Below are 56,618 nucleotides of genomic sequence, written 5' to 3'. Positions count from 1 at the left end.
GACCTGGAGTTGGCCCAAGAGAAAGCGGGTCAGCAACTGCGCGAAGCGAAAGCTCAGGCAGCTGAAATCATCGAGCAAGCCAAGAAACGCGGTACCCAGATTGTCGACGAAGCCCGTGAACAGGCTCGCGTCGAAGCTGACCGTGTGAAGGCTCAGGCTCAGGCCGAGATCGAACAGGAACTGAACAGCGTCAAAGACGCGCTGCGCGCCCAAGTGGGTAGCCTGGCCGTTGGCGGTGCTTCGAAGATCCTGGGCAAGGCAATCGATCAAAACGCGCACGCAGAGCTGGTTAACCAACTGGCTGCTGAAATCTAAGCGAGGGCGATCATGGCAGAACTGACCACGTTGGCCCGACCTTACGCTAAGGCGGCCTTCGAGCACGCTCAGGCCCACCAGCAACTGGCCAATTGGTCAGCCATGCTCGGCCTGGCTGCAGCGGTGTCGGAAGACGACACCATGCAGCGCGTGCTCAAGGCCCCGCGACTGACGAGCGCAGAAAAGGCCGCCACGTTCATTGACGTGTGCGGCGACAAGTTCGATGCCAAGGCACAGAATTTCATTCACGTTGTTGCCGAAAACGAGCGCCTCCTGCTTCTGCCGGAGATCGCCGCCCTGTTCGACCTGTACAAGGCCGAGCAAGAGAAATCGGTAGACGTGGAAGTGACCAGTGCCTACGCATTGAACCAAGAACAGCAAGACAAACTCGCCAAGGTTCTCAGTGCACGACTCAACCGGGAAGTGCGCCTGCAAGTCGAGGAAGATTCATCCCTTATTGGGGGTGTTGTCATCCGCGCCGGCGACCTGGTTATCGATGGCTCGATTCGCGGCAAAATCGCGAAACTTGCCGAAGCATTGAAATCTTGAGTTTGAAGGGGCAGCAGAGCAATGCAGCAACTCAATCCTTCCGAAATAAGTGAAATTATCAAGGGCCGCATCGACAAACTCGATGTGACCTCCCAAGCCCGTAACGAAGGCACTGTCGTCAGCGTATCTGACGGCATCGTGCGGATTCACGGTCTGGCCGACGTTATGTCCGGCGAGATGATCGAGTTTCCGGGCGGCGTCTACGGTATGGCCCTCAACCTGGAGCAAGACTCCGTAGGTGCCGTTATTTTGGGCGCCTACCAGTCTCTGGCTGAAGGCATGAGCGCCAAGTGCACCGGCCGTATCCTGGAAGTTCCGGTTGGTAAGGAACTGCTGGGTCGCGTAGTCGACGCACTGGGTAACCCGGTTGACGGCAAAGGTCCGCTGGGCAACACCCAGACCGACGCGGTCGAGAAAGTTGCTCCAGGCGTGATCTGGCGTAAGTCGGTAGACCAGCCTGTACAGACTGGCTACAAGGCCGTCGATGCCATGATCCCTGTCGGCCGTGGCCAGCGTGAGCTGATCATCGGTGACCGTCAGATCGGTAAAACCGCTCTGGCGATCGACGCGATCATCAACCAGAAAGACAGCGGCATTTTCTGCGTCTACGTAGCCATCGGTCAGAAGCAATCGACCATCGCCAACGTGGTTCGCAAGCTGGAAGAAAACGGCGCACTGAAGAACACGATCATCGTGGCTGCCAGTGCTTCGGAATCTCCTGCGCTGCAATACCTGGCTCCGTACGCCGGTTGCACCATGGGTGAATTCTTCCGCGACCGCGGTGAAGACGCGCTGATCGTTTATGACGATCTGTCCAAGCAGGCAGTGGCTTACCGCCAGATCTCCCTGCTGCTGCGCCGTCCACCAGGCCGTGAAGCTTACCCAGGCGACGTGTTCTATCTCCACTCCCGTCTGCTGGAGCGCGCATCCCGCGTTTCGGAAGAGTACGTAGAGAAGTTCACCAACGGCGCAGTGACCGGCAAAACCGGTTCCCTGACCGCACTGCCGATCATCGAAACCCAGGCTGGCGACGTTTCCGCGTTCGTTCCGACCAACGTGATTTCCATCACCGACGGTCAGATCTTCCTGGAATCGGCCATGTTCAACTCGGGCATCCGCCCAGCTGTGAACGCCGGTGTTTCGGTATCCCGTGTGGGTGGTGCCGCTCAGACCAAGATCATCAAGAAGCTGTCCGGTGGTATCCGTACCGCTCTGGCTCAGTACCGTGAACTGGCGGCATTCGCCCAGTTCGCTTCTGACCTGGACGAAGCGACCCGTAAGCAACTTGAGCATGGTCAGCGCGTTACCGAGCTGATGAAGCAGAAGCAATACGCGCCAATGTCGATCGCCGACATGTCGCTGTCGCTGTATGCCGCTGAGCGTGGGTTCCTGACTGACGTTGAAATCACCAAAGTCGGCAGCTTCGAACAAGCGCTGATTGCTTACTTCAACCGCGATCACGCCGAATTGATGGCGAAGATCAACGTGAAGGGTGACTTCAATGACGAAATCGATGGCGGCCTGAAAGCCGGTATCGAGAAGTTCAAGGCCACCCAAACCTGGTAAGCCGCAGCGGGAGCCTAGCGGCTCCCGCTTGCTAACCTGATAGGTGTTACATGGCAGGCGCAAAAGAGATTCGCAGTAAGATTGCGAGCATCAAAAGCACGCAAAAGATTACCAGCGCCATGGAAAAAGTGGCGGTCAGCAAAATGCGCAAGGCACAAATGCGCATGGCTGCTAGCCGTCCTTATGCGGAGCGCATCCGCCAGGTTATTGGCCATCTGGCCAACGCTAACCCGGAATATCGCCACCCGTTCATGATCGACCGTGAAGTAAAGCGCGTCGGTTATGTCGTAGTGAGCAGTGACCGTGGTCTGTGTGGTGGCTTGAACACCAACCTGTTCAAGGCTTTGGTCAAGGACATGGCGGTAAACCGCGAAAACGGCGTCGAGATCGATCTGTGTGTAGTTGGTAGCAAGGGTGCGGCTTTCTTCCGCAACTTCGGCGGTAACGTCGTTGCAGCTATCAGCCACCTGGGTGAAGAGCCGTCGATCAATGACCTGATCGGCAGCGTCAAGGTGATGCTGGATGCCTACCTGGACGGCCGTATTGACCGCCTGTCCGTGGTGTCCAACAAGTTCATCAACACCATGACACAACAGCCTACCGTGGAGCAGTTGATTCCACTGGTGGCAACCCCGGATCAAGAACTCAAGCACCACTGGGACTATCTCTACGAACCGGATGCCAAGGAGCTGCTCGACGGCTTGATGGTCCGTTACGTGGAGTCGCAGGTCTACCAGGCGGTGGTCGAGAACAACGCGGCTGAACAAGCTGCGCGGATGATCGCGATGAAGAACGCTACCGACAACGCCGGTGATTTGATCAGCGATTTGCAGCTGGTCTACAACAAGGCGCGTCAGGCTGCGATCACCCAAGAGATCTCGGAAATCGTCGGCGGCGCTGCCGCGGTTTAACGGTTCAAATATTCAGAGGATCCAGCTATGAGTAGCGGACGTATCGTTCAAATCATCGGCGCCGTTATCGACGTGGAATTTCCACGCGACAGCGTACCGAGCATCTATAACGCGCTGAAAGTACAAGGCGCGGACACTACCCTGGAAGTTCAGCAACAGCTGGGCGACGGCGTAGTTCGTACCATTGCGATGGGTTCCACCGAAGGCTTGAAGCGCGGTCTGGACGTAATCGACTCTGGCGCTGCCATCTCCGTACCGGTCGGTAAAGCGACCCTGGGCCGGATCATGGACGTACTGGGCAACCCGATTGACGAAGCTGGTCCGATCGACACCGAAGAGCGCTGGGGCATTCACCGTCCTGCGCCATCCTTCGCTGAACAAGCGGGCGGCAACGACCTGCTGGAAACCGGCATCAAGGTTATCGACCTGGTTTGCCCGTTCGCCAAGGGTGGTAAAGTCGGTCTGTTCGGTGGTGCCGGTGTAGGCAAGACCGTAAACATGATGGAACTGATCCGTAACATCGCCATCGAGCACAGCGGTTATTCCGTGTTCGCCGGTGTGGGTGAGCGTACTCGTGAGGGTAACGACTTCTACCACGAGATGAAGGACTCCAACGTTCTGGACAAAGTGGCACTGGTTTACGGTCAGATGAACGAGCCGCCGGGAAACCGTCTGCGCGTAGCACTGACCGGCCTGACCATGGCCGAGAAGTTCCGTGACGAAGGTAACGACGTTCTGCTGTTCGTCGACAACATCTATCGTTACACCCTGGCCGGTACCGAAGTATCCGCACTGCTGGGCCGTATGCCTTCGGCAGTAGGTTACCAGCCGACCCTGGCTGAAGAGATGGGCGTGCTGCAAGAGCGCATCACTTCGACCAAGCAAGGTTCGATTACTTCGATCCAGGCCGTATACGTACCAGCGGACGACTTGACCGACCCGTCGCCAGCGACCACCTTCGCCCACCTGGACGCCACCGTCGTTCTGTCCCGTGACATCGCTTCCCTGGGTATCTACCCGGCGGTAGACCCACTGGACTCGACTTCGCGTCAGCTGGACCCGAACGTGATCGGCAACGACCACTACGAAACCGCTCGCGGTGTTCAGTACGTGCTGCAGCGTTACAAAGAACTGAAGGACATCATTGCGATCCTGGGTATGGACGAGCTGTCGGAAGCCGACAAGCAGTTGGTAAACCGCGCTCGTAAGATCCAGCGTTTCTTGTCGCAGCCGTTCTTCGTGGCTGAAGTCTTCACCGGTGCATCGGGTAAATACGTTTCCCTGAAAGACACCATTGCTGGCTTCAAAGGCATCCTCAACGGTGACTACGACCACCTGCCAGAACAAGCGTTCTACATGGTTGGCGGCATCGAAGAAGCGATCGAGAAAGCCAAGAAACTGTAATCCCGGCGCCCGGCAACGGGCGCTAATTTAGGTTGAGGCAATCAGATGGCTATGACAGTCCATTGCGATATCGTCAGCGCGGAAGGAGAAATCTTTTCCGGTCTGGTCGAGATGGTGATTGCGCACGGTGCACTGGGTGATCTTGGTATCGCCTTGGGTCACGCGCCGCTGATCACTAATCTGAAGCCAGGTCCGATCCGCCTGGTCAAGCAGGGCGGGGAAGAGGAGGTGTATTACATCTCCGGTGGATTCCTCGAGGTTCAGCCGAACATGGTCAAGGTTCTTGCCGACACCGTGCAACGAGCTGCCGACCTGGACGAAGCCGCAGCTTTGGAAGCCGTTAAGGCTGCCGAGAAAGCCCTGCATGAGCGAGGCGCGGAATTCGATTACGGTTCTGCTGCCGCACGTCTGGCCGAGGCTGCAGCTCAGCTGCGCACCGTCCAGCAGATCCGCAAGAAGTTCGGCCATTAAGGCAGCACTTGTTGTGTGATTGATTAAAAAGGGTAGCCTCGGCTACCCTTTTTTCTTTTCCGATTTTTACAACCCGGTCGCAGCCGCTGACCGCCCAGGATTGGTAGCCAGTCATGTCTCTCGAAATTGTTATTCTCGCTGCTGGCCAAGGTACGCGTATGCGTTCTGCGTTGCCGAAAGTCTTGCACCCGATTGCCGGCAACTCCATGCTCGGACATGTTATCCACAGCGCCCGGCAACTTGATCCACAGCGCATACACGTGGTGATCGGTCATGGTGCCGATGCCGTACGCGAACGCCTGGCGGCGGATGACCTGAACTTCGTCCTGCAGGATAAACAGCTGGGTACCGGTCACGCCGTTGCTCAAGCGGTGCCGTTCATTCAGTCCGACACCGTGCTGGTGCTCTACGGCGATGTGCCATTGATCGAAGTCGAAACCCTGCAGCGCCTGCTCAAGCAGGTTGGGCCGCAACAGTTGGGCTTGCTGACCGTCGAACTGGATGACCCGACCGGTTACGGCCGTATTGTTCGTGATGCCGCTGGCAACGTTGCGGCCATCGTCGAACAGAAAGATGCCAATGACGCCGAACGCCAGATCACCGAAGGTAATACCGGCATTCTGGCGCTGCCTTTTGCCCGTCTTGGCGACTGGATGAGCCGCCTCTCCAACAACAACGCCCAAGGCGAATATTACCTGACCGACATCATTGCCATGGCAGTGAGCGATGGCCTAGTGGTGGCCACCGAGCAACCGCACGACGCCATGGAAGTGCAGGGCGCCAACGACCGCAAGCAGCTGTCCGAACTGGAGCGGCATTATCAATTGCGCGCCGGTCGTCGTTTGATGGCTCAAGGTGTGACGCTGCGCGACCCGGCTCGTTTCGACATCCGCGGTGAAATCACGGTAGGGCGCGACGTACTCATCGACATCAACGTGATTCTCGAAGGCAAGGTGGTCATCGAGGATGACGTGGTGATCGGCCCGAACTGCGTGATCAAGGACAGCACCCTGCGCAAAGGCGTGATCATCAAGGCCAACAGCCATATCGAAGGTGCCATTCTGGGTGAAGGCAGCGATGCCGGCCCGTTCGCCCGTCTGCGTCCAGGTACCGTGCTGGAAGCCCGCGCGCATGTGGGTAACTTCGTCGAACTGAAAAACGCCCACATGGGCGAAGGCGCCAAGGCCGGTCACCTGGCTTACCTGGGCGATGCCGAGATCGGCGCGCGCACCAACATCGGCGCCGGCACCATCACCTGCAATTACGATGGTGTGAATAAGTGGAAAACCGTGCTGGGTGAAGATGTGTTCATCGGCTCCAACAACTCGTTGGTGGCGCCTGTGGATATCCTCGACGGTGCGACCACGGCGGCCGGATCGACCATTACCTCAACTGTGGATAAGTCCCAGTTGGCAATTGGGCGCGCTCGCCAGAAGAACATCGACGGCTGGAAGCGGCCGGAGAAAATCAAGAAGGGCTGAGTTACCCACAGCCCCCTTGTAGGAGCGAGCGTGCTCGCGATGGACGTGAACGATGACGCATTCTTTCTGGAAGAATGCGTCGCTCTCGTATTTCTCGCGAGCAAGCTCGCTCCTACATGTTATCCACAGCTCTTTTATCGCATTGCGCTTGACGAAGTTTCGCTGATAGGTTTTGATTGCTTCCGTTATCTTTCGAAACGAAACTTATCAACTCATGTCGAAGCGCAACACGCCCCAACGTCGTCACAACATCCTCGCCTTGCTCAACGAGCAGGGCGAAGTCAGTGTGGATGAGCTGGCCAAGCGCTTCGAAACGTCGGAAGTTACGATTCGCAAGGATCTGGCGGCACTTGAAAGCAATGGCCTGCTGCTACGTCGTTACGGCGGGGCGATCACCATGCCTCAGGAACTGGTGGCCGACATTGGTCAGCCGGTTTCCAAGTACAAACAAGCCATCGCCCGAGCCGCCGTCGCGCGGATTCGCGAGCATGCGCGCATCATTATCGACAGTGGCAGTACCACCGCCTCCATGATCCCGGAACTCGGGCAGCAACCCGGTCTGGTGGTGATGACCAACTCGCTGCACGTCGCCAATGCCCTGAGCGAACTTGAGCACGAACCGGTTCTGTTGATGACCGGTGGCACCTGGGACCCGCATTCCGAGTCCTTTCAGGGGCAGGTTGCCGAGCAGGTACTGCGCTCCTACGATTTTGACCAGCTGTTTATCGGCGCCGATGGCATCGATCTGGTTCGCGGTACAACCACCTTCAACGAACTGCTCGGACTGAGCCGGGTCATGGCCGAAGTCGCCCGCGAAGTGGTCGTGATGGTGGAGGCCGACAAGATCGGCCGCAAGATTCCCAACCTGGAGCTGCCCTGGAGCAGCGTCCATACCCTTATTACCGATGAACGCCTGCCGCTTGAGGCTCGCGATCAGATTCAGGCCCGCGGCATCACTTTGATTTGCGCGGCTGTCAGTCAGGAGAAATAGCATGTGTGGAATTGTCGGCGCAGTCGCAGAACGTAACATCACCGCCATCCTCGTCGAAGGCCTGAAACGCCTTGAATACCGTGGGTATGACAGCGCTGGCGTGGCGGTCTACACCAACGATGAAAAACTCGAGCGCCTGCGTCGTCCGGGCAAGGTCAGTGAGCTGGAGCAGGCATTGGCCGCCGAGCCTCTGGTCGGTCGCCTGGGCATCGCCCACACGCGCTGGGCAACCCACGGCGCACCGTGCGAGCGCAATGCCCACCCGCATTTCTCCGGTGACCTGGCAGTGGTGCACAACGGCATCATCGAAAACCACGAAGCCCTGCGTGAACAACTCAAGGCCCTGGGTTATGTGTTCACCTCGGACACCGACACCGAAGTCATCGCGCACCTGCTGAACCACAAACTCAAGGATCTGCGCGATCTGACCGTGGCCCTCAAGGCGACCGTCAAAGAGTTGCACGGTGCTTATGGCCTGGCAGTGATCAGCGCACAGCAACCGGATCGCCTGGTTGCGGCCCGCAGCGGCAGCCCGCTGGTGATCGGCCTGGGCCTGGGGGAAAACTTCCTGGCGTCCGACCAGTTGGCCCTGCGTCAGGTCACCGACCGCTTCATGTACCTGGAAGAAGGCGATATCGCCGAAATCCGCCGCGACAGCGTGCAGATCTGGGACGTTGACGGCAAAGCCGTCGAGCGCGAAGCCGTGCAATATCGCGACGGTGCCGAAGCCGCTGAAAAGGGCGAGTTCCGCCACTTCATGCTCAAGGAAATCCACGAGCAACCATCCGTGGTGCAGCGCACCCTGGAAGGTCGCCTGAGCCAGAACCAGGTTCTGGTACAGGCATTCGGCCCACAAGCGGCCGAGCTGTTCGCCAAAGTGCGTAACGTACAGATCGTCGCCTGTGGCACCAGTTACCACGCCGGCATGGTCGCGCGTTACTGGCTCGAAGAGCTGGCCGGCATTCCGTGCCAGGTCGAAGTCGCCAGCGAATTCCGCTACCGCAAAGTGGTGGTGCAGCCGGACACCTTGTTCGTGACCATTTCCCAGTCCGGTGAAACCGCCGACACCCTGGCCGCGCTGCGCAACGCCAAGGAACTGGGCTTCCTCGCCAGCCTGGCGATCTGCAACGTCGGCATCAGTTCGCTGGTGCGTGAATCGGATCTGACCCTGTTGACCCAAGCCGGTCGCGAAATCGGTGTGGCATCGACCAAAGCCTTCACCACGCAATTGGTTGGCCTGTTGTTGCTGACGCTTTCCCTGGGGCAGGTTCGTGGCTCTCTGGCCAAAGGCGTCGAAGCGACGCTGGTCGAAGAATTGCGTCGTTTGCCAACCCGTCTGGGCGAAGCGCTGGCCATGGACAGCACCGTGGAAAAAATCTCCGAGCTGTTCGCCGAGAAAAACCACACGCTGTTCCTCGGCCGTGGCGCGCAGTTCCCGGTAGCAATGGAAGGGGCGCTCAAGCTCAAGGAAATCTCCTACATCCACGCTGAAGCCTATCCGGCCGGCGAGCTGAAACACGGCCCGTTGGCGCTTGTGGATAACGACATGCCAGTGGTGACCGTGGCGCCAAACAACGAGCTGCTGGAGAAGTTGAAGTCCAACCTTCAGGAAGTCCGCGCCCGCGGTGGCCAGTTGATCGTCTTTGCTGACGAGAAGGCCGGCATGACCAACGGTGAAGGCACCCACGTGGTGCACATGCCGCACATCCACGACATCCTGTCGCCGATTCTCTACACCATCCCGCTGCAGCTGCTGTCGTACTACGTTGCCGTCCTCAAAGGCACCGACGTTGACCAGCCGCGTAACCTGGCGAAGTCGGTCACCGTGGAATAAGTTATCCACAATGAAAAACCCCCTTCTCAGGGGGTTTTTCTTTTTCTAGGCGGAAGTAATGCGCCGTTGCCGCCGCATATCGAGCAAATGCACCATCGCACAGGCATACAAGGTCACCAGAATGAACAGGCCCATACGGATGGCGAAGGCGGTGTAGACGTCCTTGCCCGCCGCACTGTCCTGTACCGATTGGCCGAGCAGAATGATCAGGGTCGCCAGACTGTTGAGCCAGAATCCTGGCGGCTGCCGGGTCCGGGCCAGGCCGTAGAGTTTTCTGGCCACCAGCAGGCCGAACAGCAGCATCCACAGAAAGAACATCCACAGGTTGACGAACAGGCTCAGCGCGCACCAGAAAACAATCGCCATCACGCCACCGAGCAGGGTCGAGCCGAGCAATTCCTGGCCGGCGGTGCGGGCGCTGGTGGCGCAGCTTTGTTGGCCGAGGCTGACGGCTTTCATGATGATCGGCAGGTAGCTGGCCGGGTCGATCATGGCCAGCAGGAAAGTCGGCAGCACCACCAGCGTGGCACGCAGCGCCAGCCAACCGCTTTCGGTTGGAGAAAGATTCGGGCCGGGTTTGGCCGCTGGGGCGCTGGCGGGGTCGGGAAACAGCCAATGGCTGATGGTCAGCGTCGAGACTGCCAGGAACAGGCCCTTGACCAGGGCCACGATCACCTCAAGCGCCAGGGCGAATTCAGCGGTTCCGGCCGCGCTGATCAAGGTCAGGCCCACCACCAGGAAAGTCGCCACCAGCGGGTTGCCGCCGCGCAGGCCATAACCGAAGGCCAGGAACAGGCATAGCCCGACCAGCAGTACACCACTGAACGGGTAGTAACGCAGCAGGGGAATGAGCAGCAGGCCGGTCCCGGTGGTCAGCATAAGGATCAGGATCAGGCCCAGGCTGGCCTTGAACGGCAACGGCCGGTTCATCGCTGCCAGCATCATCAACGCCAGCATTGGCGCAAGGAACGGAATAGGCAAGGCCAGACCGAAGCTCGCCGCCAGGCACAGCGCCGTGCCGAAGCCAAGGCGCAGGGCGCGCTGAACGCGGGCCGGGCGCTCAATACGCATAGGACATCCAGCTCATCAGGCGCAGGAACAGGCGACCCGGAAGGTTCAGCGGGTTACCTTCACTCGGGAACGCCATGACTTCGGCCTGGCCGCCGGCACGGATGCCCTGCGGACTGGTCAGCTCACCCGGTTCGAACTCGATGATGACCGGAAATCGCTGGGCAGGGCGTAGCCAATCGCGGCTGTTCTCCACTTTCGGCAGGCTGCCCGGCTGGGTGCTCTGACCGACTTCGACGCCATAGCCGACGCTGCGTACATGGCCTTTGAAAATTTTCCCCGGCAGCGCGTCGAGGACGATGGACACCGGTGTCCCGGGCTGGACGCTTCCCAGGTTGTTTTCGGTCATGTCGGCGCTGATCCAGACATCGTGGATCGCGATCAGGGTCATCACCGGCGCTCCGGCGGCGGCGAACTGGCCGACATCGGTGCGCAAATCGGTGATCAAGCCGGCCGAGCGCGCGTGGACTTTCGTGTTGCTCAAGTCCAGCTCGGCTTTTTCAAGGTTGCTGGCGGCGCTGAGCAACTGGGCGTTCTCTGCTTCATTGCCACCCTGTTGTTCGCGTGCACGTTGCACTTCAGCCTTGGCCGCGGCGACCTGGCTGATGGACTCCTCCAGGGTGGCGCGGGATATTTCCAGGCGTCGCAGCGAGATGGTGCCCGGGTCTTCGCGGTACAGGCGTTCGAGCCGCTGGATGTCCTGGCGTGCCTTGAGCTCATTGGCCTGGGACGCGCGCAGTGACGCTTGCTTGGACTCGACACCGGCAGTGTTGGCGCCGACCTGGCGGCGGGTCGACTCAAGGTCGGCGCGGGCGCGATCGACGGCAATCCGGTATTGCTCCGGATTGACTTCAAACAGCAATTCGCCGGCCTTGACGTCCTGGTTGTTACGCACGTGCACCTGGGTCACCCGGCCGGAAACCTCAGCTGCCACCGGCACAATGAAGGCCTGTACCCGTGCCTGTTGCGTGTAGGGCGTGTAACGGTCGGCCATCAGGTACCAGACCAGGCTCAGGATGATCAGCAGTACCACCCAGTTGATCGCTTTTTTGGCTGGGTCGGCGGCAGGTACCGAGGCGTTCTCGACCGGTTGTTGGCTGTCATTCATGGGCACTTTCCTTCGGTTCGTCGAGCAGATCGCCCCAATCAGTCCGTTGTTGCATCTGTTTGCGGGTGGCCGGGTCGAGCATCGGCTGGTCGCTGTACCAGCCGCCGCCCAGAGCCTTGTACAGGGCGATCAAGCTGTTGACGGCGGTGCCACGGTTGACCAGGTAGATATCCTGTTGGGCAAACAGGGCGCGCTGGGCATCCAGCACGCGCTGGAAATCCGAATAGCCTTCGCGGTATTGGGCATTGGCCAGGGTCACCGAACGTTCGGCGGCCACCGATGCATCGCTGAGGATCCGGTCGCGCTCCAGTGCCTTGATCAAGCCGGTCGCGGCATCGTCCGCCTCGCGTGCGGCCTGGCGCACGCTGTCCTGGTAGATAACGATCAACTGCTGCAAGCGCGCATCCTGCACGCGAACGTTGTTGGTGATCCGGCCATGGTCGAAGATGTCCCAACGCAAACTGGGGCCAGCCACCAGGTCGAGGGTGTTGGACGCACCGTTGAGCGAGCTGGCGGACCAGACGATGCTGCCCAGCAGGCTGATGGATGGGTACAGGTCGGTCTCGGCCACGCCGATCAACGCCGATTGCGCCGCCACTTGCAGCTCGGCAGCGCGAACGTCGGGGCGCCGCACCAGCAGGTTGGCCGGCACATCCTGCAGGACCGCGGTATCCAGCAGCGGCACCACGCCGGTGTTGCGATCCAGGTCAGGGATCGAGCCGGGTGGCTGGCCGATCAGGGTGGACAACGCGTTGCGCAAGCTCGCCACCTGACTCTCGAAATCCGGGATGGTGCTCAGGGTGCCCAGGTACTGGGTCTTGGCCTGTTGCAGATCGAGTTCGGCTTCGGCCCCGCTTTTGAACAGGCGCTCGGTGATCTCGTAGCTGCGTTTTTGCAAGGTGGCGTTACTGCGGGCGATCTGCAGGCGTGCCTCGGCGGTGCGCAGGGCGTAGTAGGTTTGTGCCAGTTGTGCGTGCAACAGCACCAGGACATTTTCATAGTTGGCCTGGGCGGCAAACCAGGATGCGTCGGCAGACTCGATGGCACGGCTGAAGCGCCCCCAGAAGTCCAGTTCCCAACCGATATCGAAACCGGCGCTGTATTGCCAGAAATGCGTGTCCTGAGGGTTGGCCCCGCCCGATTGCCGACGGTTCACGTACAGGCTGTCGGCGCTGGCCTGCTGCAATTGCGGGTAGCGTCCACTCAGGGCAATGCCCAATTGCGCGCGGGACTCCATGACCCGCAGGCCAGCAACCTGCAGGTCGGCGTTGTGGGCATCGGCTTCGGCAATCAAGTGGTCGAGGACCGGATCGTCGAACACATGCCACCATTGGCGGCTATCCGGTTGTGTGCGTTTTTGCCCGGCGATTTCCAGGGCCGGGCTGTTCCAGTGCTCGACCCAGGGCTGGGCCGGTGACTGGAAATCCGGACCCAGTTGCACGCAGCCCCCCAGGACAACGGTCCCACAGATCAGCAGCCGGCTGATGCGAGCAGGGCGTGGCATCAAGCGCAAACTCCTCAGAGGGGACGCTGCTCGTTCTTTGCCTCGATTTGCGGTGTTTCGTTCAATGCCTCGATCAAGGGGGGCTCGTTCTGTACCTCGGCAGACGGTTGATCCTGCACCCATTGCCAGAACAGTTGGTAGCCCACCGCCAGCGCAACCGGCCCGATGAACAAACCAATGAAGCCGCCGCTCACCATGCCGCCCAGGGCGCCGATGAGAATCACCGGCATCGGGACATCGACGCCACGACCCAGCATCAACGGCTTGAGGACGTTGTCGGCCATCCCGGCAATCAGGCTGTAGATGCAAAACACAATGGTGGCCAGGCTGGTCCCTTCAGTGGCGAAGACATAGGCGATCACCGGCAGGGTCACCAGCAGCACTGGCAATTGCATGATCCCCATCAGCAGCGCAACCATCGCCAGCAGGCCGGCACCGGGCACGCCCATGAGCACAAAGCCCACGCCCACCAGCAGCATCTGGATAAACGCGATGCCCACCACGCCTTGGGCGACCGCACGGATGGTTGCCGTGCACAGTTCGGTGATGCGTGGGCCGCGCTCAGGTCCGGAAAGGCGCGAGGTGATGGCCAGTGCGCTTCTTTCGCCGTTTTCGCCATAGGCCATGAGCACACCGGCAATAATCAGTGCTCCGATGAACAACAGGAAGCCCACGCCAACGTCGGCCATTTTGCCCAACAAGGTCAGGCCGACGGACTTGATATATGGCATCAGCTTCATCAGCACGCTGCTCATATCGGTGGCAGCTTGCATCCAGTAGCCATAGAGCGGCTTGCCAATGAGCGGCAAGGAAGCGATTTTTTCGCTGGGGAGCGGAATCTGCAGCGTATCGGACCTGAGGATCGCCAGAGCGCCCTGTACCGACTCACTGATCGAAGTGCCCAGCAGGTAAATCGGCACCATCAGCAGGGCAAGGGCGACTACCACGATAAGCGTGGCGGCATGCCCATCCTTGTTGACCAGCTTGCGCTTGATGAGTGCATGCAGCGGATACAGGGTAATGGCCAGTATCATCGCCCAGAGCATGAGGTTGAGGAATGGGTGGAAGATCTGGAAGCAAAACAACACCAGCACGGTAATCAGCCCGGCGCGTATCAGTACATCGAGCAAACCACCGGACAGTGCTCTTGCGGAAATGTTTGTGCGCAACATTTTCGAACTCCTTTCGGTGTCACCAGGTTAGCCAGCCAGTTGAAGTTCACTTTTCCGACTCAATGAATTCTGGAAGCTGCATTGGTGGGCAGCTGTCCAGGCGCCAGCAACTAACGCCTTATTTCATATAGGGAAAATTCAACGAGGTACCTACCAAGACTAAATAGGTAACAAGATGGTTTGTAGTATAGGAGCAGTCGTATATTCCGCCTGTTTACACAGGCTGGAACGCTGCTGCAGTGGATGGCGTCCGCTGACGAGTCAATGCCTGAAACGAATGGAAAGCCGAGTCAATGGCGCCTTCCCTCCGCCAGGCACTAGCCGCTGCAGCGAGCGATTCCGGATAATTGCGAACAGTCGCACCCGTCGCAAGAAAATAATCCTCAATAATTCTCAATTTCCCCAACTATGTTGTTGAACGCCTGCATTTAACATTCGGGCCTTCGGTTGTGATTTATCTATCTGAAATGAGGACATGCCCATGGACCGCTTCCAGGAAATGCAGGTCTTCGCTGCCGTCGCCCAGGAACAGGGTTTTTCGGCGGCGGCGCGGCGCTTGGGTCTGTCGGCGGCCAGTGTCACCCGAGCGGTGGCGGCGTTGGAGACGCGCATTGGCACGCAACTGCTTACGCGCACGACGCGTAGTGTGTATTTGAGTGAGGCCGGTCAGCGATACCTGGAGGACTGTCGGAGAATTCTCGCCGAGGTGCAGGAAGCCGAGGACTCGGCAGCGGGCAGCCACATCCATCCACGTGGGCAACTGACCATCACCGCTCCGGTTTTGTTTGGCGAACTGTTTGTCACGCCGCTGATGGTGAGCTACCTGACGCAATTCCCTGAAGTCTGCATCAATGCGCTTCTGGTGGACCGGATCGTGAGCGTGGTCGAGGAGGGCGTCGATGTGGCCATCCGCATTGGCGAACTCCCTGACAGCAATCAGCATGCGATCCGCGTGGGTGACGTGCGGCGGGTGATCTGCGCCTCGCCACAGTTTCTTGCCAGCCATGGTCGGCCCAGGCATCCACAGGAACTGGCCCAGGCGCCGATCATTGCAACATCGGCCATAGGCCAGTTGCGTAGTTGGCCATTCATTGAAGACGGCGAAACCTTGAGTGTGCGGGCTGAACCGCGGCTGGTGGTGACGGCGAATCAGGCTGCCATCACGGCGGCCAGCCTGGGGTTGGGCTTCACCCGGGTGCTGTCTTATCAGGTTGCGAGCAAGGTGGCTGCCGGAGAGCTGGAAATCATTCTGGCGGACTTCGAACTGCCGCCGTTGCCCATCCACGTGGTCTATCAGGGCGGACGTAAAGCACCGGCCCGGGTGCGCAGTTTTGTTGATTTCGCGGTGAACACGCTGCGCGAGCATCCGGCGCTCAAGCATTGAGTTATTTCACCCGGTGAAATAATGGATTGCGTTTGCTGGTGATTCTGTTGTTTTGGTCGAGGGTAGAAGATACGCCCCATCTTTCCCCTGAACAGCACCACTCACCCGAGGTGTCGACCATGCAAGCGATCAAACTCTACAACTTCCCCCGTTCCGGCCACGCTCATCGTGTGGAGTTGATGCTGTCCCTGCTGAAATTGCCGACCGAACTGATCTTCGTTGACCTCGCCAAGGGCGAACACAAGCAACCGGCGTTCCTGGCGCTCAATGCATTCGGCCAGGTGCCGGTGATTGATGATCAGGGCGTGGTGTTGGCCGACTCGAATGCGATTCTGGTTTATCTGGCGCAAAAGTACGGCAATGGTCGCTGGCTGCCAGCCGATCCGGTGGGTGCCGCCAAGGTCCAGCGCTGGTTGTCGGTGGCTGCCGGTCCGATTGCCTTCGGTCCTGCCCGGGCAAGACTGATCACCGTGTTCGGCGCGCCTTACAACGCTGAAGAAGTGATTGCCTACGCCCACACCGTGCTCAAAGTGATCGACCACGAACTGGCCAATACGCCGTATCTGGCTGGCAGCGAGCCGACGGTGGCTGACGTCGCGGCCTACAGCTACATCGCCCATGCGCCCGAGGGCAATGTGTCGCTGGATGAGTACGCCAACATTCGCGCCTGGCTGGCCCGCATTGAAGCCTTGCCGGGTTTTGTCGGCATGCCGCGCACCATCGCCGGTCTGCAAAAAACTGCCTGATGCCCGCGGCCCGGAATTGCCGGGCCGCCCTGTTCTGCGCCAGTGGCGTAGGGGAGAAGCCGTATGGACCGTTCACCCTGGCATGCCGGCGAGAAACAATTGCAGGCGCATGTGGGCGTTGCCGAACGAATGGAGGCGTTCGGTCGTAAGGTGATTCGCAGCGAGATGCCGGACCAGCACCGTACGTTCTATCAGCAATTGCCGTTCATGCTGTACGGAGCGGTGGATGCCGACGGTCATCCCTGGGCCAGTATCCTTGAAGGCCAGCCCGGTTTCGCACAATCGCCAGAACCGGGCCTGCTGCAATTTCGCAGCCTGCCTGCCCTTGATGATCCTGCGCAATTGAGCGACGGCGCGGCCATCGGCCTGTTGGGCATCGAGTTGCATACCCGCCGTCGCAATCGCATCAATGGGCATGTCCGCGCCATGACAACCGGTGGTTTCGCGGTGACGGTGGATCAGTCCTTCGGCAATTGCCCGCAGTACATTCAGTTGCGTCAGTTTCACTCGGTGCCACTGGCCGACCCTTCGACACGTGTCGCGCAACATTTCAGCGAACTGGATGACGCGGCCAAGGCCATGATCGCCGAAGCGGACACGTTCTTCGTTGCCAGTTATGTGGACGTCGATGGCGAACGCTCGGTGGATGTGTCGCACCGTGGCGGCCAGACCGGTTTCGTACGGGTGGAAGGCAATCGCCTGACCATCCCGGACTTCGCCGGCAACCTGCACTTCAACACCCTGGGCAATCTGCTGCTCAATCCCCGGGCCGGGTTGTTGTTCATCGACTTCAATACCGGTGATCTGCTGCAGCTCAGCGGGCGGACCGAAATCATCCTGGAGGGCCCGCAGGTCGAGGCGTTCCAAGGGGCCGAGCGCCTGTGGACCATCGATGTCGAGCAAGTCGTACGGCGCCCGGCTGCCCTGGCGTTGCGCTGGCGCTTCGACGGCGTGTCACCCACCAGTTTGCTCACAGGAACATGGGAGCGGGCCACCGCGCGTTTGCAGGCCAAGGCCCTGGGCGATCAATGGCGGCCGTTGCGGGTGACGCGGATTGAAGCGCAAAGCCACAACATTCGTTCGATTTACCTGGAGCCCGCTGATGGGGCCGGGTTGCCACTGTTTCAGGCCGGGCAGCATTTGCCCCTGCGCTTCAACATTGACGGAGATGTGCACATCCGCACGTACAGTTTATCGAGCGCGCCGTCCGATGATTTTTTCCGCATCAGCGTGAAGCGTGACGGGCGGGTGTCTACGCATTTGCATGAGCAGATTCGGGTCGGCGACCTGCTGGAGGCGCGTGCGCCGCAAGGGCATTTCACCGTGGCGCCCCATGAGCGTCGGCCATTGGTGTTGCTGGCGGCCGGGGTGGGTATCACGCCGCTGTTGTCGATGCTGCGAGAGGTGGTTTACCAGGGATTGCGCACCCGCCGTATCCGCCCGACATGGTTTATCCAGAGTTCGCGCACGCTGGCCGACCAGCCGTTTCGCCACGAACTGGATCGCTTGCTCGAAGACGCCGGTGACGTGGTGCGGGTGGTGCGTTTGCTCAGCCAGCCGGAAGCCTGGGCGATACAAGGAGAGGACTTCGACCTCTGTGGGCGCATCGACGTCGCGCTGCTCAAGGATCTGCTGACAGTCGAGGACTACGATCAGCCGGATTTTGTCGTCTGTGGCCCCGGAAGCTTTACCCAGGCGTTGTATGACGGCCTGCGCGAACTGGACATTCGCGACTCGCGGATTCACGCCGAAACCTTCGGCCCGTCCACCTTGCGCCGGCGTCCGGACGCCGATGCAGTGGTCATCGAGCAACCGCCAGCCGCCACCACATCCGTGCCGGTGGTGTTCCAGCGCTCGGCCAAGGAAGCGCGCTGGCAGCCGGAGGGTGGCAGCTTGCTGGAGTTGGCGGAAAGCCGTGGCCTGCGTCCGGAATTCAGTTGTCGCGGCGGCTCCTGCGGCACCTGCAAGACGCGCTTGATCAGCGGTCAGGTGCATTACCCACTGCCGCCAGCGGAGGTGCCGGATGACGGACAAGTGCTGATTTGCTGCGCGATTCCGGCGCAGGGAGCGCAGCCGTTGGTGCTCGATATCTGAAGCAAGATTGCAGGCGAACATTGCCCGTCGGTCGATGGCTGAGTAGGGTAGGGGTAGAACGAACAAGGGCCGCACAGGCCCTTTCTGCATTTCAGGAACAGGCGTTTTAATGGTTTTTTTCACTCGCTCGATCGCCTTGCTGATGGCGCTGGCGCTAACCTCCGGTTGCGAAAGACAGGACGCACCGCCGCTGGATCAGCAACTCTACGTCTGGCAGCGGCAATGGACGCCGGCCCACGACGCCGCCCTCAGGGACAGCCGTGCAGACTTTTCGGCGTTGCGGGTGCTGGCCTTGCAGGCCTTCCCCAACGCGGGCTGGAGCCGAGCTCGGGTGGATAGGCAGTTGCTCGAGCGCGACGGCCGGCCGGTGATTGCGGTGGTTCGCCTGGATGGGCAGCTCAAGGCGCTGGATCAGGACGAGATCACAGCGCAAATCCGCCAGGTGATCAGCGATTGGCAGGGACAAGGGTTGAATCTCGCCGGCGTGGAAATCGACTACGATGCGGGTAATGCCCGGCTGCCGGCGTACCGCGAATTTCTCGCGCGTTTGCGTGAAGCGTTGCCGACTTCGCTGCCGCTGAGCATCACCGCATTGCCGTCCTGGCTCGACAGTCGCGAACTGCCGGCGTTGTTATCCACAGTCGACAGCAGCGTGTTGCAGGTACATGCGGTGAGCGATCCGCGTCGCGGTTTGTTTGATGCCGATCAGGCCCGGCAATGGGCGAAGGCCTGGAGCCGCGTCACGACAAAACCTTTTTATCTGGCGCTGCCGGCCTATGGCGTGGCGTTGCTGCCGTCGACGGGTGGCGCGCCTGTTGTGGAAAGCGAGGTGACCCTGGAGCATGAAGGCCTGCGCCAGGAATTACTGGCCGATCCACAGGTATTGCGCACCCTCGGCAGCGAACTGCGCGCCGATCCACCGAAACATCTGGCGGGCCTGATCTGGTTTCGCCTGCCACTGGCAAATGACCGCCGGGCCTGGAGTCTGGCCACCTTGCGCGCCGTGGCTCGCGGTGATGTCCTCGACAGTCGATTGACGCTGCAACTCTTGGCCGACAATGGCCTCTATGACATCGGCATCAGCAACCAGGGCAATCTCGACCGCGCCTGGCCCGAACGCCTGACACTGGTGGTCAGTGGTTGTGAGGGGGCCGATGCCCTGGCCGGTTACGCGTTGCAACAGCGTCCGGATCTGCTTACCTTCACCCGCCTGCGCGACGGTCGAATACCGGCCGGCGGGCAGCGTGCCATTGGTTGGGCTCGCTGCGCACACATTGATCAAGGAGGTTCGAATGTTCACCCGTAACTGGCCGCGTCATTTGCTTTGCCTGAGCCTCAGCCTGCCGCTGGGTTCGGTGCTGGCCTGCGGCCCGGACTTTCCCATGCGCCTGCTGGATAACCGTGGCCAGTCGCTGGCGGAACTGCCGGAAGGCAACTTCGGCTTCGAGATCAACCGCCTCGGCCACGCCATCAAAGGATTGAAGAACGTCACCGCAGGCGTCCACTACGGTGATGAACCTGATCTTGTAGCGCAGCGGGATCTGGCCGAGCAGGCGGAGCTTGCCGCTGAACAACAAGTGTTGGTGAAACACCTGCGCAGCCTGACCGATGCCCGTCAGGTTGAAACCGAAGGGGCGCAACTGCCACCCGAGCTCAGGTTGTACCTGGCGGGCGCCGTGGCATTTGGCGCGGGTGATGCGGCCCTGGCCGCCGGGTATTTCAAGCAAGTGCTGGCCTTGCCCGCAGAACAACGGGCTTCGCGCAGCACCTGGGCGGCTTACTCGCTGGGGCGCGCGTTGTTCGCCATGAGCACCGAAGCCAACGCGGGTCCGGATCTGCTCGAACAATCGCGCAAGGCCTTTGAGCAGACCCGGCAACTGAGCATCGACGGCTTCAGCGATCCACTGGAGCTGGGTGTCGCCAGCCTCGGCGAAGAAGCCCGGGTGGTGCGCACCGCCGGGGACTGGAACCGTGCCATCGAGTTGTACGCCACGCAAAATCTGCACGGCTCTACGGTGGGCCATGACTCGCTCAAGCAATTGATGACGGACTTGATGGCGCTGCCGGATGATCAAGTGGCCGAGTTGCTCAAGGGCCAGCCCGTGCAGCAATTGGTGACCGCGTCGCTGATCAGCCGGTTGGGTTGGTCATTCGGCGATCAACCCGCCAACGAACAGAAAATGATCAAGCTGCTGCAAAACAGCACCCGTGGCAGTCTCGAAAACGCCGACCGCCTGGCGGCGATGAATTATCAACAGGGCGATTACGCCAGTGCCAAGGCTTTCCTCGAACATGCCGGCGATGGCGGGTTGGCCTGGTGGCTGCGGGCAAAACTGGCGGTGCGCGAGGGCGATAAAGCCGCGGCCGCCGCAGCCTATGCCAAAGCGGCCCAGGCCTTTCCGCAGAATGAGTCCTGGGGCGAGCGACGGACCCCGGACTTCGATTACGAAACGCTGCAGCCCAAATGCCGGGTCGAGGGTGAGAGTGCGATCCTGGCCCTGCAACGCGGGGATTACCTGCAAGCCTTCGATCAGTTGTATCGCAGCCAAAGCATTTACTGGTTCGACGCCGCCACCGTGGCCGAGCGCGTGTTGACCCTCGAAGAGCTCAAGCACTACGTCGACACACAAGTACCGGCCCCGCCGCCGCTCAGCCAGCAGGACCGCGACAACTACGTGCCCTTGCCGGTGGCGGCGAGCCTGCGCAATCTGCTGGGGCGACGTTTGTTGCGCGAGGGGCATTACGAGCAAGCGCTGCCTTATTTCGACAACGATGACTTGCGGCACAAGGCCAGGCTGTATGGCGAGCAACGCCTGGCGGCTGATTCGGCCTGGTGGCCGACCCGTCGCGCCGCCGCGCTGTTCAATGCGGCCTGGACGGCGCGTGAGTGGGGCATGGACATTCTGGGCTATGAAATGGCGCCGGATTACGCCACGTTCGGCGGTAACTACGTTCTCGAAAACACCGAACTCGATGTCGGTCCTTTGGTGGCCGAGGACGAAGTGAAACGTCAGCAGGCCAGCGCTGCCCAGCCTGACCAGCGTTACCACTATCGCTTCGTGGCCACGGCGCTGGCGAGCAATGCCGCGGATAACTTGCCTCACACCAGCCAGGCGTTTGCGGCGGTGCTGTGCGAGGCGTCAGGGTGGAACAGCAGCCTTGCAGAGCAAAGTGCGATTTATCAGCGCTATGTCAAAGAAGGGCCTTACGTGGAATGGGCTGCCGATTTCGGCCACCAATGCCCTTACCCCGACTTCGAGAACGCCGACAAACGCTACGTGACCCAAGTCACCGACGCTGCGCGTTCGGCCTTGCGCCCGTACAAGACGCCGCTACAGGTCGGTGGCGTCCTGGCGGTCGCGGCAGCCGCGCTGTGGTTGTTCAATCGCCGCCGCAAGGCGCAGTGAGGTTCAAGCCTGTTGCACAAAGGTCAGCCGTACGGCGAAACCGATCAACAGGCTGCCGAACAACCATTGTTGCAGGCGCTGGGCTGAGGGGCTGCGTTGCAGCCAGCGGCCGAGCGCCGCGCCGACCAGGGCGTAGGCGCTGTCGAACAGCAAACCGACACCGACCAGCACCACGCCCAGCGTTGCAAATTGCCCGAGTACCGGTCCGGCCTGTGGATTGATGAATTGCGGTAGCAGTACCGAGCAGAACAACAGTGCCTTGGGGTTGAGCAGGTTGGTCAGCAGCCCGCGTCGGATGGCGGCGCCCCAGCGCGGTTTTTCGCCGGTTGTGTCGGCGCCGGTCAAGCTCGGCAGCATCGTGGTTCGCAGGCACTGAATACCGATCCACAGCAGATAAGCAGCACCGGCCAGGCGCACCACATCGAAGGTCCAGGGCGCTGCCTTGAACAGTGCCGCCAGCCCCAGCGCCGCCAATGCCACATGGCAACCACGGGCGATGCCCAACCCCACGGCCGTCGCCAGCGCGGCGCCTTTGCCCTGGCGGGCACCGGTCTGCAACAGCAGGATCATGTCTGGCCCCGGCAACAGATAGACCACCGCCAGCGCCATGAAAAACAGCCAGAGCCCCTGCATGTTGCACCCCATTCGTTGTCGATTCGGTCATGCCAGTCTACGGCTGAGGGGCAGGGCAGGTGCTTGCGTTGTTAGCTTCTATCGGCATCTGTATTGGCATAATCTGCCACTTATTCATACTTGAGCCATCAGGATCTGCCAAACCATGAAACTCGATGCCTACGACCGCAAGATTCTCGCCGCGCTGCAACGGGATGGCCGCCTGAGCAATGTGCAACTGGCGGACGAGATCGGCCTGTCTGCATCGCCTTGCCTGCGCCGGGTGCGGATGCTTGAAGAAGCGGGGGTGATTCGCGGTTACCAGGCCAATCTGGATCGCGATGAGGTGGGGTTGGGGCTGACGGTGTTTGTCGGGGTCAAGGTCGAGCGTCATAACGACGAACAAGCTGAAGCCTTTCGCCTGGCGGTGACGGCATTGCCCGAGGTTATTTCGGCGTTTCTGGTGTCAGGGGAGTCGGATTTTCTGCTGCAGGTGGTGGTGCCGGACTTGCGTGCCTATGACCGGTTTCTCACCGGGCGTTTGTTGAAGCTGCCGGGTGTGAGCGACATCCGCAGCAACTTTGCGATTCACACGGTGAAGGCGCCGGGGGCGTTGCCGCTGGAGCATTTGCCGCTGTAGACCGAGTCGTTTGCATCGCGAGCAGGCTCGCTCCTACAGGTACAACGCAAACCCTGTAGGAGCAAGCCTGTTCGCGATGGCGATCGATCTGTCACCCAAGTCCTCCGGATCTACATCTGCGTCGCCATCCCCTCCACATTCATTGCCGCCTGGCGCAAGGCCTCTGAGCGGGTCGGGTGCGGGTGGCACGTCAGGGCGATGTCCTCGGCCGAGGCGCTGAACTCCATGGCCACGCAATACTCGCCAATCATTTCACTGACGCTCGGGCCGACCAGGTGCACGCCGAGGATTTCGTCCGTGCGCTCATCGGCCAGCACTTTGGCGAAGCCTTCGGTTTCGTGGTTGATCTTCGCCCGACTGTTGGCGGTAAAGGGAAATTTGCCGACCTTGTACGCCCGGCCTTCAGCCTTGAGTTGCTCTTCGGTCTTGCCGACGCTGGCCAGCTCCGGTTTGGTGTAGACCACACTGGGGATCAGGTTGTAATTGACCTCGCCAGCCTTGCCGACCATCTGCTCGACGCAGGCCATGGCTTCGTCCTCGGCCTTGTGGGCGAGCATGGGGCCGGAGGTCACGTCACCAATCACCCAGACCCCGACGGCTTCGGTGCGATGCCCCTTGTTGGCGAGCATGCCGCGCTTGTCCGTGGCGAGGCCGACGTTCTCCAGGCCCAGGCCCTTTGTATAAGGTCGGCGCCCGATGGCCACCAGCACGTAATCGGCTTCAAGCAATTGCGCGGCACCGCCTGCAGCAGGCTCGATGCTGAGCTGCACACCGGTGGCGGAGGTGGTGGCGCTGGTCACTTTTGAGCTCAACTTGAAACTCAAGCCTTGTTTGCTCAGGGAGCGCTGCAGGGTTTTGCCGGCTTCGATGTCCACACCGGGGCAGATCCGGTCGAGAAACTCGACCACCGTTACCTGCGCCCCAAGGCGCCGCCATACCGAGCCCAGCTCCAGGCCGATCACACCGGCGCCGATCACCACCAGATGCTTGGGCACTTCGGTCAGTGCCAGGGCGCCGGTGGAGTCGAGGATGCGTTTGTTATCGATGTCCACGCCGGGCAGGGGCGTGGGCTCGGAACCGGTGGCGATGATGATGTCCCTGGCGCTCAGTGCGGTCTTGCCACCAGCACTATCGGTCACCGTGACTTTGCCCGGTCCGTCGATATGGCCCCAGCCTCTGATCCAGTCGACCTTGTTTTTGCGGAAAAGAAACTCGATGCCCTTGGTCAGCCCGGTAACGCTTTCATCCTTTTGCTTCATCATCTGGTTGAGATTGAGTACGGGTTTGACTTCGATCCCCAGATTGGCGAATTCCGCGCCCATGGCCGCGTCGTACAGTTCGGAGGCATGCAACAACGCCTTGGATGGCATGCAGCCGACGTTCAGGCAGGTGCCGCCGAGTGTGGCGCGTCCTTCCACGCAGGCGGCTTTCAGACCCAGTTGTCCGGCGCGGATCGCCGCGTTGTAACCGCCGGGGCCACCGCCGAGTATCACGACGTCATAAGTGCTCATGAATGTACTCCTGGATCGAAAGGGAAAGAGATCGGTAAAAGTAGTTCCTGAATAAAATTACGAACGTAATATGTGCGTTCTGAAGCATTTCGGTCAAGGCTTCAGGTAGGCGACAGGTTGGGCATTTTTAGATAGCGCGCTTGAGTACGGAAATTTCACCTTTTTCGTTATATCGTAACGAATTGCCATGTAAGCGAAGACACTCTGGGGTGGTATGCAAGTCGATCTCGATGTTGATGAAACGCCGTTAGCCGGGTTGCCGCGCTTTCAGCAGGCGTTCATTCAAGGGCGGCGTTTGCGCCAGTTCGCCATCGGTGCGGGCGTACTCGCGACGGTGGGTGTGCTGCTGGCGCTTTTTGCCGGGTTGTTTACGTCGCAAACATTGTGGCCAGCGTTGCTGCTGAACCTGAGCATGGCGTTTGTCGTGTTGATGGCGGGTGTGCAATCGGCCTGGTGGGTCGCCCGGTGGCGTGCCCGCGCCATGAATCCCGTGGTGCCGGTGGTCGTTGTCGACGAACCTGTCGCCCCTGCCGGGTGGTATGAACGCTTGCTGGACCGGATCGGCCAGCAATCCCGGCACTTGCTCGGGCAAATCGGCGCGCCGACGCTGTGGCTTGGCGGCTGGGCATTGCTGGCGATATTGGGCGTCGAACAGGCCTGGAACCTTGCGTTGCCCCCGTCAGCACTGGGCCTGGCGGCCACCGTCGGTGCCGCGTGCACCTTGCTGTTGGCCTTCGGCCTGTTGGTGCTGGAACGCCATCTGGCGCAGGAAAACACTGCGCAATGGCCTGAAGCCACCGCGTTGGCTCAATTGATTCGTGTGGTGATCATCAGTCTGGTACTCGGTGCGTTTTGCCTGTTGTTTGCCAATGAAACCTCGGTATGGCCCGTACGCCTGGCGGTGTTGATCGGCCTGCTGCCGGGGTTGGTGGCGGCAGAACTGTTGCTGCGCGCGGTGTTGTCATTATTCAGCCCGCGCCGCGAACGTCTTGAGCCGGAGCTGCTGGCGCGCAGCTTTGTCGCTGACATGCTGCGCTGGCCACCGCAGCCATTGCTGGCGTTGCAGCACGAATTGCATAACCGCTTCGGCATCGATCTGCGGCAGATCTGGGCCTTCACTTATATACGTCGGGCGTTCCTGCCGGTGCTGGCAGTGGTTGCGCTGGTTGGCTGGTCGCTGACTGGCATTCACGAAATTGCGCTGCAAGGGCGTGGCATCTACGAGCGGTTCGGCAAACCAGTGGAGGTGTTTGGCCCAGGTTTGCATATGGGCTTGCCGTGGCCATTGGGACGCGTATTGAACATCGAGAATGGCGTGGTTCACGAATTGGCCACCAGTGTTGGCGAAACCTCGGCCCCCGCTCAGGCCGACCCCGCCGAAGGTCCGGCCCCGGCAATTGCCAATCGCCTGTGGGACGCCAGCCATGTGAACGACAAGTCCCAGGTGATCGCCAGCAGCCGAGCCGACAAGCAGAGCTTTCAGATCGTCAACATGGACGTGCGCTTCGTCTATCGCATTGGCCTGAGCGATGAGGCGGCGTTGGCCGCGACCTATAACAGTGCCGATGTGCCGATGTTGATTCGCAGCACCGCCAGCCGAATCCTGGTTCACGATTTCGCCTCGCGCACCCTCGACGGTTTGCTGGGTGAGGACAGGGTAGGGCTGGCCGAAGAAATCGGCCGAGCCGTCCAGGCTGACCTGCAAAAACTCGACAGCGGCGTGGAAATTCTTGCCACGGTGGTCGAGGCGATTCACCCGCCGGCCGGTGCAGCCAACGCCTATCACGGCGTGCAAGCCGCGCAGATTGCTGCGCAAGCGCTGATCGCCCGGGAACGCGGCGCCGCTGCCGAGGCCACCAACCAGGCGCAGTTGCAAGCAAGCATCGCCCGCGATCAGGCGACGGCCAGCGCCCGTGAAATCAATGCTGGCGCCCAGGCCACGGACCTGAAATTCAGCGCCGAACAGAAAGCCTACGCCAGCGCTGGTCAGGCCTTTGTGCTGGAGCAATATTTCAGTCAATTGTCCCAGGGCTTGGCCAATGCCAAGTTGTTGGTTCTTGATCATCGTCTGGGCGGCAGCAGCAATGCGCCGACCATCGACCTCCGTACGTTCACGCTGCCGGTTGACCCTGCGCCGTCGCGTAAAACCGCTCAGCCAGGAGCTGCCAATTGAGCCAGTCGCATACTCACGATCACGATGACCACGCCGGCCACGATCACGGTCATGGCGGGCATCACCACCACGGCCATCACCATCATCACCACCACGGCGACCCGCAAGAGGCCGGTCCATTCCCGTGGCGTCGCATGGGGTGGGCTGCATTGCTGGTGGCGTTTGCCGTCGCTGCCGCAAGCCTGGTGCAGGTGCGTTCAGGTGAGGCCACGGTGATCACACGCTTCGGCAACCCTTCACGCGTCTTGCTGGAACCGGGGCTGGGCTGGCGCTGGCCGGCACCGTTCGAGGCAGCAATCCCGGTGGATCTGCGGCTGCGCACCACGTCCAGCGGTTTGCAGGATGTCGGTACCCGGGACGGTTTGCGCATCATCGTCCAGGCCTACGTGGCGTGGCAGGTACAGGGCGATCCAGACAATGTGCAACGTTTCATGCGCGCAGTGCAGAACCAGCCCGATGAAGCCGCGCGGCAGATTCGTACCTTTGTCGGTTCCGCGCTGGAAACCACCGCCAGCAGTTTTGATCTGGCGAACCTGGTGAATACCGATGCCAGCCAGGTGCGCATCGCCGATTTCGAAGCCCAACTGCGCAAGCAGATCGATCAGCAACTGCTCACCACTTATGGCGTGCGCGTGTTGCAGGTCGGTATTGAACGATTGACGCTGCCTTCGGTGACGCTCACCGCGACCGTCGACCGGATGCGCGCCGAGCGTGAAACCATCGCCACTGAACGCACGGCGATCGGCAAGCGTGAAGCCGCGCAAATTCGTTCCGCCGCCGAGCGAGATGCACGTATTGTGCAGGCCGATGCCACCGTGAAAGCGGCGGATATCGAAGCGCAATCACGGGTCGAAGCGGCGCAGATTTATGGGCGTGCCTATGCTGGATCGCCGCAGCTCTACAACCTGCTGCGCTCGCTCGATACCCTGGGCACGGTGGTCACGCCCGGAACCAAACTGATTCTGCGCACCGACGCCGCACCGTTCCGGGTGTTGGTTGACGGTCCGCCAAGCCTCGACAACAAGTCCGGATCGCAGCCATGAGTTTGGTTCCACGTGGAACAAATGAGTTGAGCAGCCCCTGGATTCAGGCCGGGCGGTTGGCGTTTATTGCCCTGTACGTGGTGACGGTATTGGCGGCGCTGGCGTGGGCGTTTTCCAATGTGCGGCAGATCGATCCACAAAATCGAGCGGTGGTTTTGCATTTCGGCGCGCTGGATCGCATCCAGAATGCCGGGCTGCTATTGGCTTGGCCGCAACCGTTTGAACAGGTGATTTTGTTGCCGGCGGCGGATCGGGTGATCGAGCGGCGAGTGGACAGTCTGTTGCGCAGTGGTGCCGCGGTTCAGGCGGATCGGGTGGCCAGTTTTGCCACGCCCATCAGCGATGCCCTTGCAGGTTCCGGCTATCTGTTAACCGGTGATGCCGGAGTGGTGCAACTCGATGTGCGGGTTTTTTACAAAGTCACCGAGCCTTATGCGTTCGTGCTTCAGGGCGAACACGTGTTGCCGGCTCTGGATCGTCTGGTGACCCGTAGCGCGGTTGCGCTTACGGCCGCCCGGGATCTGGATACCATTCTGGTCGCTCGTCCGGAATTGATCGGCGCCGATAGCCAGGCGGCGGAACGACGCGAGCGCTTGCGTGGTGATCTGGTGCAGGGCATCAATCAACGCCTGGCCGAACTGACTGCAACAGGGCAAGGCTTGGGGATCGAAGTGGCGCGGGTCGATGTGCAATCGAGTTTGCCCAGCCCCGCGGTGAACGCTTTCAACGCGGTACTCACGGCCAGCCAACAAGCCGACAAGGCTGTCGCCAATGCCCGCACCGAAGCCGAGAAGTTGACGCAGACCGCTAACGAACAAGCCGACCGTACGCTGCAAGTGGCCCATGCCCAGGCGAGCGAGCGACTGGCCAAAGCCTCGGCAGATACCGCCACCGTGTTGAGCCTGGCCAAGGCGCAGCAGCAGGGGACTGATCCGCAAATGCTGCTGCGCATCTATCGCGAGCGGATGCCGAAAATTCTCGGCCAGGCCGGTTCGGTCACGACGGTCGATCCCAAAGACGATTCCCGCCTGATCATTCAGGGAGCTGCACAATGACTGCGCAAACCGCCACCGCGCCGAGCATGTTGTCTTCGGCAGAACAACGTAGCGCCGCGCGCCAACTGACCCTGGCCATGCTCGCATTGGGCCTGCTTGCGCTGGGCCTGATCTGGCGATGGCTGGCGCCGGAGCAGACAGGTATCAGTCAGTTGCTGCTGGGGTTCGCCTCGTTGCTGGTCGCTGTGCCGGTCATGCGCTCGGCCTGGTACAGCTTGCGTTATCCGAGCCTGCACGGCATCACCGATCAATTGATCGCCCTGGCCATGCTGGGTGCGTGGGCTACCGGCGATCTGCTGACGGCGGCGCTGTTGCCGATCATCATGATTTTCGGCCACGTGCTGGAAGAGCGCAGCGTGATCGGTTCCCAGGAAGCGATTCACGCCCTCGGCAAACTGACCCGCAGCCATGCGCGCAAGGTGCAGGCAGATGGCTCCATCATCGAAGTCGACAACGGCACGCTCAAGGCTGGTGATCGGGTCGAGGTGCGCGCCGGGGACCGGGTACCGGCAGATGGCCGGGTGTTATCCGGGCAGGCCAGTCTGGACACCGCCTCCATTACCGGCGAATCGGTACCGATGGAGGCGGGCGTGGGCATGTCGGTGTTTGGTGGCGCGATCAACCTCGACGGTCTGCTGCGAATCGAAGTGACCCGCACCGGCGAGGAATCGACCCTCGGCAAAGTCATCGCCCTGATGCAAAACGCCGAGCGTTCGAAGCCGCCGATCACTCGTCTGCTGGAGCGATACGCCGGCAGTTATATGGTGCTGGTGTTGCTGCTGGCCGCCGTGACCTGGTTCATCACCAACAACGCTCAAGCGATGCTTGCAGTGTTGGTGGCGGCCTGTCCTTGCGCACTGGTGTTGTCGGCACCGGCCACCGCGATTGCCGGGGTGGCCGTAGCGGCACGCCACGGGATTCTGATCCGCAGTTCCGCGTTCCTTGAAGAGTTGGCGGACCTTACCTCACTGGTGGTCGATAAAACCGGGACGCTGACCTTCGGCACCTTGCGCCTGCAATCCATCGACAGTCCGCTTGAGGATCGCAGCCATGTCCTCAAGCTGGCTGCCAGTCTCGGTTCGGCCAGCAGTCACCCGGTCAGTCGAGCGCTGGCGGGCTTGGTGACCCAGGAGCATTTCCTGCTGCTTTCCGACATTCATGAGCGCCAGGGCCTGGGCGTGGTGGCGATGACCGGGCAGGGCGAGGCAGCGCTCGGCCGGCCAGAGCTGTTCGCGCAACTGGGTATCAGCACAACGACGGTCCCCGATCACGACGGTCCGATTGCAGGGCTGGCACTCAATGGAGAGTTCCTCGCGTGGCTGTTGCTGGCCGACAGCGTCAAACCCGAAGCGCAGTTTGCCCTGAGTGAGTTGCGTGAACTTGGCCTGGGTCGCCAGTTATTGCTCACCGGTGACCGGCACAGCGTCGCGCAAACGCTCGCCCGGGATGTCGGGATCAGTGACGTCGAAGCGCAAGCGCTGCCCGAAGACAAACTCAATCGTGTGCTCAAGGAGATCGATAGCGGCTTCCGGCCAATGGTGGTTGGCGATGGCATCAACGACTCACTGGCCCTCAAGGCTGGCGTGGTCGGTGTGGCCATGGGCGCTGGCGGCGCGGACATCGCCCTGGCATCGGCCGACATCGTGCTGATCGGCAGTGACTTGCGCCGTCTCGGTACCTGCGTGCGCCTGAGTCGTCAGTGCCGCCAGACATTGCAGGTGAATGTGATCATCGGGCTGGGTTGGACCCTGGCGATCGTGGCCTTTGCCGCGTTCGGCTGGCTTGGCGCTGCCGGGGCGATGATTGCGGCGCTGCTGCATAACCTCAGTACCTTGTTGGTGTTGGGCAATGCCGGCCGTTTGCTGCGGTTCCAGGAGCCACTGCTCAAACTCAAGGACGAAGCCTGAAGACGAACGCTCTAAACCGGGTTGTCGCGAAGACTTCAACTTTTTAGAACTGTGCGCGCGGTTCGTAGTCATTGAAGATGAGGGCACATCATTTTGTGTGTTCGCGGCGGCCGGATCAGGCGTCGCGAATCATTGAAAATGGCTATTAATTCGATAGCCAGCTATTTTTCATAGATGGTCTACCCTCTGTTTAGACGTCTGAAACAAGGGGGTTTTACATGCTCGCGCATCTTCCACCGGCCTTACAGAATCTGCAATTACCGCTTCGCCTCAGACTCTGGGATGGCCATGAATTCAATCTGGGGCCGACGCCCAGTGTCACGATTGTGGTCAAGGACCCGCAAATGGTCACCCAGTTTACTCATCCAAGCCTGGACGCTCTTGGTGCTGCTTTTGTTGAAGGCAAACTGGAGCTTGAAGGCTCCATCAACGATGTGATCCGCGTCTGCGATGAATGGAGCCAGGCGTTGCTGGACGAAGGCGACGACAATCAGCCGGTTCGTAGCGCCCACGACAAAGAGATGGACGCCAAGGCGATCTCTTACCACTACGACCTTTCCAACGCGTTCTATCAGCTGTGGCTCGACAGCGACATGGCGTATTCCTGCGCTTACTTCGAGACTGGCAGCGAAAGCCTCGAGCAGGCCCAACAAGCCAAGTTTCGTCATTTGTGCCGCAAGCTGCGTTTGCAGCCTGGCGAGTATCTGCTGGATGTGGGTTGCGGTTGGGGCGGTTTGGCACGTTACGCGGCGCGAGAGTTTGGCGCGAAAGTGTTCGGTATCACCCTCAGCAAGGAGCAGTTGGCCCTGGCCCGTGAACGCGTAAAAGCGGAAGGCCTGGAGGATCTGGTCGAACTGCAACTGCTCGACTATCGCGATCTGCCGCAGGATGGCCGTTTCGACAAGGTTGTCAGCGTCGGCATGTTCGAACACGTCGGCCACGCCAATCTTGCCGAGTACTGCAAGACCCTGTTCGGCGCGGTTAAGGATGGTGGCCTGGTGATGAACCACGGGATCACCGCCAAATACACCGATGGCCGTCCGGTGGGGCGCGGTGCCGGTGACTTCATTGGAAAATATGTGTTCCCCAACGGCGAGCTGCCGCACCTGTCGATGATCTCTGCCGAGATCAGTGAGGCGGGGCTGGAAATCGTCGACGTCGAGAGCCTGCGCCTGCACTACGCACGCACGCTCGATCACTGGAGCGAACGCCTGGAAGACAACCTCGAAGCGGCCTCCAGACTCGTACCGCAACATGTCCTGCGCATCTGGCGCCTGTACCTGGCTGGTTGCGCTTACGCGTTCGCTCGCGGCTGGATCAACCTGCACCAGATTCTCGCCGTGAAGGCCCACGCCGATGGCAGTCATGAACTGCCATGGACCCGGGACGATATCTACCTCTAGAGAATCGGTGAAATCAGCCGGGCGATCCGCATGCCGAGCTGTTGGACGCGGTGGGTCTCCCGGCCTTCTTCCTTGGCGATTTCGTGGGCGTTGGCAAAATCATCGTTGAGCATCTGTTCCACCTCGGCGGCGAACGCGCTGTCGACGGTCAGCAACATCACTTCGAAATTCAGCCGGAACGAACGGTTGTCCAGGTTGGCGCTGCCGATGGCGCTGATTTCGCTGTCGATCAACACCACTTTCTGGTGCAGGAATCCGGGTTCGTAACGGAACACCCGCACTCCGGCGCGTACTGCTTCGAAGGCGTAGAGGCTGGAGGCGGCGTAGACAATTCGGTGGTCGGGCCGGGACGGCAACAACAGGCGCACATCCACTCCCCGGAGTACCGCCAGGCGCAACGCCGCGAACACGGCTTCGTCGGGGATGAAGTACGGGCTGGTAATCCACACCCGTTCTGTCGCCGCGTGGATGGCCTCGACAAAGAACAATGAACAGGTTTCACAGGCATCGGCCGGACCGCTGGCGAGTAGCTGACACAACACGCCGTCTTCCGGATAAACCTCGGGCAGGATCAGCGGTGGCAGTGCACGAGCGGCCCAGAACCAGTCTTCGGCGAAAGACTCCTGCATGCACGCCACCACTGGCCCGCGCACTTGCACGTGGGTATCGCGCCAAGGGGCCAGGGGCGGCTTCTCGCCCATGTATTCGTCACCGACGTTGTGCCCGCCGACGAAACCGAGAATGCCGTCCACCACCACGATCTTGCGGTGGTTGCGAAAGTTCACCTGAAAGCGGTTGAGCCATCCACTTCGGGTGGCGAAGGCTTTGACCTCGACCCCGCCATCACGCAAGGCCTGCACGTAACTGTGAGGCAGGGAGTGGCTGCCGATTCGGTCATACAACAGATAAATCGCCACGCCTTCGGAAGCCTTTTTCAACAGCAGCGATTGCAGGCATTGGCCGAGGCGGTCGTCGTGAACGATGAAGAACTGGATCAGCACGGCTTCCTTCGCCTGGCTGATGGCATCGAAAATCGCCTCGAATGTCGCCTGACCGTTGATCAACAGCCGCATCTGGTTGTTGGCCAGGCAAGGCATGTGTCCGAGCTTGGGCATTGCTCTGAGAGAGGCGTATGCAGAAGACGCGCGAGCGGTGAGTGCTTCTTCCACCCAGGGTCGCCAATTGAGTTCGGAGACAGCCTTGCGCATTTCCTCGTTGGCCTGCCGCCGGGCCTTGATATAGCCATCAAAGGTGCTGCGGCCGAACACCAGGTACGGGATCAGCGTGAGGTAAGGGATGAAAAGCAGCGACAGGGCCCAGGCGATCGAGCCTTGGGCGGTACGGACGGTCAGCACGGCGTGTATGGCCGCGATCATGCCCAGCGAGTGCAGCAGGGCGATGGTATAACCGAAAATATGCGGTCCGAAATAATCCATGGGGGCTGCCTTGCTCCTGAAGATTCAGTGCTTAACAGACCATGTTCCGTGCAGAATGTCGCTAATTAATTGGCCCATGAACCGAAGCGCGCGGCTGACGTCTAACGGCCACTACTGATCAGGAGTTACTCGATGAACGTTCGTCTGCTGGGTTTGGCCATGGCATTTGGGTTGGCACTTCCTGTGGCGGCACACGCGCAGATGCTGCAACCAGGATTGTGGGAGCTGACCACGAGCAACATGAAGGTCGATGAGCAGAATATGCCGGACCTGCAATTGATCCTGGGTCAGCTTCAGAGCCAGATGACCCCTGAGCAGCGCGCGATGCTGGAAAAACAGGGCATCACCATGGGTGGCAAAGGGATCCGGGCGTGCCTGACCCAGGAGCAGGTCAAGACCGATAACATTCCGCTGACCGATCCGCAGTCGGGCTGCAAGCAGGAAATCACCGACCGCTCCGGCAATCAGTGGAAATTCCGCTTCAGCTGCCCGAGAGCCCAGGGTGCGGGCGTGGCGACATTCGTCAGTGATCGCGAATTCACCACCAAGGTCAACGGAACGTTCAACGCCACCGGCATTCAGCAGAAAGGCAGCCTCGAATCCCGTGCTGTCTGGTTGGGGCAGGATTGCGGCACGGTGAAGCCAAGAGCCTAAAAGCTTCGTCGGATCGCCGCCCGGAGCAGGCTCGCGCCCACAGTAAATTGGTGATCGACACACAATCAATGTGGGAGCGAGCCTGCTCGCGAAAGCGTCCCCGCAGCCTGTCTATATCCCCGGCCTGTTCTTTACCCGCTACGGCCGCGCTGGCCAGTTCGGGGCCGATGCTGGCGGCCACCTCATGCACGGACAGTGGCTGGTCGGACTCACGCAATGAACCATCGGGCAGGGTGATCTGGATCATGGTCGGCGTACTCTGGTGCTTCTAACGAGCGATATCGCATAAACCGTAGGGGTGCTGTCATTAAGCCGTTTGTCGTGCCAGGCAAATTGTCCTGACACGATGGCTGGTATTGGCTACCAGTGTGGTGATCGGCCAAATCTGTTCCGCGACCAGCTCCAGCAACGCGGGCATTTCGAATCAGCAGGCTGCTCATGGTCAGAACTCGTTTTGCAGGGCTTTGTAGCCGCGCACCAGATCGACGTTGGTGCGCGCCACGTCTTCGGAAAACTCCGAAGCACTGACGCTCACCGGCGGGTATTGCGAGAGGTCGGTGTTGGGACCGATCCGCGTGGTGGAAGGCACGTAGAAGGCTGCAGGCAGATCACGCCCGTCGACTACCGAGTTGTGTCGTACCACGCAACCGTCACCGACCACGCAGTTGAACAGCACGCTGTTGAAGCCGATGAACACTCGATCGCCGACGGTGCAGGGGCCATGCACGATCGAGCGGTGGGCGATGGAACTGAATTGGCCGATGGTCACCGCCGCACCGGATTTGGAGTGGATCACCACGCCGTCCTGGATGTTCGAGTTGGCGCCGATGGTGATCGGCTGCATGTCGCCCGAGTCGTCGACTTCGTCAGCGCGTATCACCGCGTAGGGGCCGACGAACACGTTCTCGCCGATCACCACTTTGCCGCAGATGATTGCCGTCTTGTCGACGTAGGCCGACTCGGCAATCAGCGGCAAATCTCCGGAAGGGTTCTTGCGGATCATGGCTTGCTCAACGCGTTGTACAGGGTGTTGAGGTTGTACTCGAACAACCCGGTGTAGGTGCTGGCCGGGCCGCTCGCGGCAAGGGCATCGGAATACAGCGTGCCGCCGATCTGCGCGCCGCTTTCATCGGCGATCTGCTTGAGCAGGCGCGCATCCTTGATGTTTTCCATGAACACCGCCTTGACCTTGGCCTGACGAATCTGGGTGATCAGTGCGGCCACCTCGGCGGCCGAAGGTTCGCGCTCGGTGGACAGGCCTTGAGGCGCCATGAACTCGATGCCGTAGGCTTGGCCGAGATAACCGAAGGCATCATGGGACGTTACGATCTTGCGGTTGCCCGGTGGCAGTGAGCCGAGTTTGGTCTTGGCTTCGGCGAGCAGGGCATAGACCTGTTTCAGGTACGCCTGGCTGTTGTGTTCATAGTCGGCGCTGTTCGCCGGGTCAGCGGCGATCAGCGCCTTGGTGATGTTGGCGATGTACAGCTCGGTGTTCGCCAGGTTATGCCAGGCATGCGGGTCGGGAACGGTTTCGCCGTCTTCATCCAGGCTACGCGGAATGACACCGTGGCTCGCGCTGATGACCGGCGCCTGGGTCTCTGTGCTGGTCACCAGGCGATCCAGCCAGGGTTCGAAACCCAGGCCGTTCTTGATGATGAGCCTGGCTTTGAGCAGCGCTTTGGCGTCGTCCGGTGTCGGCTCGTACGTGTGGGCATCCGCGTCCGGGCCGACCATGTTGGTGATCTGGATATGGTCCTTGCCAACCTGATGAGTCATGTCGGCAAGGATGCTGAAGCTGGTGACCACCTGAAGTTTTTCGGCAGCAGACAGCGACATCGACACCATCAAGCTGAGCAGCACGAGTAAAGCGCGCATCGGATAACACCTCATTGGGATGTGAGCAAAGGCGGGCGACGTAGCAAGCCGTGCACCGGTCCGAACACCACGGACAACAGATACCCAGCGCCTGCGACCAGCACGATTGCCGGCCCACTGGGCAGCGAGTAGTAGAACGAGACCAACAGACCGAGCCACACCGAGAGGCTGCCGAGCAACGCGGCGACGACGATCAGTACCGGCAAGCGGCGACTCCAGAAACGCGCCGCAGCGGCAGGCAACATCATCAAGCCGACGACCATCAATGCGCCGATCGCCTGGAAACCGATGACCAGATTCAACACCACCAGTGTCAGGAACACGCCGTGGGCCAGTGGACCGAGTCGGCTGACGGTTTGCAGAAACAGCGGGTCGAGGGTGTCGAGCAGCAGCGGTCTGTAGATCAATGCCATGGCAATCAGACTCAAGCCCGAGACCCAAAGCATGCCGGTCAAGGTGGGGCCGTCGACCGCCAGCGCCGAGCCAAACAGCAGGTGCAACAGGTCCAGGCGTTTGCCGGCAATGCCGAGAATCAGTACGCCACTGGCAAGGGAAATCGGGTAGATCGCTGCGAGGCTGGCGTCCTCTCGCAAGCCGGTGCGTCGGGTAATCCAGGCAGCGAGGCCCGCCATACTCAGGCCGGCACCGAGCCCTCCGATAGTCAACGCAGGGAGGGTCAAACCGGCAAACCAGAAACCCAGCGCAGCACCGGGAAGGATGCCGTGGGCGATGGCATCGCCGATCAGACTCATGCGCCTGAGGATCAGAAACACGCCCAGGGGGGCCGTGCTGCATGCCAGGAGCAAACCACCGAGCAGCGCCCGACGCATGAAAACGAACTCGTGAAACGGTTGCCAGAGATGCGCTGCAGCGGTCATCAGGCCACCTGCGATTGAGGTTGTTGGCGGATCAGTTCGACGCTCGGACCGAATACACAACCGCTGCTTTTGATCAGCAATGTGTGCGGGATGTGCTCGCGGACAGCGGCGAGGTCATGGCACACGACCACCAGCGTTCTGCCTTCGAGGTGCCACTGTTGTATGTGCTTCCAGAGCAATGCCCGGCCGAGTTCATCGAGGGCCGCGTGGGGTTCGTCGAGCAACAGCAAGGGCGCGTCGGTCAGGCTCAATCGGGCGAGCAGGGCGCGTTGCAGTTCACCACCGGAGAGGGCCATCAAGGGGCGATCTTCCAGGCCGTTCAGGCACCAGTCTTCCAGGACTGCTTTCAGTCGTTGGCTGCGGATTTCCGGCGATTGTTTGTTGCCCCAGAAACCAGCGGCGACCAACGCCTGAAGGCTGATCGGGAATTGCCTGTCCAGGTGTTGTTGCTGAGGCAGGAACGACACACTGCCCCTGCGTGGAACATCCAGCCGTACCTTTCCGGCCAAGGGTTTCTGCAGGCCAGCGATCACCTTCAACAGGCTGCTTTTACCGGACCCGTTCGCACCGATGATGGCGGTCAGGCTGCCCTTTGGTCGTTCGAAGTTCAGCGCCGGCGTGAGTGGCTGTCCCGGTGCGCCCCAGCGCAAGGCGTCGCAACCAATCATGCAGCCTCCCAGTTGAATCGGCTTTCGGCTACGGCGTCATGGGCGTGCAGGCTTTCGGCGTGGATCACACGAATGTGGAAGGCATTGATGCCTGTGGAACGCTTCAAGGCCAGATTCAAACGGCGTGCGGCGTCTTCGCAGAACATCAGGTTCTGACCGTTGGCCAAGGCGAAGGCTTGTTCGTCGGCGCGTTTTACCGCTGTTTGAACGGCTGTACCGAGTGCAGCTTCGGCGTCGTTGATGACGGCGATCAGAGGCAACTCATCCAGAAAATCAGCCAGCCGTACGCACAATTTTGCGCTGCTGCGTTGGCTGTGGGGTGTGGCGACGATGCCGTTGGTGGAGCCGAGCCACGCTAAAACGTCGGCGTGTTGCAGCGACTTTTTGGCGAAATCATCGACGAATTGCTGCTGAATCAACTGTCGAGAAAGGGCCGCAGAACACGGACAGGTTGAGGAATAAGGCAGGTCGATTTTTAGTTCCACGTGGAACATCGCGTTTTTCAAACGTGCTTCGATGCTCACCGGATAGCTTTTCCAGCCCGCCAATGGGCTGATCAGCGCCGGCCTTTTCAGCAACACATCGGCGTGAATGGTTAAGTGAGCACTGCTGGACAGCCCTTCATGGCTCTCAAGAAAACGCTGCAAAACCCGGTGCAATAAGGCCGGTGAAAGGCTTTCCTGCTCCAGCAACTCAAGCGCCAGATAGAGCCGCGACATGTGAATGCCGCGCGCATTGCCATCGTCGAGGCTCACGCCGGCATCGGCCGTTGCATTCAGTCGCTGGCCATCAAACAAAACAGGAAGAGCAATGCCGCACATGCCCACCCACTCCAGTGGCAGGGCTTGGCGTGATGCCTGCGCGGCGATATCCGGCAGAGTCAGCGCATTCATGAGCAGGTCCATCGTGAAGTTGATTGCAGATGTTATATCATAACATTAAAATCGACGATGCCTTTTTCATGAACAGGCCTTCATCGACCTCAGTGGCGCCAGCCTCAGCTGTGATCTCGGTCAGTTGGCCCAGGGCAGTACCTTGCTTGGTAGCCTGGTGGGTATCACCACGCTGCATCAGTAAAGCGTGGAACAGGCAGGCCTAACAGCCAGTGATCCGGCTGCAGGTGAACTTGGCGCTGCTGCCGCCGGAGCTGGAAAACCGGTTGATCGTGGTCCAGCCGACGCGCTGGTTGTAGCCAACCCAAGCCTCGCCATCGGAAGCGATGCCGGTGAAGAACGTAAGCTGGCCGTAGCGGCTGTTGGTCTGCGCCCAATAGCGTTTGCCGGCCGTTTCGAACCCCCGCAGATAGATCGTGCTTGCGGCGGTATTGACGCTGTAGGCGTTGCCATCTGCGTCCACGCACGCCAGCAGGTTGGCGCTGCGGGTACACCTTGCCAGGCTCGGGACCTGGGCCACCGCATCGGCAGCAACCAGCAGGGACAGCATTATCAATGCAGATTTCAGGGTGTTGCGCATGGGGTTTCTCAGGAGGGGAACGCATTCAGCATCCTGTTCTTTGCCCTGCTGAGCAATAGGGGATGGTTTGTTTGCAGTGTTACAGTATAACATAATGGAAGCCCGACACAGCGACCGGGTATCCCTGTGAGGAATATGCAGATGTCCAATCGACTCCCCGTGACCGTTCTCTCCGGCTTTCTTGGTGCCGGAAAAAGTACACTTCTTAATTACATACTACGTAATCGTGATGGTTTGCGTGTTGCAGTTATCGTCAATGATATGAGCGAAATCAACGTCGATGGCACCGAAGTCCAGCGCGATGTCAGCCTTAATCGGGCTGAAGAACGGTTGGTGGAAATGAGTAACGGGTGTATTTGCTGTACGTTACGTGAAGACTTGCTGGAGGAAGTGAGCCAGCTCGCCAGTGAGGGTCGCTTCGACTATCTGCTGATCGAGTCCACCGGTATTTCCGAGCCGCTGCCGGTGGCGGAAACCTTCACCTTCCGCGATGAAAGCGGCCAGAGCCTCAACGACATCGCACGTCTGGACACCATGGTCACGGTGGTCGACGGCATGAACTTCCTGCTCGATTACCAGGCTGCTGAAAGCCTGGCTTCCCGAGGCGAAACGCTTGGTGAGGAAGACGAGCGTTCGATTACCGATCTGCTGATTGAGCAGGTCGAGTTCGCCGATGTGATTTTGCTCAGTAAGATCGACTTGATCAGCCGTCACCAACGCGAGGAACTGGTCGCCATACTTGAACGGCTCAACGCCCGGGCGGAAATCATTCCGATGGCGATGGGCGAAATCCCTTTGAACAAAATTCTCAACACCGGTCGTTTTGACTTCGAAAAGGCGGCCCAGGCACCGGGATGGTTGCAGGAACTGCGTGGCGAACACGTGCCGGAAACCGAAGAATACGGCATTGCATCCAGCGCTTATCGGGCTCGGCGGCCGTTCCATCCACAGCGTTTCTTCAACGTCATCGACGGCTCCTGGGACAACGGCAAACTGCTGCGCTCCAAGGGCTTTTTCTGGCTGGCGAGCAAACACATGGACGCCGGCAGCTGGTCCCAGGCCGGTGGATTGATGCGCTATGGTTTTGCCGGGCGCTGGTGGCGTTTCGTGCCGAAAAGCCAATGGCCGCAAGACGCGGAAAGTACCACCGGGATCATGAAAAACTGGTCCGACGACAGCGGGGACTGTCGCCAGGAACTGGTATTCATCGGCCAGAACATCGACTTCACGCAGCTCACGGCCGAACTGGACGCCTGCCTGCTGACCGATGAGGAAATGGCGCTGGGGGTCGAGGGCTGGCGTTTGCTGCCTGATCCATTCGGCCCCTGGTACGAAGAGGCTGCCTGATCCTCTATTGGCGCTTCAAGGCTTGAGCCAGGTGCCCTGGCTCTGAGTCTCGCAGTACGGCTGCAGATACGCCACGTCAGTGGCAACGCCGTAATAGTGAATATCCTGGCGGTAGGGCATATTGGCGACTTGGGCATTGCTGCAGATACCAAATGCGCCGCCGGGGCATTGATCGACATACCGGACCTCGACTTTCTGCCCGGCCAGGTTAGGCTGGCAGAAGCCGTCGGCGAAGAGTTTTGGCGGGATATTGCGGTTCTGCTGGCAAACCTGGACATCAAGTCGTTCGGCCTGGCTGTGAACCACGCAAGCCTGGGCTAGCGCCTCGCCTGAAACGAGTGCTAGGAGCAACGACAAGCCAATCAACCGCATCCATCACCTCCTCAGAAATCATCGACCATGCTGCAGAATATCCCCACTCATGTCATTGCCGGCCCGTTGGGCGCCGGCAAGACCAGCCTGATCAAGCACCTGTTGGCCCAGCGCCCGGCTGGCGAGCGCTGGGCGGTGTTGATCAACGAGTTCGGCCAGATCGGTCTCGACGCTGCGCTCCTGACCCGAGACGCCGATGGTATCGCACTGGGTGAAGTGGCCGGAGGCTGCCTGTGTTGCGTCAACGGTGCACCGTTCCAGATTGGTCTCGGGCGATTGTTGCGCAAGGCACAACCGGATCGGCTGTTCATCGAACCCTCAGGGCTGGGGCATCCGGCACAGTTGCTGAGGCAGTTGAGCGAAGCGCCGTGGCTAGGCGTGTTGGCTGTTCAGCCTTGTGTACTGGTGCTGGACGCCCAGTCGCTGGCCGCTGGCAAACCGCTGCCGCAGGCGCAACAGCAAGCGCTGAGCCATGCGGGATTGTTACTGCTGAACAAATCTGAAGGTCTCGAAGAAGAAAGTCGCCAGCGAATCGCCGGGCAATTGCCGCCGACCCCTCTGCACTGGACGCAACAGGCGGTTTTACCTTTGAGCGAGTTGCCGGGGTTGAAAGCCAAGGCGCTGGAAGGTGTGGATAACTTCATCGTGCCCAAGGGATTGGCGCAGATACCGGCTGTCTGGGCCGATCACGCGTTGCCCATCTGCTTGAGTCAGGAACAGGACGGTGGCTGGAGTATCGGTTGGCGTTGGCACTCAAGCCAGGTGTTTGATACCGCTCTGATCTGCCGCTGGCTGGAAAGCCTTGGCTGGCAGCGGGCGAAGCTGGTTATCCACAGTGGTCAGGGGTGGGTATCGGTGAATGCGGTGGATAACTCGGTGCTGGACTGGCGGCCCAGTGAATGGCGGCAGGATTCGCGTATCGAGCTGATTTTCAGCGAGCCGCAAAATGCAGAACAACTGCAGAGTGAGCTGGCAGCGTGCCGATCCGGACCGGGTTAATGGCTCAAGGTCGCCACTTGGTATGGTCCTGACGCCACTGGCTCAGCTCGATCACTTCAGCGCGAGGCTTCACCACCTCGACCACAGGTTCGGTTTCGTCGAATGGAGCAGGGTATGGCGCCAGCTCGATTTGTGCGCTGTGGGCGCCGAACTGGGTGATGGTGCCGTTGTGACGGGTTTCACCGGTCACGGTGAATTCGAAGTTGTACACACGGGCCAAACGTCGCCGACCACGGGCATCCTTGATGAACGCTATTCTTTTCAAGGCCACGTTGCCGTCCAGCAATTCGATCCCGAGCTTGCTGCAGTGCTGCTTGACCCGCTCCAGCGCGCGCTCGCGCAAGCCGTGGTTGTGCCAAAGCCATGCGCCGGCAGTGGCGAAAAGCATCAGCACGAATATATTTCCAAGAGTCAGCATCAACAGGGTGCTCCAACAAGATAGTGTCAGCTTAACTGTGTCGCTGGTCTGTCGTACAGGCTGCGTTTAGTCGCATACTGCGCGGCTAGAATTTCAATCGTTTTACGGAAATCCACCGCATGAAACGTACTCCGCATTTGCTCGCTATCCAGTCCCACGTGGTATTTGGTCACGCCGGCAACAGTGCCGCGGTTTTCCCGATGCAACGGGTCGGGGTGAATGTCTGGCCGCTCAACACCGTGCAATTCTCCAATCACACCCAGTACGGTCAGTGGGCCGGTGAAGTGCTGGCGCCGCACCAGATTCCGGACCTGGTCGAAGGCATTGCGGCGATTGGCGAGTTGGGCAACTGCGATGCGGTGCTCTCCGGTTACCTCGGCAGTGCGGCCCAGGGCCGGGCGATCCTGACAGGAGTGGCGCGGATCAAGTCGATGAACCCCAAGGCGCTGTACCTGTGTGACCCGGTCATGGGGCATCCTGAGAAGGGTTGCAGTGTTCCGGCGGAAGTCGGTGATTTTCTGTTGGAAGAGGCCGCCGCCGTGGCGGACTTCATGTGCCCGAACCAGCTGGAGCTGGACAGCTTCTCCGGGCGCAAGCCGCAATCGCTGTTCGATTGCCTGGCAATGGCGCGCGTTTTGTTGGCACGCGGCCCGAAAGCGGTGCTGGTCAAGCATCTGGACTACCCCGGTAAACCGGCAGAGGTCTTCGAAATGCTGCTGGTGACGACCGAAGGCAGCTGGCATTTGCAGCGCCCGTTGCTGGCTTTTCCGCGTCAACCGGTAGGTGTGGGCGACCTGACGTCCGGGTTGTTCCTGGCGCGTGTGCTGCTGGGAGACAGTCTGGTAGCCGCGTTCGAGTTCGCGGCATCGGCGGTGCATGAAGTGCTGCTGGAAACCCAGGCGTGTGCCAGCTACGAGTTGGAACTGGTTCGGGCCCAGGACCGGATTGCCCATCCGCGGGTGCGGTTCGAAGCGAGCTCGATCAGCCTCTGACCCCGTGCTGCCCTGATCGCGAGCAGGCTCGCTCCCACATTGGATCTTTGTCGTACACAGAATTTGTGTCCACTGAAAATCAATTGTGGGAGCGAGCCTGCTCGCGAAGGGGACTGGAGCTGCGACAGGGTTCAGGCGTCGCCCTTGATTTCCTGATAGCGCTTTTCCAGTTCCTGACGAATCTGCCGGCGCTGCTGGGCCTGCATATAGCGGCGCTTGTCTTCGCTGTTCTGCGGTTGCAGCGGCGGTACCGATGCAGGTTTACGCTGGTCATCCACCGCAACCATGGTGAAGAAGCAGCTGTTGGTGTGACGCACCGAGCGCTCGCGGATGTTCTCGGTCACCACTTTGATGCCCACCTCCATGGAGGTGTTGCCGGTGTAGTTGACCGAGGCGAGGAAGGTCACCAGTTCGCCGACATGGATCGGCTCACGGAAAATGACCTGGTCCACCGACAGGGTCACCACATAGCGGCCGGCATAACGGCTGGCGCAGGCGTAGGCCACTTCGTCGAGGTATTTGAGCAGGGTGCCGCCGTGAACATTGCCAGAGAAGTTGGCCATGTCAGGGGTCATCAATACCGTCATCGACAGCTGGGCGTTTCCGGGTTCCATAGCATTCTCACGGGTCAAGGCCAGGTTTGAGGATTGCACCTCTGTGGGTGCCTCAGCGGTTTTTTCAAACCAACAGTTATCGGGACGCCGGGTGCGGAGTCGCCGTCACGCCGGATCGATCTGTTTCCATATATTGCACCGCCTTTCTGCCAGAAGTCGCGGTGTTACCCTGCAAAAAGCTCTACCTCAAGGGCGTTTCCTACACGCAATCCAGATTTTTGCTCTGCTCGATCAGACTTTTCCTGCGCCCGGGGATCGAGCAATGCCATCCAGGGAGTCTCACGCCATGCATGCCATCAGTTTCATTCAGGATCTGGCAGTGATCATGTTGATCGCAGGTGTGGTAACCGTGGTTTTCCATCGCCTGAAACAACCGGTGGTGCTGGGATACATCGTCGCCGGTTTCATCATTGGCCCGCACACCCCGCCATTCGGCCTGATCCATGACGAACAAACCATCAAGACACTGGCCGAACTCGGCGTGATATTCCTGATGTTCTGCCTGGGCCTGGAGTTCAGCCTGCGCAAGTTGTTCAAGGTCGGTGCCACGGCATTCATCGCGGCGTTCCTGGAAATCGTGTTGATGATCTGGATCGGCTACGAGATCGGTCGCTGGTTCGAGTGGAACACCATGGATTCACTGTTCCTCGGCGCGATCCTGGCGATTTCCTCGACCACTATCATCGTCAAGGCGCTCAACGACCTGAAGTTGAAGAACGAGCGATTTGCACAGCTGATATTCGGCGTGCTGATCGTCGAAGACATTCTGGGCATCGGCATCATCGCGTTGCTGTCCAGCATCGCCGTCAGCGGTACGGTCAGCTCCGGCGAAGTGTTTTCTACCGTCGGCAAACTGTCGCTGTTCATGATCGTCGCGTTGGTCATCGGCATTCTGATGGTGCCGCGATTGCTGGCCTACGTGGCCAGGTTCGAGAGCAACGAAATGCTGCTGATTACCGTGCTGGGCCTGTGTTTTGGCTTTTGCCTGTTGGTGGTCAAGCTTGAATACAGCATGGTCCTCGGGGCGTTCCTGATCGGCGCGATCATGGCTGAATCCCGGCAATTGCTGAAAATCGAGCGCTTGATTGAACCGGTTCGCGATCTTTTCAGTGCGATTTTCTTTGTGGCCATCGGGCTGATGCTCGATCCGGCGATCCTGCTGCAATACGCTTGGCCAATCGCTGTGATCACCGTAGCTGTGGTGCTCGGCAAGATGTTGTCCTGCGGCCTTGGTGCGTTTATCGCCGGCAATGACGGACGCACCTCGCTGCGAGTCGGGATGGGTCTTTCACAGATTGGCGAATTCTCTTTCATCATTGCGGCACTCGGCATGACGTTGCAGGTCACCAGCAATTTTTTATACCCCGTGGCAGTGGCGGTTTCGGTGATCACGACCTTACTGACGCCTTATCTGATCCGCGCGGCTGATCCGTTGTCTATCAAGCTCGCCGGCGCCATGCCGGAACGCCTGGGGCGGGTGTTGGGGATGTACGGCGAATGGCTGCGCAGCATCCAGCCTCAGGGTGAGGGGGCGTTGCTGGCGGCGATGATCAGAAGAATTCTGCTGCAGGTTGGGGTTAACCTGGCATTGGTGATCGCGATCTTCTTATCGGGTGCGTTCTTCGCCGAGCGCATGTCGGTTTACCTGCAAGGCTGGATCAGCGACCCGAGCTGGCAGAAAGCCTTGATCTGGGGTGGGGCGCTGTTGTTGTCGCTGCCTTTTTTGATTGCGGCGTACCGCAAGCTCAAAGCACTGTCGATGTTGCTGGCGGAAATGGGCGTGAAGCCAGAGATGGCCGGGCGCCACACGCAGCGAGTGCGCCGGGTGATCGCCGAAGTGATTCCGCTCCTGTCGCTGCTGGTGATCTTTTTGCTGCTGACAGCCTTGTCGGCCAGTATTCTGCCGACCAACAAGTTGCTGGTACTGATTGCCGTGGTCGCGGCCGCCGTGGCGGCGCTGCTATGGCGCTGGTTCATTCGTGTGCACACGCGGATGCAGGTGGCGTTGCTGGAAACCCTCGACAATCACAAAGAGTCGTCCGGGCATTGACCACCCCGCAGCGTTGGCTGGATCAGCTTTCCAGCCAGACGTCCCGCGCCCAGTGCCATACAGATTCCCAGGACTCTTCGGTGATCAGCTCTTCTTCGCCCGACCACAGCACCACCGTGCCGTCTTCTTCGACGCAGTAATAGTTGTCGCCGTCCTGGCAGATAGGGATCAGATCGCGTGGTACGCCAGCATCCCAGGCATTTGCGGCCACATCAGGCAGGTAGGTATGCGATTGCGGGTCAGTGACGGTCACGGGTTCAAGGCTGCCGTAAACCACATCGCTGACGGTCAGCAGGAATTCCTTGAAGACGAACGGAATGTTGATGAAGAGTTCTTCTTCGACCTCTACCAGTTGATCTTCGTCGGGCAACTCCAAGGGGACCGGTACCGGTTCGTTGGCTTCACGCAGTTGTTCGATGATTTCTTCCACGTCCGGGATCCTCTTGCTTGTATGGCGCGGTTTATATGGGGCGGTTTATACAGTAGCTCGCTATAGATGCAACCGCGAAATAGAAAACCCCAGCCGGGGCTGGGGTTTTGTTTACAACAAATGAAACGCTGGAGGTGATCAGCCGTTCTGGCGGATACCGGCCACCAGCCAAGGCTGGTTTTCGCCCTGGGCGCGTTCCATGTTCCAGCTTTCGCTGAAGACTTCGCCCTGGTCGAAACGCGAGGTTTTCGACACGCCAGTGAAGGTCAGGGTGGCGATGGTCTTGTCGGCGCGATCGTCCACACCGTCCAGCTGTACATTGAGGTTATCAATGTAGGTGGACTGGAAACCGTCGCCCAGGTCGGCACGTTCGCGCTTGAGGAACTCCAGCATTTGCGGAGTGACGAACTCGGCGATCTTGTCCATTTCGTTGGCGTCCCAGTGCTGTTGCAGGGACTGGAAGTGATTACGTGCCGCTTCGACGAAGGTCCTTTCGTTGAACCAGGCTGGAGCATTGATCGCCGGACGGGCGGCAACGGGTGCGGCCGAGCCACCGAAGATCGAACCGCCGGCAGGTTTTTGTTCGAACGCTTCACGCTGCATCGGTGCATGGCCGGCCGGAGCGTAGTGCTCCTGCTGCTTGCGACGACGGGCGGCGATAAAGCGGAAGATCAGGAACGCGATGACGGCCATGATCAGGATGTCGAAGATCTGCATGCCCTGGAAGCCGCCACCCATGAACATGGATGCCAGCAGGCCACCGGCGGCGATACCGGCCAGAGGGCCGAGCCAGCGCGAAGCGCCACCGGCCTTGGCAGCGGCGCCAGCGGCACCGGCAGCACCAGCGGTCGCCGCGGCGCCGCCCATGCCTGGAGAAGAAGGAGCCATCTGGCTGGTCTGGTGCGTCGGCGCAGCGCCTGCGCTTTTGCCACCACCGAAGCGCTTGGCGGCATTGACGTCGAGACTCATCGTCAGGCCGATGCACAACGCCATGGCGATGCTAAGAAAACGTTTCATAAAGGGAATTCCCATTTGTGGAAGGCACGCGCGCCATGTTGCACAGCTGAAGTGTTACTGGCTAGCGGCAGAGTGTTTCGGGCTTTTGCCTGACAGGTCGTGTTCAGCTTCAGTCAGCGCAATAGGGCCTTTTGACTTTGATATGTCAGATGAGTGGATAGGTTTCGTAGGACGTTTACCTAGCGTCGCAGCGCCAGCATGACGACCCCGGCCGTGATCAGACCGATTCCGCCCCATTGGCGCAGGTCGAGTTTTTCTCCCAGTAGAACCACGCCCAGTATGGCGACCAGCACCACGCTGAGTTTGTCCACCGGAGCGACCAGTGAGGCCGGACCGACCTTGAGCGCACGGAAATAGCAGATCCACGATGCACCCGTGGCCAGGCCCGACAACAACAGGAACAGGTAACTCTTCGCAGAGATCGATCCCAATGACTGATATTGGCCCGTGGCGTACAAAATCAAGGCCAGGCTGACCAACACCACGATTGTACGCAGCAGGGTGGCGAAGTCGGAATTGACGTTTTCAATGCCGACTTTCGCGAAAATGGCGGTCATTGCTGCGAACGCCGCCGATAACAGGGCCCAGAATGTCCAGGAAGAAAAAAAGCCTGAGCCCATGTTCTAACGCCTTTGGTCAGATAAACCCACAGAAAAGCATCCAGCGTGTCCTTAAATGGCTTCCAGCTTGGCATAACCCAACATCAGCCACTTGCTGCCTTCGCTGAAGTTAACCTGCACCCGGGCCTGGGCCCCGGCCCCTTCGAAGTTGAGGATCACGCCGTCACCGAAGATCGAGTGGCGCACAGTCTGACCCAGGCTGAAGCCGGTCTGCGGAATCTCGCTACCGCTGAACAGGTTGCTGCCACTCATCGACTGGTTGCCACCGAACGGACGGCTGACGCTATTGGACAGCCGCACTTCCTGAATCAGACCTTTCGGAACTTCGCGTACGAAGCGCGACACCTTGTTGTAGGTCTCGCTGCCATAAAGGCGTCGGGTTTCTGCGTAGGTCATCACCAGATTCTGCATGGCCCGGGTGATGCCTACATAGGCCAGACGACGCTCTTCCTCAAGGCGGCCGGGTTCTTCCAGGCTCATCTTGTGCGGGAACAGGCCTTCTTCCATGCCCACCAGGAACACGTAAGGGAATTCCAGGCCCTTGGCGCTGTGCAGGGTCATCAGTTGAATGCTGTCTTCGTGCTCGTCGGCCTGGGTATCGCCGGCTTCCAGCGACGCATGACCAAGGAACGCTGCCAATGGCGTCAGGTCTTCGTCCTCTTCGCTGTTTTCGAAGTTGCGCGCGGCGCTGACCAGTTCTTCAAGGTTTTCTACCCGGGCCTGGCCTTTCTCGCCTTTTTCCGCTTCGTGATAGGCGATCAGCCCCGACTGCTCGATGACGGTCTGGGTCATCAGGTGCAGTGGCATTTCCATGCACTTGGCGGCGAGGTTCTCGATCAGCTCGATAAACGCGCCCAGAGCGCCGGCCGCACGACCGGTCAGGCCTTTGTTGGCCACCAGTTGGCGCATCGCTTCCCACATCGACACATCGCTGTGGCGCGCATGGTCGCGGATCGCTTCGACGGTTTTCTCGCCGATGCCACGTGCCGGCACGTTGATGACCCGTTCCAGCGCGGCGTCGTTGCCCCGCCCTTCGAGCAGTCGCAGGTAAGCCATGGCGTTTTTGATTTCAGCGCGTTCGAAGAAGCGCTGGCCGCCATAGATACGGTAGGGAATGCGCTCGCGCAGCAAAGCCTCTTCCAGAACCCGCGACTGGGCGTTGGAGCGGTACAGAATCGCGATATCACTGCGAGACAAGCCGGTTTTCAGCGCGCTTTCGATGGTTTCGACAACGTAGCGTGCTTCGTCGTGTTCGTTGAAGGCGGCGTACAGGTTGATCGCTTCGCCGTCGCCGCCGTCCGTCCACAGCTCTTTGCCCAGGCGCCCGGTGTTATTGGCGATCAAGGCGTTGGCAGCCTTCAGGATGCCGGCGGTGGAGCGATAGTTTTGCTCCAGGCGAATGGTCTCGGCGTCCGGGAAGTCTTCGGAGTACTGGTAGATGTTCTCGATTTTCGCGCCGCGCCAGCCGTAGATCGACTGGTCGTCGTCGCCCACCACCATCAGGCTGTCGCCACCCTTGGCCAGCAGGCGCAACCAGGCGTATTGCACGGCGTTGGTGTCCTGGAACTCGTCCACCAGGATGTGCCGGAAGCGTTTTTGATAATGAGCGAGCAGGCCTGGGTGATCGCGCCACAGATCGAGGGCGCGCAGCAGCAATTCGGAGAAGTCGATGACGCCCGCACGCAGGCAGGCGGCCTCGTAGGCTTCATAGATGCCGCGCATGGTCGCCAGGAACAGGTCGCCACTGGCCTGGATGTGTTGCGGACGCAGGCCTTCGTCTTTCTGCCCGTTGATGAACCATTGGGCTTGACGGGCCGGCCAGCGCTGTTCGTCCAGGCCGAGTTCGCGGATCACCCGCTTGACCAGCCGTTGCTGGTCGTCACTGTCGAGAATCTGGAAAGTCTGGCTTAAGCCCGCTTCCTGCCAGTGCGCCCGCAACAGGCGGTGCGCCAGACCGTGGAAAGTGCCGACCCACATGCCGGCCGGGTTGATACCCATCAACTGCTCGATGCGCTGGCGCATCTCCGCAGCAGCCTTGTTGGTGAAGGTCACCGACAGGATGGAGTGGGGCGAGGCGTTTTCGACCTGGATCAACCAGGCGATACGGTGCACCAGCACTCGGGTTTTACCGGAACCAGCACCGGCCAGGACCAACTGACGACCCACGGGGGCCGCTACGGCCTGGCGTTGGGCATCGTTGAGGGAGTTCAGCAGAAGGGAGAGATCATCGCGCATCAGGGCATTCTAGGGGGCCGCGACACACCGGGCAAACTCCGCTTCGCTTTAACCGATGAAAGTTATGTGAAGGACGACTGGTCGGTCATCGTCTGCGGCTGTTGGCCGGGCTTGCCTTCAGCGTTTTCAGGGGACGTCGGCGACTGAAAAATTTGGCGATTCATTGATCAGCAGCAGTTTGGTCCGGGCAATTGCTTGTGTATGCTCCGAGCAGTTTCGGGCACATGCTCATCATTATAAGAACAAGAACATCGCCTATGACCCTCAGCTTCGACCTGTCGGGCCCCACTGTGGAACCCCGGGAGATCCGTAAACAGTACGCCATGGAAATGGCGGTCGAACGCACGCGCCTGTTGTATCAGGGCTCGCTGCTGCCCACGTTGTTCATGTTGATCAATGGCCTGGTCTGCGCCGGTTTGCTCTGGAGTCCGCAGCGCTATTTCCTGGTCAGTGTCTGGCTGGTGTGGCTGTTGTCACTGGTGGCATTGCGGGTGATTCAGGTCGCAGCCTTCGATTCGGCAATTCCCAATCGTCAGGCCCATCCCGTTTGGCGACGGATGTTTTTGCTGGGTTCGGGCCTCACCGGTCTGACCCTGGCCGGTGCCGGCATTGCCCTGGCTCCCGCCGATAACTTCATTCAGCAAGCCTGGGTCTTCGGCCTCATCGGTGCCGCAGCGCTTTCGGCCAGTGTGGCTTATGCAGTCAGTTTGCCGGCCTTTCTGTCTTTCACCTTGCCCTGCCTGTTACCGGCCATCGCCTATATGTTTTTTGGGGGAGACGAACAGCAGCACGGTTGGGGCTGGTTCGGACTGATACTGCTCGGTGCATTGAGCGTGGTTGCCTGGCAGGTCAATCGATTGATCGATCGCGGCTTGATGCGACGCTTTCAGAACCAGGCACTGATCGAGCATCTTCAGCAGGCGCAAAGCTGCAGTGATCAGCTCAATCAGAAGCTGGCCAGGGAGATAGAACAGCGCCGACGCGCCGAGGACGAGTTGCGCGAGATTCAGATCGACCTCGAGAACCGTGTCGCTCAACGCAGTCTGGAACTGGACGCCGCCAACCAGGCGTTGAGCAAGAGTGAGGCGCGTCTGGCGTTGGCATTGAAGGCCAGCGAGTTGGGGTTGTGGGACTGGAATCTGCAAACCGACGAAGTCCATCACACGCAGATTCAGGAGTTGTTCGGCCTGGAGCCGGACCAGGTCACCGCATTGCTGCGTCACCTCAAGCCGCGCCTGCATCCCGAAGATCTTCCGGCGCTGAAAAGGGCGCTGGTCGAGCATATGAAGGGCCGCACCGAGGACTACCAAATCGAGTACCGCGTACGGCATGGCGATGGTCACTGGGTCTGGATCGAGGACCGTGGGCGGGCGGTCGAGCGTGCCGAGAACGGCCGGGTGATTCGCATGGTTGGCACTCGCCGCGACATCAGCGTCAGCAAAGGCCTGGAAGAGCAGCGGCAACTGGCGGCGACCGTGTTCGAGGCGGCCAGCGAAGGGATCGTGATTTTTGATCCGGACTACGCCCTGATCGCGGTCAATCAAGCCTTCAGTCGAGTGACCGGCTATGACATCGAGGACATGATCGGGCGCAATGTCGTTGAGTTGCCATGCAGCCGCGATGCGCGTCGGCATTACGCCGCAATACATCAGGCGCTGGAACAGCATGGTAGCTGGCAGGGCGAATTGGTGGAAACCCGCAAGAACGGCGAGATGTACCCGCAATGGCTGCAACTGAATGCTGTGCGCGATGCCCGGGGAAAAGTCAGCCATATTGTGGGCTTCTTCGCAGATCTCTCCGCCCGCCGGGAATCCGAAGAGCGGATGCGCTATCTGACCCATTACGACGAACTAACCGGTCTGGCCAACCGCTCGATGTTCCGCGAACGCCTCAGCGAGGCTCATCAACGAGTGCGACAGGGCGGTTATCGCAGCCTGGCGTTGCTGCACATCAACCTCGATCGGTTCAAGCAACTCAACGACAGCCTTGGGCATGAAGTCGCCGACCAGTTATTGCAGAAAATGGCCCGGCGACTGGTGAATGCATTGCCTGAGGCAGACACCATCGCACGCCTGTCCGGTGACGAATTTGCCGTGCTGTTCAACGCCTACGGCAACCTTTCGAGCCTGGCCCGGGTGGCGACGCGTCTGGCGAGCAAGTTGCGGTTACCGGTGACCATTGAGGGGCATGAGCTGGTGGTCAGCGCGTCGATGGGCATCAGCTTGTTGCCGGACAGTGCCCGGGAAATATCGGCATTGGTCAGTCAGTCGAACATGGCCATGCAGCACGCCAAACATCTGGGTGGTAATAATTTCCAGTTTTACACCGACAGTTTGCAAGCCAGCACGCTGGAGCGTTTGCAGCTGGAAAACCATTTGCGCAAGGCCGTCGAAGAGCAACAACTGAAGGTGTTTTACCAACCCAAGCTGTGCCTTGCCACGGGCAAACTGAATGCCGCCGAAGCGTTGGTGCGCTGGGATCATCCGACCATGGGACGCGTGCCACCGGGGGATTTCATCGGCCTGGCAGAAGAGACTGGATTGATCGGCCCGATCGGTGAATTCGTGTTGCGTCAGGCCTGCTGGCAAGCCTGTGAGTGGCAGCGGCAGGGGCTTGAGCCGATCCGGATGTCGGTCAATCTGTCGGTGCATCAGTTGCGCCAAGGCAAGCTGGTCAGTCTGGTGCGACAGGTCCTGGAGGAAACCGGGCTGGCGCCGCACCTCCTGGAGCTGGAGCTCACTGAAAGCCAGTTGCTCGACAGCGTCGAACATATCATCGCGACCTTCCAGCAATTGCGTGATCTGGGGGTGAAGCTGGCCATCGACGATTTCGGCACCGGCTATTCATCCCTGAGCTACCTCAAGCGAATTCCGGTGGATTACGTGAAGATCGACCAGGCGTTTATCCGTGGACTGGGTGAGGGTACTGAAGACGCGGCGATTACCCGGGCAATCATTGCCATGGCTCACGGCCTGTCGCTGAAGGTCGTGGCGGAAGGGGTGGAGCGGCGGGAGCAGTTGGAATTCCTCAAGAGTGAGCTTTGTGATGAGGTGCAGGGGTACCTCATCAGTCGTCCAATTGAGTCTGATGGATTGGCGGCCCTGCTAAGGGAGCAAAGCAACTAGCAATCGGGGCGCATAAACTTCCCGTCGAGCACGTCTTGCATTCGACGGGAAGCCAGGAAGCGAAGGTGTATTTAGTGGGTGATCAGGACTTTATCGATATGGTGCAGTAACTTTCCTTCGTAGAAAATGCTTACACCGGTCACGTAGGAGTCACCTGTCACTTTATATTCGACAAGTCTGTCGGTTATCACTTGCGGGTAATATCCATCGGGCTCGTCAAGAATCAGGTCCAGGCGCAGATCAAAGGATTTATCCTGCAGAGGGCTCAACACCAGCTTTGGCAAAATACCACGGTGATTAACGGTTACAGTGCCTTGAGTGCGGAAAAATGGGTCACCAGGCATACGATTGATTTGTGCAGTCCAGTTTTTAGTGTTAATGCTCATAATATGTAACTCCTGTAATTAAGTTGCAGTGCTTCCTGCTCGATTAATATATGTGGTTCTAATTGGTTCTGTGTGGATTATTTTTGTTTTAGTTGTAAGTCTTTATATGTGAAGTTGTTGTTTTTAGTAAAATAAGTACTCAGCTTGGTTGAGCCGGATAATTAAAAGAAACTGGAAGTGGGGGGGGAATCGGAGTGTTTGAGTCCACAACGCGAGTGCTACATGAAGCGCGACCGCCTGAAATCGAGGGATTCGGTTACGCATTGAGCAGGCAAAAAGCCGATTCATGTAGTATAACTACAAGCGTGCTACATCCCCGGCACCTGCCAATAACAAAGAGTCCAGCCCTTTGAATCTGCTGCAACACATCGCCCAGTCTCGCCACCTGTTACGCAAGTCGGAGCTCAAGGTCGCCGACCACGTGCTGCTTGATCCTGCGGCCGTGATGCACAGCTCCATGGCCGACCTGGCCCACAGCGTGGGCATCAGTGAGCCGACCATCGTGCGTTTTTGCCGTGCCATCGGCTGTTCCGGCTTTCAGGATCTGAAGCTGAAGCTGGCCCAGAGCCTGGCGGCAGGTGCGAGTTTCGGCCAGTTTGCGATCCATGAAGATGATTCTGTCGCCGACTACAGCCTGAAAATCTTCGACACCACCCTGCATACGCTGATGGAGGTTCGCGAAAAACTCGATCCGCTGGAATTGCAGAGGGCCGTGACGCTCATGTCCCAGGCCCAGCGTGTCGAGTTCTACGGCTTCGGCGCCTCGGGTGCGGTCGCGGCGGACGCCCAGCACAAGTTCTTCCGCTTGCTGCTGACGGCAGCGGCGTATTCCGACCCGCACATGCAGGCGATGTCGGCCGTGACGCTCAAGCCAACCGACGTGGCGATCTGCATTTCCCAGTCCGGGCGCTCCAAGGACCTGCTGATCACCGCCAACCTGGTGCGTGAAAGCGGTGCTTCGCTGATCACCTTGTGCCCGAGCCAGACACCACTGGCCGAGCTGTCGACGGTCAATCTGGCGATCGATGTGCATGAAGACACTGAAATCTATACGCCGTTGACGTCGCGTATCGCCCACCTGGTGGTGATCGACGTGCTGGCAATGGGCGTGGCCATGGCGCGTGGGCCGAGCCTGGTCAACCACCTCAAGAGCGTCAAGCGCAGCCTGCGCAGCTTGCGGTTGTCGCCCAAGTCGGTGAAAGCGCTGGACGACTGATGTCGTCGTAAGGTCGTTCCGACCTTATTCGCGAGCAGGCTCGCTCCCACATTTGCAATGCATTCCACTGTGGGAGCGAGCCTGCTCGCGAAGGCGTCCCCGAATTCACCGCAATTTTCATCAGTCTGTAACGCCCGAGCCGCCAAACCGTCATCCCCCGCGCCTATCTTGAAACTCCCGTACTCGCCTTGGGAGACTCGAAATGGCCATGCCTTACGAAGAACGCAACAGCGCTGTCAAAACCCGTCGCCAGCAAGAAGATCAGCGCCGCATGGAATTCCGCCGCGCCATTGAAGATCGCTGCGAACGTCGTCAGCTTCTGGCCGAAATTGGCGATTTTCCAGAGTTGGAACTCAATTTCTGGCAGGCAACTCCCTCGACTTCCCGTCGAAACGCTCAACCAGCGCGCTGATTTGAATCCGTTCGCTACGGATAAACGCCAGGAAGGCGTGAGCCACCGGTGACAGGCGTTTCGCCTTGGCCTGCACCAGGCACCAACTGCGAAACAGTGGCAGTTCTTCGACGGGTAGCTCGATCAGCCCGCCGGTTGCCAGCTCAAGGTTCAGGGCGTGGCGCGTCAACAGCGCAACGCCCAGGCCTGCCAGTACACATTCACGCTGGGCTTCGGCAGACGAGACTTCCTGAGTCTGGTTGAAGTGCACGCGTTTCTCTTTGAAGTATTCTTCGCACGCAAGCCGCGTCCCGGAACCTGGCTCACGCAGCAGCAGTGTGTAGGGCTCGAGATCCTGCAAGCGCAACGGCCCCATATGACACAGCGGGTGATCCGGTGGTGCCACGGCGACGATCGGGTTGTTCAGGAACGGCAGGAATTCCAGGCCCATGTCCTGAGGCACCATGGACATGATCACCAGGTCGTCGCGGTTGTCCGACAAACGCCGGATGACCTGGCCGCGATTGACCACCGTCAATTGCAGGTTCACCTCCGGGTGCTGGCGTTTGAAGGCGGCAAACAAGTGCGGCACGAAATATTTGGCGCTGGATTCCACCGCCAGTTTCAGTTGCCCCTGCAGCGAGCCCTGCATGTCTGACAGCTGCATGTCGAGGTTTTCCAGGCGTCCGAAAATATCCCGGCTGGCCCGCTGTAACGCTTCAGCCGCTTCGGTCATGTAGAGTTTTTTGCCGACGTAATCGAACAAAGGCTGGCCAATCAGCTCTTCAAGTTGACGAATCTGCAGGCTGACGGCAGGTTGTGTGAGCGACATTTCCTCGGCTGCGCGACTGTACGACCGCAAATCACAGACCTCGTTGAAGATCTGCAGTTGCCGTAAAGTCATACGCATCAATGACTTACGCATTATGTGGTCACTCTCGTCGCTGGCTGGTGAATCAACTATAAGTCTTTACTTATGCGCGACCCAATAATTATTCATTTTTGTTAATCCCTTGTGGGCGCTAGTGTGGACCTGCGACCAAATTGAAACATTTGGTCACGCGTCGACCTGG

At 59.8% G+C, this 56,618-nt stretch carries 50 protein-coding genes and 1 pseudogene (1 of these 51 running past the window's edge); 28 read left to right on the top strand and 23 right to left on the bottom strand.

All coding sequences use genetic code 11. From position 1 onward, the window contains the following. From ACEN8E_RS29475 to glmS, 9 genes are all read left to right on the top strand, one after another. Positions 1–315, top strand: partial view of a F0F1 ATP synthase subunit B gene (locus tag ACEN8E_RS29475; RefSeq protein ID WP_007969903.1) — the 3' portion only. It extends 156 nt beyond the left edge of the window; the window shows 315 of its 471 coding nt (coding positions 157–471); the start codon falls outside the window, past its left edge; it ends in the stop codon at positions 313–315. A gap of 12 nt (positions 316–327) precedes the next feature. Next, on the top strand, positions 328–864 hold the full coding sequence (locus tag ACEN8E_RS29470; protein WP_429367705.1) for a F0F1 ATP synthase subunit delta: 537 nt from the start codon (positions 328–330) through the stop codon (positions 862–864). A 21-nt stretch (positions 865–885) separates the two neighbouring features. After that, positions 886–2,430 (top strand): F0F1 ATP synthase subunit alpha, encoded by a 1,545-nt coding sequence (atpA, locus tag ACEN8E_RS29465; RefSeq protein ID WP_429367703.1) that lies wholly within the window; start codon positions 886–888, stop codon positions 2,428–2,430. A gap of 50 nt (positions 2,431–2,480) precedes the next feature. Further along, on the top strand, positions 2,481–3,341 hold the full coding sequence (gene atpG, locus ACEN8E_RS29460; protein WP_007934344.1) for a F0F1 ATP synthase subunit gamma: 861 nt from the start codon (positions 2,481–2,483) through the stop codon (positions 3,339–3,341). 27 nt (positions 3,342–3,368) lie between these two features. Next, positions 3,369–4,745, top strand: a complete 1,377-nt coding sequence (gene atpD / locus ACEN8E_RS29455) for a F0F1 ATP synthase subunit beta (RefSeq protein WP_429367699.1) — start codon at positions 3,369–3,371, stop codon at positions 4,743–4,745. Positions 4,746–4,790: 45 nt separating this feature from the next. Continuing rightward, positions 4,791–5,216: a F0F1 ATP synthase subunit epsilon gene (locus ACEN8E_RS29450; RefSeq protein ID WP_007985046.1), complete on the top strand. Its 426-nt coding sequence runs from the start codon at positions 4,791–4,793 to the stop codon at positions 5,214–5,216. 113 nt (positions 5,217–5,329) lie between these two features. After that, the gene (glmU, locus tag ACEN8E_RS29445) at positions 5,330–6,697 is read left to right on the top strand and encodes a bifunctional UDP-N-acetylglucosamine diphosphorylase/glucosamine-1-phosphate N-acetyltransferase GlmU (protein ID WP_495590847.1); all 1,368 of its coding nucleotides are present in this window, start codon (positions 5,330–5,332) and stop codon (positions 6,695–6,697) included. A 214-nt stretch (positions 6,698–6,911) separates the two neighbouring features. Beyond that, positions 6,912–7,688, top strand: coding sequence for a DeoR family transcriptional regulator (locus tag ACEN8E_RS29440; protein ID WP_495590846.1), 777 nt, complete (start codon positions 6,912–6,914; stop codon positions 7,686–7,688). Between the two features lies 1 nt (position 7,689). Further along, positions 7,690–9,522 carry a glutamine--fructose-6-phosphate transaminase (isomerizing) gene (gene glmS / locus ACEN8E_RS29435; protein WP_495590845.1) on the top strand — a complete coding sequence of 611 codons (1,833 nt, stop codon included), beginning with the start codon at positions 7,690–7,692 and terminating at the stop codon, positions 9,520–9,522. 45 nt (positions 9,523–9,567) lie between these two features. On the opposite strand, the gene ACEN8E_RS29430 is transcribed toward glmS, so the two are convergent. The 4 genes from ACEN8E_RS29430 to ACEN8E_RS29415 are packed head-to-tail and all read right to left on the bottom strand — an operon-like array spanning position 9,568 to position 14,374. Beyond that, entirely contained in the window at positions 9,568–10,593 is a 1,026-nt protein-coding gene (locus ACEN8E_RS29430; RefSeq protein WP_495590844.1) for a DUF2955 domain-containing protein, read from the bottom strand. Beyond that, positions 10,583–11,698 carry an HlyD family secretion protein gene (locus ACEN8E_RS29425; RefSeq protein ID WP_495590843.1) on the bottom strand — a complete coding sequence of 372 codons (1,116 nt, stop codon included), beginning with the start codon at positions 11,696–11,698 and terminating at the stop codon, positions 10,583–10,585. Before ACEN8E_RS29425 ends, ACEN8E_RS29430 begins: the two co-directional genes overlap by 11 nt. Beyond that, the gene (locus tag ACEN8E_RS29420) at positions 11,691–13,202 is read right to left on the bottom strand and encodes an efflux transporter outer membrane subunit (protein ID WP_495590842.1); all 1,512 of its coding nucleotides are present in this window, start codon (positions 13,200–13,202) and stop codon (positions 11,691–11,693) included. The genes ACEN8E_RS29425 and ACEN8E_RS29420 overlap by 8 nt, the downstream gene beginning before the upstream one ends. Before the next feature lie 14 nt (positions 13,203–13,216). Next, positions 13,217–14,374 carry an AI-2E family transporter gene (locus tag ACEN8E_RS29415; RefSeq protein WP_495590841.1) on the bottom strand — a complete coding sequence of 386 codons (1,158 nt, stop codon included), beginning with the start codon at positions 14,372–14,374 and terminating at the stop codon, positions 13,217–13,219. Positions 14,375–14,855: 481 nt separating this feature from the next. Here ACEN8E_RS29415 and ACEN8E_RS29410 point away from each other — a divergent pair, with 481 nt between their 5' ends. The 5 genes from ACEN8E_RS29410 to ACEN8E_RS29390 all read left to right on the top strand — a co-directional run bounded on the left by ACEN8E_RS29410 (position 14,856) and on the right by ACEN8E_RS29390 (position 22,005). Continuing rightward, positions 14,856–15,758, top strand: coding sequence for a LysR family transcriptional regulator (locus ACEN8E_RS29410; protein WP_495590840.1), 903 nt, complete (start codon positions 14,856–14,858; stop codon positions 15,756–15,758). 119 nt (positions 15,759–15,877) lie between these two features. After that, complete coding sequence (locus ACEN8E_RS29405; RefSeq protein WP_495590839.1) at positions 15,878–16,504, top strand: glutathione S-transferase family protein; 627 nt, start codon at positions 15,878–15,880, stop codon at positions 16,502–16,504. 63 nt (positions 16,505–16,567) lie between these two features. Continuing rightward, the gene (locus ACEN8E_RS29400; protein ID WP_495590838.1) at positions 16,568–18,598 is read left to right on the top strand and encodes a pyridoxamine 5'-phosphate oxidase family protein; all 2,031 of its coding nucleotides are present in this window, start codon (positions 16,568–16,570) and stop codon (positions 18,596–18,598) included. Positions 18,599–18,707: 109 nt separating this feature from the next. Beyond that, positions 18,708–19,904: a DUF3142 domain-containing protein gene (locus ACEN8E_RS29395; protein WP_495590837.1), complete on the top strand. Its 1,197-nt coding sequence runs from the start codon at positions 18,708–18,710 to the stop codon at positions 19,902–19,904. Then, positions 19,891–22,005, top strand: coding sequence for a hypothetical protein (locus ACEN8E_RS29390; protein WP_495590836.1), 2,115 nt, complete (start codon positions 19,891–19,893; stop codon positions 22,003–22,005). The genes ACEN8E_RS29395 and ACEN8E_RS29390 overlap by 14 nt, the downstream gene beginning before the upstream one ends. Before the next feature lie 3 nt (positions 22,006–22,008). Here the strand turns inward: ACEN8E_RS29390 and ACEN8E_RS29385 are convergent, their stop codons facing one another. Then, positions 22,009–22,638 (bottom strand): LysE family translocator, encoded by a 630-nt coding sequence (locus ACEN8E_RS29385; RefSeq protein WP_495590835.1) that lies wholly within the window; start codon positions 22,636–22,638, stop codon positions 22,009–22,011. Positions 22,639–22,783: 145 nt separating this feature from the next. Between ACEN8E_RS29385 and ACEN8E_RS29380 the strand changes: the two genes are divergently transcribed. Beyond that, a complete protein-coding gene (locus ACEN8E_RS29380; protein ID WP_007969928.1) occupies positions 22,784–23,257 on the top strand; it encodes an Lrp/AsnC family transcriptional regulator in 474 nt (157 codons plus the stop codon). Between the two features lie 110 nt (positions 23,258–23,367). Here the strand turns inward: ACEN8E_RS29380 and lpdA are convergent, their stop codons facing one another. Next, a complete protein-coding gene (lpdA, locus tag ACEN8E_RS29375; protein ID WP_495590834.1) occupies positions 23,368–24,768 on the bottom strand; it encodes a dihydrolipoyl dehydrogenase in 1,401 nt (466 codons plus the stop codon). Between the two features lie 214 nt (positions 24,769–24,982). On the opposite strand from lpdA, the gene ACEN8E_RS29370 reads away from it, so the two are divergent. The 5 genes from ACEN8E_RS29370 to cfaB all read left to right on the top strand — a co-directional run bounded on the left by ACEN8E_RS29370 (position 24,983) and on the right by cfaB (position 32,349). After that, positions 24,983–26,941 (top strand): SPFH domain-containing protein, encoded by a 1,959-nt coding sequence (locus tag ACEN8E_RS29370; protein ID WP_495590833.1) that lies wholly within the window; start codon positions 24,983–24,985, stop codon positions 26,939–26,941. Then, complete coding sequence (gene hflC / locus ACEN8E_RS29365; protein ID WP_495590832.1) at positions 26,938–27,984, top strand: protease modulator HflC; 1,047 nt, start codon at positions 26,938–26,940, stop codon at positions 27,982–27,984. Before ACEN8E_RS29370 ends, hflC begins: the two co-directional genes overlap by 4 nt. Further along, positions 27,981–29,039: a protease modulator HflK gene (gene hflK / locus ACEN8E_RS29360; protein WP_495590831.1), complete on the top strand. Its 1,059-nt coding sequence runs from the start codon at positions 27,981–27,983 to the stop codon at positions 29,037–29,039. The genes hflC and hflK overlap by 4 nt, the downstream gene beginning before the upstream one ends. Beyond that, positions 29,036–30,946 (top strand): cation-translocating P-type ATPase, encoded by a 1,911-nt coding sequence (locus ACEN8E_RS29355; protein WP_495590830.1) that lies wholly within the window; start codon positions 29,036–29,038, stop codon positions 30,944–30,946. Before hflK ends, ACEN8E_RS29355 begins: the two co-directional genes overlap by 4 nt. Before the next feature lie 218 nt (positions 30,947–31,164). Further along, a complete protein-coding gene (cfaB, locus tag ACEN8E_RS29350) occupies positions 31,165–32,349 on the top strand; it encodes a C17 cyclopropane fatty acid synthase CfaB (RefSeq protein ID WP_495590829.1) in 1,185 nt (394 codons plus the stop codon). On the opposite strand, the gene cls is transcribed toward cfaB, so the two are convergent. After that, positions 32,346–33,785, bottom strand: a complete 1,440-nt coding sequence (gene cls / locus ACEN8E_RS29345; protein ID WP_495590828.1) for a cardiolipin synthase — start codon at positions 33,783–33,785, stop codon at positions 32,346–32,348. The two genes, cfaB and cls, sit on opposite strands and share 4 nt — an antisense overlap. A 132-nt stretch (positions 33,786–33,917) precedes the next feature. On the opposite strand from cls, the gene ACEN8E_RS29340 reads away from it, so the two are divergent. After that, the gene (locus tag ACEN8E_RS29340; protein WP_495590827.1) at positions 33,918–34,439 is read left to right on the top strand and encodes a DUF3617 domain-containing protein; all 522 of its coding nucleotides are present in this window, start codon (positions 33,918–33,920) and stop codon (positions 34,437–34,439) included. Positions 34,440–34,569: 130 nt separating this feature from the next. Here ACEN8E_RS29340 and ACEN8E_RS29335 read toward each other — a convergent pair. From ACEN8E_RS29335 to ACEN8E_RS29305, 7 genes and pseudogenes are all read right to left on the bottom strand, one after another. Continuing rightward, positions 34,570–34,686: pseudogene (locus ACEN8E_RS29335) on the bottom strand (TGS domain-containing protein); the annotation flags it as partial. Between the two features lie 195 nt (positions 34,687–34,881). Further along, positions 34,882–35,442, bottom strand: coding sequence for a gamma carbonic anhydrase family protein (locus ACEN8E_RS29330; RefSeq protein ID WP_495590826.1), 561 nt, complete (start codon positions 35,440–35,442; stop codon positions 34,882–34,884). Further along, positions 35,439–36,314, bottom strand: coding sequence for a metal ABC transporter substrate-binding protein (locus tag ACEN8E_RS29325; protein ID WP_495590825.1), 876 nt, complete (start codon positions 36,312–36,314; stop codon positions 35,439–35,441). The genes ACEN8E_RS29330 and ACEN8E_RS29325 overlap by 4 nt, the downstream gene beginning before the upstream one ends. An 11-nt stretch (positions 36,315–36,325) precedes the next feature. Next, positions 36,326–37,192 (bottom strand): metal ABC transporter permease, encoded by an 867-nt coding sequence (locus ACEN8E_RS29320; protein WP_495590824.1) that lies wholly within the window; start codon positions 37,190–37,192, stop codon positions 36,326–36,328. After that, the gene (locus ACEN8E_RS29315; protein WP_495590823.1) at positions 37,192–37,860 is read right to left on the bottom strand and encodes a metal ABC transporter ATP-binding protein; all 669 of its coding nucleotides are present in this window, start codon (positions 37,858–37,860) and stop codon (positions 37,192–37,194) included. The genes ACEN8E_RS29320 and ACEN8E_RS29315 overlap by 1 nt, the downstream gene beginning before the upstream one ends. Further along, entirely contained in the window at positions 37,857–38,753 is an 897-nt protein-coding gene (gene folE2 / locus ACEN8E_RS29310) for a GTP cyclohydrolase FolE2 (protein WP_495590822.1), read from the bottom strand. The genes ACEN8E_RS29315 and folE2 overlap by 4 nt, the downstream gene beginning before the upstream one ends. A gap of 202 nt (positions 38,754–38,955) precedes the next feature. Continuing rightward, positions 38,956–39,333 (bottom strand): glutamine synthetase, encoded by a 378-nt coding sequence (locus ACEN8E_RS29305; protein WP_495590821.1) that lies wholly within the window; start codon positions 39,331–39,333, stop codon positions 38,956–38,958. Between the two features lie 141 nt (positions 39,334–39,474). On the opposite strand from ACEN8E_RS29305, the gene zigA reads away from it, so the two are divergent. Next, complete coding sequence (zigA, locus tag ACEN8E_RS29300; RefSeq protein ID WP_495590820.1) at positions 39,475–40,680, top strand: zinc metallochaperone GTPase ZigA; 1,206 nt, start codon at positions 39,475–39,477, stop codon at positions 40,678–40,680. 15 nt (positions 40,681–40,695) lie between these two features. Here zigA and ACEN8E_RS29295 read toward each other — a convergent pair whose 3' ends face one another. Beyond that, on the bottom strand, positions 40,696–41,052 hold the full coding sequence (locus tag ACEN8E_RS29295) for an NADH:ubiquinone oxidoreductase (protein ID WP_495590819.1): 357 nt from the start codon (positions 41,050–41,052) through the stop codon (positions 40,696–40,698). 27 nt (positions 41,053–41,079) lie between these two features. Between ACEN8E_RS29295 and ACEN8E_RS29290 the strand changes: the two genes are divergently transcribed. Continuing rightward, positions 41,080–42,051 carry a CobW family GTP-binding protein gene (locus tag ACEN8E_RS29290; RefSeq protein ID WP_495590818.1) on the top strand — a complete coding sequence of 324 codons (972 nt, stop codon included), beginning with the start codon at positions 41,080–41,082 and terminating at the stop codon, positions 42,049–42,051. Between the two features lie 4 nt (positions 42,052–42,055). Here the strand turns inward: ACEN8E_RS29290 and ACEN8E_RS29285 are convergent, their stop codons facing one another. Then, positions 42,056–42,469 carry a DUF3301 domain-containing protein gene (locus tag ACEN8E_RS29285; RefSeq protein ID WP_495590817.1) on the bottom strand — a complete coding sequence of 138 codons (414 nt, stop codon included), beginning with the start codon at positions 42,467–42,469 and terminating at the stop codon, positions 42,056–42,058. A gap of 119 nt (positions 42,470–42,588) precedes the next feature. Between ACEN8E_RS29285 and pdxY the strand changes: the two genes are divergently transcribed. Then, positions 42,589–43,461 (top strand): pyridoxal kinase PdxY, encoded by an 873-nt coding sequence (gene pdxY, locus ACEN8E_RS29280; RefSeq protein ID WP_495590816.1) that lies wholly within the window; start codon positions 42,589–42,591, stop codon positions 43,459–43,461. 131 nt (positions 43,462–43,592) lie between these two features. Here the strand turns inward: pdxY and ACEN8E_RS29275 are convergent, their stop codons facing one another. Beyond that, on the bottom strand, positions 43,593–44,075 hold the full coding sequence (locus ACEN8E_RS29275; protein WP_007934430.1) for an acyl-CoA thioesterase: 483 nt from the start codon (positions 44,073–44,075) through the stop codon (positions 43,593–43,595). Between the two features lie 286 nt (positions 44,076–44,361). Between ACEN8E_RS29275 and ACEN8E_RS29270 the strand changes: the two genes are divergently transcribed. Further along, positions 44,362–46,125, top strand: a complete 1,764-nt coding sequence (locus tag ACEN8E_RS29270; RefSeq protein ID WP_495590815.1) for a cation:proton antiporter — start codon at positions 44,362–44,364, stop codon at positions 46,123–46,125. Between the two features lie 22 nt (positions 46,126–46,147). Here ACEN8E_RS29270 and ACEN8E_RS29265 read toward each other — a convergent pair whose 3' ends face one another. The 4 genes from ACEN8E_RS29265 to uvrD all read right to left on the bottom strand — a co-directional run bounded on the left by ACEN8E_RS29265 (position 46,148) and on the right by uvrD (position 50,427). After that, positions 46,148–46,555, bottom strand: coding sequence for an SMI1/KNR4 family protein (locus tag ACEN8E_RS29265; RefSeq protein WP_007995855.1), 408 nt, complete (start codon positions 46,553–46,555; stop codon positions 46,148–46,150). A gap of 138 nt (positions 46,556–46,693) precedes the next feature. Beyond that, on the bottom strand, positions 46,694–47,572 hold the full coding sequence (locus ACEN8E_RS29260; protein WP_495590814.1) for a Tim44 domain-containing protein: 879 nt from the start codon (positions 47,570–47,572) through the stop codon (positions 46,694–46,696). A 179-nt stretch (positions 47,573–47,751) separates the two neighbouring features. Then, on the bottom strand, positions 47,752–48,192 hold the full coding sequence (locus ACEN8E_RS29255; protein WP_007989639.1) for an EamA family transporter: 441 nt from the start codon (positions 48,190–48,192) through the stop codon (positions 47,752–47,754). A 51-nt stretch (positions 48,193–48,243) separates the two neighbouring features. After that, positions 48,244–50,427, bottom strand: a complete 2,184-nt coding sequence (gene uvrD / locus ACEN8E_RS29250; protein ID WP_095964375.1) for a DNA helicase II — start codon at positions 50,425–50,427, stop codon at positions 48,244–48,246. Between the two features lie 257 nt (positions 50,428–50,684). On the opposite strand from uvrD, the gene ACEN8E_RS29245 reads away from it, so the two are divergent. Continuing rightward, positions 50,685–53,552 carry an EAL domain-containing protein gene (locus ACEN8E_RS29245; RefSeq protein WP_495590813.1) on the top strand — a complete coding sequence of 956 codons (2,868 nt, stop codon included), beginning with the start codon at positions 50,685–50,687 and terminating at the stop codon, positions 53,550–53,552. Positions 53,553–53,623: 71 nt separating this feature from the next. Here the strand turns inward: ACEN8E_RS29245 and ACEN8E_RS29240 are convergent, their stop codons facing one another. Continuing rightward, positions 53,624–53,938, bottom strand: a complete 315-nt coding sequence (locus ACEN8E_RS29240) for a hypothetical protein (protein WP_495590812.1) — start codon at positions 53,936–53,938, stop codon at positions 53,624–53,626. A gap of 349 nt (positions 53,939–54,287) precedes the next feature. Here ACEN8E_RS29240 and hexR point away from each other — a divergent pair, with 349 nt between their 5' ends. Together hexR and ACEN8E_RS29230 are read left to right on the top strand one after the other, a co-directional pair. Next, the gene (hexR, locus tag ACEN8E_RS29235; protein WP_007954250.1) at positions 54,288–55,154 is read left to right on the top strand and encodes a transcriptional regulator HexR; all 867 of its coding nucleotides are present in this window, start codon (positions 54,288–54,290) and stop codon (positions 55,152–55,154) included. Positions 55,155–55,356: 202 nt separating this feature from the next. Then, positions 55,357–55,566 (top strand): PA3496 family putative envelope integrity protein, encoded by a 210-nt coding sequence (locus ACEN8E_RS29230; protein ID WP_008018316.1) that lies wholly within the window; start codon positions 55,357–55,359, stop codon positions 55,564–55,566. On the opposite strand, the gene ACEN8E_RS29225 is transcribed toward ACEN8E_RS29230, so the two are convergent. Next, positions 55,508–56,470 (bottom strand): LysR family transcriptional regulator, encoded by a 963-nt coding sequence (locus ACEN8E_RS29225; RefSeq protein WP_495590811.1) that lies wholly within the window; start codon positions 56,468–56,470, stop codon positions 55,508–55,510. The genes ACEN8E_RS29230 and ACEN8E_RS29225 overlap by 59 nt on opposite strands. Positions 56,471–56,618: the final 148 nt, after the last annotated feature.

The organism is Pseudomonas sp. Pseusp9, from assembly GCF_059491265.1.
The sequence above is the reverse complement of the archived record's forward strand: the minus strand, read 5'-3'. Positions and strand labels throughout refer to the sequence as shown.

What these genes read in the sequence shown, in the direction of transcription:
- ACEN8E_RS29470 (WP_429367705.1), top strand. Translation starts at nt 328, where the DNA reads ATGGCAGAACTGACCACGTTGGCCCGACCTTACGCTAAGGCGGCCTTC.
- atpA (WP_429367703.1), top strand. Translation starts at nt 886, where the DNA reads ATGCAGCAACTCAATCCTTCCGAAATAAGTGAAATTATCAAGGGCCGC.
- atpG (WP_007934344.1), top strand. Translation starts at nt 2,481, where the DNA reads ATGGCAGGCGCAAAAGAGATTCGCAGTAAGATTGCGAGCATCAAAAGC.
- atpD (WP_429367699.1), top strand. Translation starts at nt 3,369, where the DNA reads ATGAGTAGCGGACGTATCGTTCAAATCATCGGCGCCGTTATCGACGTG.
- ACEN8E_RS29450 (WP_007985046.1), top strand. Translation starts at nt 4,791, where the DNA reads ATGGCTATGACAGTCCATTGCGATATCGTCAGCGCGGAAGGAGAAATC.
- glmU (WP_495590847.1), top strand. Translation starts at nt 5,330, where the DNA reads ATGTCTCTCGAAATTGTTATTCTCGCTGCTGGCCAAGGTACGCGTATG.
- ACEN8E_RS29440 (WP_495590846.1), top strand. Translation starts at nt 6,912, where the DNA reads ATGTCGAAGCGCAACACGCCCCAACGTCGTCACAACATCCTCGCCTTG.
- glmS (WP_495590845.1), top strand. Translation starts at nt 7,690, where the DNA reads ATGTGTGGAATTGTCGGCGCAGTCGCAGAACGTAACATCACCGCCATC.
- ACEN8E_RS29430 (WP_495590844.1), bottom strand. Translation starts at nt 10,593, where the DNA reads ATGCGTATTGAGCGCCCGGCCCGCGTTCAGCGCGCCCTGCGCCTTGGC.
- ACEN8E_RS29425 (WP_495590843.1), bottom strand. Translation starts at nt 11,698, where the DNA reads ATGAATGACAGCCAACAACCGGTCGAGAACGCCTCGGTACCTGCCGCC.
- ACEN8E_RS29420 (WP_495590842.1), bottom strand. Translation starts at nt 13,202, where the DNA reads ATGCCACGCCCTGCTCGCATCAGCCGGCTGCTGATCTGTGGGACCGTT.
- ACEN8E_RS29415 (WP_495590841.1), bottom strand. Translation starts at nt 14,374, where the DNA reads ATGTTGCGCACAAACATTTCCGCAAGAGCACTGTCCGGTGGTTTGCTC.
- ACEN8E_RS29410 (WP_495590840.1), top strand. Translation starts at nt 14,856, where the DNA reads ATGGACCGCTTCCAGGAAATGCAGGTCTTCGCTGCCGTCGCCCAGGAA.
- ACEN8E_RS29405 (WP_495590839.1), top strand. Translation starts at nt 15,878, where the DNA reads ATGCAAGCGATCAAACTCTACAACTTCCCCCGTTCCGGCCACGCTCAT.
- ACEN8E_RS29400 (WP_495590838.1), top strand. Translation starts at nt 16,568, where the DNA reads ATGGACCGTTCACCCTGGCATGCCGGCGAGAAACAATTGCAGGCGCAT.
- ACEN8E_RS29395 (WP_495590837.1), top strand. Translation starts at nt 18,708, where the DNA reads ATGGTTTTTTTCACTCGCTCGATCGCCTTGCTGATGGCGCTGGCGCTA.
- ACEN8E_RS29390 (WP_495590836.1), top strand. Translation starts at nt 19,891, where the DNA reads ATGTTCACCCGTAACTGGCCGCGTCATTTGCTTTGCCTGAGCCTCAGC.
- ACEN8E_RS29385 (WP_495590835.1), bottom strand. Translation starts at nt 22,638, where the DNA reads ATGCAGGGGCTCTGGCTGTTTTTCATGGCGCTGGCGGTGGTCTATCTG.
- ACEN8E_RS29380 (WP_007969928.1), top strand. Translation starts at nt 22,784, where the DNA reads ATGAAACTCGATGCCTACGACCGCAAGATTCTCGCCGCGCTGCAACGG.
- lpdA (WP_495590834.1), bottom strand. Translation starts at nt 24,768, where the DNA reads ATGAGCACTTATGACGTCGTGATACTCGGCGGTGGCCCCGGCGGTTAC.
- ACEN8E_RS29370 (WP_495590833.1), top strand. Translation starts at nt 24,983, where the DNA reads ATGCAAGTCGATCTCGATGTTGATGAAACGCCGTTAGCCGGGTTGCCG.
- hflK (WP_495590831.1), top strand. Translation starts at nt 27,981, where the DNA reads ATGAGTTTGGTTCCACGTGGAACAAATGAGTTGAGCAGCCCCTGGATT.
- ACEN8E_RS29355 (WP_495590830.1), top strand. Translation starts at nt 29,036, where the DNA reads ATGACTGCGCAAACCGCCACCGCGCCGAGCATGTTGTCTTCGGCAGAA.
- cfaB (WP_495590829.1), top strand. Translation starts at nt 31,165, where the DNA reads ATGCTCGCGCATCTTCCACCGGCCTTACAGAATCTGCAATTACCGCTT.
- cls (WP_495590828.1), bottom strand. Translation starts at nt 33,785, where the DNA reads ATGGATTATTTCGGACCGCATATTTTCGGTTATACCATCGCCCTGCTG.
- ACEN8E_RS29340 (WP_495590827.1), top strand. Translation starts at nt 33,918, where the DNA reads ATGAACGTTCGTCTGCTGGGTTTGGCCATGGCATTTGGGTTGGCACTT.
- ACEN8E_RS29330 (WP_495590826.1), bottom strand. Translation starts at nt 35,442, where the DNA reads ATGATCCGCAAGAACCCTTCCGGAGATTTGCCGCTGATTGCCGAGTCG.
- ACEN8E_RS29325 (WP_495590825.1), bottom strand. Translation starts at nt 36,314, where the DNA reads ATGCGCGCTTTACTCGTGCTGCTCAGCTTGATGGTGTCGATGTCGCTG.
- ACEN8E_RS29320 (WP_495590824.1), bottom strand. Translation starts at nt 37,192, where the DNA reads ATGACCGCTGCAGCGCATCTCTGGCAACCGTTTCACGAGTTCGTTTTC.
- ACEN8E_RS29315 (WP_495590823.1), bottom strand. Translation starts at nt 37,860, where the DNA reads ATGATTGGTTGCGACGCCTTGCGCTGGGGCGCACCGGGACAGCCACTC.
- folE2 (WP_495590822.1), bottom strand. Translation starts at nt 38,753, where the DNA reads ATGAATGCGCTGACTCTGCCGGATATCGCCGCGCAGGCATCACGCCAA.
- ACEN8E_RS29305 (WP_495590821.1), bottom strand. Translation starts at nt 39,333, where the DNA reads ATGCGCAACACCCTGAAATCTGCATTGATAATGCTGTCCCTGCTGGTT.
- zigA (WP_495590820.1), top strand. Translation starts at nt 39,475, where the DNA reads ATGTCCAATCGACTCCCCGTGACCGTTCTCTCCGGCTTTCTTGGTGCC.
- ACEN8E_RS29295 (WP_495590819.1), bottom strand. Translation starts at nt 41,052, where the DNA reads ATGCGGTTGATTGGCTTGTCGTTGCTCCTAGCACTCGTTTCAGGCGAG.
- ACEN8E_RS29290 (WP_495590818.1), top strand. Translation starts at nt 41,080, where the DNA reads ATGCTGCAGAATATCCCCACTCATGTCATTGCCGGCCCGTTGGGCGCC.
- ACEN8E_RS29285 (WP_495590817.1), bottom strand. Translation starts at nt 42,469, where the DNA reads ATGCTGACTCTTGGAAATATATTCGTGCTGATGCTTTTCGCCACTGCC.
- pdxY (WP_495590816.1), top strand. Translation starts at nt 42,589, where the DNA reads ATGAAACGTACTCCGCATTTGCTCGCTATCCAGTCCCACGTGGTATTT.
- ACEN8E_RS29275 (WP_007934430.1), bottom strand. Translation starts at nt 44,075, where the DNA reads ATGGAACCCGGAAACGCCCAGCTGTCGATGACGGTATTGATGACCCCT.
- ACEN8E_RS29270 (WP_495590815.1), top strand. Translation starts at nt 44,362, where the DNA reads ATGCATGCCATCAGTTTCATTCAGGATCTGGCAGTGATCATGTTGATC.
- ACEN8E_RS29260 (WP_495590814.1), bottom strand. Translation starts at nt 47,572, where the DNA reads ATGAAACGTTTTCTTAGCATCGCCATGGCGTTGTGCATCGGCCTGACG.
- ACEN8E_RS29255 (WP_007989639.1), bottom strand. Translation starts at nt 48,192, where the DNA reads ATGGGCTCAGGCTTTTTTTCTTCCTGGACATTCTGGGCCCTGTTATCG.
- uvrD (WP_095964375.1), bottom strand. Translation starts at nt 50,427, where the DNA reads ATGCGCGATGATCTCTCCCTTCTGCTGAACTCCCTCAACGATGCCCAA.
- ACEN8E_RS29245 (WP_495590813.1), top strand. Translation starts at nt 50,685, where the DNA reads ATGACCCTCAGCTTCGACCTGTCGGGCCCCACTGTGGAACCCCGGGAG.
- ACEN8E_RS29240 (WP_495590812.1), bottom strand. Translation starts at nt 53,938, where the DNA reads ATGAGCATTAACACTAAAAACTGGACTGCACAAATCAATCGTATGCCT.
- ACEN8E_RS29230 (WP_008018316.1), top strand. Translation starts at nt 55,357, where the DNA reads ATGGCCATGCCTTACGAAGAACGCAACAGCGCTGTCAAAACCCGTCGC.
- ACEN8E_RS29225 (WP_495590811.1), bottom strand. Translation starts at nt 56,470, where the DNA reads ATGCGTAAGTCATTGATGCGTATGACTTTACGGCAACTGCAGATCTTC.